At 57.7% G+C, this 56495-nt stretch carries 55 protein-coding genes, 5 tRNA genes and 1 other annotated feature (1 of these 61 running past the window's edge); of the genes, 14 read left to right on the forward strand and 46 right to left on the reverse strand.

Translation table 11 applies throughout. The features are described from left to right. Window positions 1-354: 354 nt before the first annotated feature. The 3 genes from clpB to rluD all read right to left on the reverse strand — a co-directional run bounded on the left by clpB (window position 355) and on the right by rluD (window position 4759). Window positions 355-2928 (reverse strand): ATP-dependent chaperone ClpB, encoded by a 2574-nt coding sequence (gene clpB, locus MHZ97_RS07270; protein WP_239314205.1) that lies wholly within the window; start codon window positions 2926-2928, stop codon window positions 355-357. A gap of 125 nt (window positions 2929-3053) precedes the next feature. Beyond that, complete coding sequence (gene yfiH / locus MHZ97_RS07275) at window positions 3054-3782, reverse strand: purine nucleoside phosphorylase YfiH (RefSeq protein WP_239314206.1); 729 nt, start codon at window positions 3780-3782, stop codon at window positions 3054-3056. Then, on the reverse strand, window positions 3779-4759 hold the full coding sequence (gene rluD, locus MHZ97_RS07280) for a 23S rRNA pseudouridine(1911/1915/1917) synthase RluD (protein WP_103794847.1): 981 nt from the start codon (window positions 4757-4759) through the stop codon (window positions 3779-3781). Before rluD ends, yfiH begins: the two co-directional genes overlap by 4 nt. 131 nt (window positions 4760-4890) lie before the next feature. Between rluD and bamD the strand changes: the two genes are divergently transcribed. The 4 genes from bamD to pheA all read left to right on the forward strand — a co-directional run bounded on the left by bamD (window position 4891) and on the right by pheA (window position 7638). Continuing rightward, window positions 4891-5625, forward strand: coding sequence for an outer membrane protein assembly factor BamD (bamD, locus tag MHZ97_RS07285; protein ID WP_103794846.1), 735 nt, complete (start codon window positions 4891-4893; stop codon window positions 5623-5625). Window positions 5626-5897: 272 nt separating this feature from the next. After that, window positions 5898-6224: a ribosome-associated translation inhibitor RaiA gene (raiA, locus tag MHZ97_RS07290; RefSeq protein WP_033751998.1), complete on the forward strand. Its 327-nt coding sequence runs from the start codon at window positions 5898-5900 to the stop codon at window positions 6222-6224. A gap of 100 nt (window positions 6225-6324) precedes the next feature. Next, window positions 6325-6449 (forward strand) — a sequence feature (Phe leader region). Further along, window positions 6326-6373: a pheA operon leader peptide PheL gene (pheL, locus tag MHZ97_RS07295; RefSeq protein WP_100279143.1), complete on the forward strand. Its 48-nt coding sequence runs from the start codon at window positions 6326-6328 to the stop codon at window positions 6371-6373. (Overlaps the previous feature by 48 nt.) A gap of 22 nt (window positions 6450-6471) precedes the next feature. Beyond that, entirely contained in the window at window positions 6472-7638 is a 1167-nt protein-coding gene (gene pheA / locus MHZ97_RS07300; RefSeq protein WP_103794845.1) for a bifunctional chorismate mutase/prephenate dehydratase, read from the forward strand. Between the two features lie 138 nt (window positions 7639-7776). Here the strand turns inward: pheA and tyrA are convergent, their stop codons facing one another. Then, window positions 7777-8898: a bifunctional chorismate mutase/prephenate dehydrogenase gene (gene tyrA, locus MHZ97_RS07305; RefSeq protein ID WP_103794844.1), complete on the reverse strand. Its 1122-nt coding sequence runs from the start codon at window positions 8896-8898 to the stop codon at window positions 7777-7779. A 6-nt stretch (window positions 8899-8904) separates the two neighbouring features. Beyond that, complete coding sequence (locus MHZ97_RS07310) at window positions 8905-9984, reverse strand: 3-deoxy-7-phosphoheptulonate synthase (RefSeq protein ID WP_239314209.1); 1080 nt, start codon at window positions 9982-9984, stop codon at window positions 8905-8907. Window positions 9985-10274: 290 nt separating this feature from the next. Between MHZ97_RS07310 and MHZ97_RS07315 the strand changes: the two genes are divergently transcribed. Further along, window positions 10275-10805: a GNAT family N-acetyltransferase gene (locus MHZ97_RS07315; protein WP_103794842.1), complete on the forward strand. Its 531-nt coding sequence runs from the start codon at window positions 10275-10277 to the stop codon at window positions 10803-10805. 68 nt (window positions 10806-10873) lie between these two features. Here the strand turns inward: MHZ97_RS07315 and rplS are convergent, their stop codons facing one another. From rplS to ffh, 5 genes are all read right to left on the reverse strand, one after another. Beyond that, a complete protein-coding gene (gene rplS / locus MHZ97_RS07320; protein WP_033752010.1) occupies window positions 10874-11221 on the reverse strand; it encodes a 50S ribosomal protein L19 in 348 nt (115 codons plus the stop codon). 42 nt (window positions 11222-11263) lie between these two features. Beyond that, complete coding sequence (gene trmD / locus MHZ97_RS07325; protein WP_033752014.1) at window positions 11264-12025, reverse strand: tRNA (guanosine(37)-N1)-methyltransferase TrmD; 762 nt, start codon at window positions 12023-12025, stop codon at window positions 11264-11266. A gap of 35 nt (window positions 12026-12060) precedes the next feature. Further along, window positions 12061-12609, reverse strand: a complete 549-nt coding sequence (gene rimM / locus MHZ97_RS07330) for a ribosome maturation factor RimM (protein WP_103794841.1) — start codon at window positions 12607-12609, stop codon at window positions 12061-12063. Window positions 12610-12627: 18 nt separating this feature from the next. After that, entirely contained in the window at window positions 12628-12876 is a 249-nt protein-coding gene (gene rpsP / locus MHZ97_RS07335; RefSeq protein WP_007893313.1) for a 30S ribosomal protein S16, read from the reverse strand. A gap of 144 nt (window positions 12877-13020) precedes the next feature. Further along, window positions 13021-14382 carry a signal recognition particle protein gene (ffh, locus tag MHZ97_RS07340; RefSeq protein WP_103794840.1) on the reverse strand — a complete coding sequence of 454 codons (1362 nt, stop codon included), beginning with the start codon at window positions 14380-14382 and terminating at the stop codon, window positions 13021-13023. 167 nt (window positions 14383-14549) lie between these two features. Here ffh and MHZ97_RS07345 point away from each other — a divergent pair, with 167 nt between their 5' ends. Then, on the forward strand, window positions 14550-15347 hold the full coding sequence (locus tag MHZ97_RS07345; RefSeq protein ID WP_239314210.1) for an inner membrane protein YpjD: 798 nt from the start codon (window positions 14550-14552) through the stop codon (window positions 15345-15347). Window positions 15348-15365: 18 nt separating this feature from the next. Beyond that, window positions 15366-16652 carry an HlyC/CorC family transporter gene (locus tag MHZ97_RS07350; RefSeq protein WP_103794838.1) on the forward strand — a complete coding sequence of 429 codons (1287 nt, stop codon included), beginning with the start codon at window positions 15366-15368 and terminating at the stop codon, window positions 16650-16652. Window positions 16653-16715: 63 nt separating this feature from the next. Here the strand turns inward: MHZ97_RS07350 and luxS are convergent, their stop codons facing one another. The 15 genes from luxS to tam form a co-directional block, all read right to left on the reverse strand. Further along, a complete protein-coding gene (gene luxS / locus MHZ97_RS07355) occupies window positions 16716-17231 on the reverse strand; it encodes an S-ribosylhomocysteine lyase (protein ID WP_239314211.1) in 516 nt (171 codons plus the stop codon). Between the two features lie 149 nt (window positions 17232-17380). Continuing rightward, entirely contained in the window at window positions 17381-18985 is a 1605-nt protein-coding gene (gshA, locus tag MHZ97_RS07360; RefSeq protein ID WP_239314212.1) for a glutamate--cysteine ligase, read from the reverse strand. A gap of 31 nt (window positions 18986-19016) precedes the next feature. Further along, on the reverse strand, window positions 19017-19445 hold the full coding sequence (locus MHZ97_RS07365; protein WP_103794834.1) for a YqaA family protein: 429 nt from the start codon (window positions 19443-19445) through the stop codon (window positions 19017-19019). Continuing rightward, a complete protein-coding gene (gene yqaB / locus MHZ97_RS07370) occupies window positions 19442-20008 on the reverse strand; it encodes a fructose-1-phosphate/6-phosphogluconate phosphatase (RefSeq protein ID WP_103794833.1) in 567 nt (188 codons plus the stop codon). Before yqaB ends, MHZ97_RS07365 begins: the two co-directional genes overlap by 4 nt. Window positions 20009-20504: 496 nt before the next feature. Continuing rightward, window positions 20505-20581: transfer RNA gene (locus MHZ97_RS07375), tRNA-Arg, on the reverse strand. Window positions 20582-20817: 236 nt separating this feature from the next. Next, window positions 20818-20894 (reverse strand) — tRNA-Arg (locus MHZ97_RS07380). Window positions 20895-20997: 103 nt separating this feature from the next. Then, a tRNA-Arg gene (locus tag MHZ97_RS07385) sits at window positions 20998-21074 on the reverse strand. Window positions 21075-21165: 91 nt separating this feature from the next. After that, a tRNA-Arg gene (locus tag MHZ97_RS07390) sits at window positions 21166-21242 on the reverse strand. A gap of 9 nt (window positions 21243-21251) precedes the next feature. Continuing rightward, window positions 21252-21344 (reverse strand) — tRNA-Ser (locus tag MHZ97_RS07395). Between the two features lie 305 nt (window positions 21345-21649). Beyond that, on the reverse strand, window positions 21650-21835 hold the full coding sequence (csrA, locus tag MHZ97_RS07400; RefSeq protein WP_004155916.1) for a carbon storage regulator CsrA: 186 nt from the start codon (window positions 21833-21835) through the stop codon (window positions 21650-21652). Between the two features lie 250 nt (window positions 21836-22085). Next, the gene (gene alaS / locus MHZ97_RS07405) at window positions 22086-24713 is read right to left on the reverse strand and encodes an alanine--tRNA ligase (RefSeq protein ID WP_239314213.1); all 2628 of its coding nucleotides are present in this window, start codon (window positions 24711-24713) and stop codon (window positions 22086-22088) included. Between the two features lie 135 nt (window positions 24714-24848). Next, window positions 24849-25361, reverse strand: coding sequence for a regulatory protein RecX (locus MHZ97_RS07410; protein ID WP_199187297.1), 513 nt, complete (start codon window positions 25359-25361; stop codon window positions 24849-24851). A gap of 112 nt (window positions 25362-25473) precedes the next feature. Beyond that, window positions 25474-26547, reverse strand: a complete 1074-nt coding sequence (gene recA, locus MHZ97_RS07415; RefSeq protein WP_103794831.1) for a recombinase RecA — start codon at window positions 26545-26547, stop codon at window positions 25474-25476. Window positions 26548-26642: 95 nt separating this feature from the next. Beyond that, on the reverse strand, window positions 26643-27137 hold the full coding sequence (gene pncC, locus MHZ97_RS07420; protein ID WP_239314214.1) for a nicotinamide-nucleotide amidase: 495 nt from the start codon (window positions 27135-27137) through the stop codon (window positions 26643-26645). 99 nt (window positions 27138-27236) lie between these two features. Continuing rightward, the gene (tam, locus tag MHZ97_RS07425; protein WP_103794829.1) at window positions 27237-28016 is read right to left on the reverse strand and encodes a trans-aconitate 2-methyltransferase; all 780 of its coding nucleotides are present in this window, start codon (window positions 28014-28016) and stop codon (window positions 27237-27239) included. Window positions 28017-28146: 130 nt separating this feature from the next. On the opposite strand from tam, the gene MHZ97_RS07430 reads away from it, so the two are divergent. After that, window positions 28147-29034, forward strand: coding sequence for a dihydrodipicolinate synthase family protein (locus tag MHZ97_RS07430; RefSeq protein ID WP_239314215.1), 888 nt, complete (start codon window positions 28147-28149; stop codon window positions 29032-29034). Between the two features lie 33 nt (window positions 29035-29067). On the opposite strand, the gene MHZ97_RS07435 is transcribed toward MHZ97_RS07430, so the two are convergent. Beyond that, window positions 29068-29406 carry a zinc ribbon domain-containing protein YjdM gene (locus tag MHZ97_RS07435; RefSeq protein ID WP_239314216.1) on the reverse strand — a complete coding sequence of 113 codons (339 nt, stop codon included), beginning with the start codon at window positions 29404-29406 and terminating at the stop codon, window positions 29068-29070. A 76-nt stretch (window positions 29407-29482) separates the two neighbouring features. Further along, complete coding sequence (mltB, locus tag MHZ97_RS07440) at window positions 29483-30565, reverse strand: lytic murein transglycosylase B (RefSeq protein ID WP_103794826.1); 1083 nt, start codon at window positions 30563-30565, stop codon at window positions 29483-29485. A 279-nt stretch (window positions 30566-30844) separates the two neighbouring features. Here mltB and MHZ97_RS07445 point away from each other — a divergent pair, with 279 nt between their 5' ends. Together MHZ97_RS07445 and mutS are read left to right on the forward strand one after the other, a co-directional pair. Continuing rightward, window positions 30845-31618, forward strand: a complete 774-nt coding sequence (locus tag MHZ97_RS07445) for an A24 family peptidase (protein ID WP_239314217.1) — start codon at window positions 30845-30847, stop codon at window positions 31616-31618. Window positions 31619-32288: 670 nt separating this feature from the next. Next, complete coding sequence (gene mutS / locus MHZ97_RS07450; RefSeq protein ID WP_239314218.1) at window positions 32289-34844, forward strand: DNA mismatch repair protein MutS; 2556 nt, start codon at window positions 32289-32291, stop codon at window positions 34842-34844. 100 nt (window positions 34845-34944) lie between these two features. On the opposite strand, the gene rpoS is transcribed toward mutS, so the two are convergent. From rpoS to cysG, 13 genes are all read right to left on the reverse strand, one after another. Further along, window positions 34945-35937: an RNA polymerase sigma factor RpoS gene (gene rpoS, locus MHZ97_RS07455; protein ID WP_048783701.1), complete on the reverse strand. Its 993-nt coding sequence runs from the start codon at window positions 35935-35937 to the stop codon at window positions 34945-34947. A 50-nt stretch (window positions 35938-35987) separates the two neighbouring features. Continuing rightward, window positions 35988-37079 (reverse strand): murein hydrolase activator NlpD, encoded by a 1092-nt coding sequence (gene nlpD / locus MHZ97_RS07460; protein ID WP_103794823.1) that lies wholly within the window; start codon window positions 37077-37079, stop codon window positions 35988-35990. A gap of 163 nt (window positions 37080-37242) precedes the next feature. Next, a complete protein-coding gene (locus tag MHZ97_RS07465) occupies window positions 37243-37869 on the reverse strand; it encodes a protein-L-isoaspartate(D-aspartate) O-methyltransferase (protein WP_103794822.1) in 627 nt (208 codons plus the stop codon). Beyond that, the gene (surE, locus tag MHZ97_RS07470; protein ID WP_103794821.1) at window positions 37863-38624 is read right to left on the reverse strand and encodes a 5'/3'-nucleotidase SurE; all 762 of its coding nucleotides are present in this window, start codon (window positions 38622-38624) and stop codon (window positions 37863-37865) included. Before surE ends, MHZ97_RS07465 begins: the two co-directional genes overlap by 7 nt. Beyond that, entirely contained in the window at window positions 38605-39654 is a 1050-nt protein-coding gene (gene truD / locus MHZ97_RS07475) for a tRNA pseudouridine(13) synthase TruD (protein ID WP_239314219.1), read from the reverse strand. The genes surE and truD overlap by 20 nt, the downstream gene beginning before the upstream one ends. Continuing rightward, complete coding sequence (ispF, locus tag MHZ97_RS07480; protein WP_103794866.1) at window positions 39651-40133, reverse strand: 2-C-methyl-D-erythritol 2,4-cyclodiphosphate synthase; 483 nt, start codon at window positions 40131-40133, stop codon at window positions 39651-39653. Before ispF ends, truD begins: the two co-directional genes overlap by 4 nt. After that, the gene (gene ispD, locus MHZ97_RS07485; RefSeq protein WP_103794819.1) at window positions 40133-40849 is read right to left on the reverse strand and encodes a 2-C-methyl-D-erythritol 4-phosphate cytidylyltransferase; all 717 of its coding nucleotides are present in this window, start codon (window positions 40847-40849) and stop codon (window positions 40133-40135) included. Before ispD ends, ispF begins: the two co-directional genes overlap by 1 nt. 3 nt (window positions 40850-40852) lie before the next feature. Further along, on the reverse strand, window positions 40853-41167 hold the full coding sequence (ftsB, locus tag MHZ97_RS07490) for a cell division protein FtsB (RefSeq protein WP_081140952.1): 315 nt from the start codon (window positions 41165-41167) through the stop codon (window positions 40853-40855). A gap of 171 nt (window positions 41168-41338) precedes the next feature. Then, window positions 41339-41659, reverse strand: a complete 321-nt coding sequence (locus MHZ97_RS07495; RefSeq protein WP_103794818.1) for a DUF3561 family protein — start codon at window positions 41657-41659, stop codon at window positions 41339-41341. Window positions 41660-41714: 55 nt separating this feature from the next. Continuing rightward, entirely contained in the window at window positions 41715-42320 is a 606-nt protein-coding gene (gene cysC, locus MHZ97_RS07500) for an adenylyl-sulfate kinase (RefSeq protein ID WP_239314220.1), read from the reverse strand. Beyond that, entirely contained in the window at window positions 42320-43747 is a 1428-nt protein-coding gene (gene cysN / locus MHZ97_RS07505) for a sulfate adenylyltransferase subunit CysN (RefSeq protein ID WP_103794816.1), read from the reverse strand. The genes cysC and cysN overlap by 1 nt, the downstream gene beginning before the upstream one ends. A gap of 10 nt (window positions 43748-43757) precedes the next feature. Beyond that, the gene (gene cysD, locus MHZ97_RS07510) at window positions 43758-44666 is read right to left on the reverse strand and encodes a sulfate adenylyltransferase subunit CysD (RefSeq protein ID WP_103794815.1); all 909 of its coding nucleotides are present in this window, start codon (window positions 44664-44666) and stop codon (window positions 43758-43760) included. A gap of 9 nt (window positions 44667-44675) precedes the next feature. Continuing rightward, window positions 44676-46091, reverse strand: coding sequence for a siroheme synthase CysG (cysG, locus tag MHZ97_RS07515; protein ID WP_239314221.1), 1416 nt, complete (start codon window positions 46089-46091; stop codon window positions 44676-44678). A 254-nt stretch (window positions 46092-46345) separates the two neighbouring features. On the opposite strand from cysG, the gene MHZ97_RS07520 reads away from it, so the two are divergent. Both MHZ97_RS07520 and MHZ97_RS07525 read left to right on the forward strand, forming a co-directional pair. Next, window positions 46346-47365: an aminopeptidase gene (locus MHZ97_RS07520; RefSeq protein WP_239314222.1), complete on the forward strand. Its 1020-nt coding sequence runs from the start codon at window positions 46346-46348 to the stop codon at window positions 47363-47365. A gap of 8 nt (window positions 47366-47373) precedes the next feature. Further along, window positions 47374-47658 (forward strand): YciI family protein, encoded by a 285-nt coding sequence (locus MHZ97_RS07525; protein WP_103794812.1) that lies wholly within the window; start codon window positions 47374-47376, stop codon window positions 47656-47658. 36 nt (window positions 47659-47694) lie between these two features. On the opposite strand, the gene MHZ97_RS07530 is transcribed toward MHZ97_RS07525, so the two are convergent. The 3 genes from MHZ97_RS07530 to cysJ are packed head-to-tail and all read right to left on the reverse strand — an operon-like array spanning window position 47695 to window position 51955. Continuing rightward, window positions 47695-48429: a phosphoadenylyl-sulfate reductase gene (locus tag MHZ97_RS07530; RefSeq protein WP_103794811.1), complete on the reverse strand. Its 735-nt coding sequence runs from the start codon at window positions 48427-48429 to the stop codon at window positions 47695-47697. Then, a complete protein-coding gene (gene cysI, locus MHZ97_RS07535) occupies window positions 48426-50150 on the reverse strand; it encodes an assimilatory sulfite reductase (NADPH) hemoprotein subunit (RefSeq protein ID WP_103794810.1) in 1725 nt (574 codons plus the stop codon). Before cysI ends, MHZ97_RS07530 begins: the two co-directional genes overlap by 4 nt. After that, on the reverse strand, window positions 50150-51955 hold the full coding sequence (gene cysJ / locus MHZ97_RS07540) for an NADPH-dependent assimilatory sulfite reductase flavoprotein subunit (protein ID WP_239314223.1): 1806 nt from the start codon (window positions 51953-51955) through the stop codon (window positions 50150-50152). Before cysJ ends, cysI begins: the two co-directional genes overlap by 1 nt. Before the next feature lie 296 nt (window positions 51956-52251). On the opposite strand from cysJ, the gene queD reads away from it, so the two are divergent. Together queD and MHZ97_RS07550 are read left to right on the forward strand one after the other, a co-directional pair. Continuing rightward, window positions 52252-52611, forward strand: coding sequence for a 6-carboxytetrahydropterin synthase QueD (queD, locus tag MHZ97_RS07545; protein ID WP_103794808.1), 360 nt, complete (start codon window positions 52252-52254; stop codon window positions 52609-52611). Between the two features lie 129 nt (window positions 52612-52740). Further along, the gene (locus MHZ97_RS07550; RefSeq protein WP_239314224.1) at window positions 52741-53337 is read left to right on the forward strand and encodes an inorganic diphosphatase; all 597 of its coding nucleotides are present in this window, start codon (window positions 52741-52743) and stop codon (window positions 53335-53337) included. Between the two features lie 36 nt (window positions 53338-53373). Here MHZ97_RS07550 and queE read toward each other — a convergent pair whose 3' ends face one another. The 3 genes from queE to pyrG all read right to left on the reverse strand — a co-directional run. Next, window positions 53374-54045, reverse strand: coding sequence for a 7-carboxy-7-deazaguanine synthase QueE (gene queE / locus MHZ97_RS07555; RefSeq protein ID WP_103794865.1), 672 nt, complete (start codon window positions 54043-54045; stop codon window positions 53374-53376). 173 nt (window positions 54046-54218) lie between these two features. Beyond that, on the reverse strand, window positions 54219-55517 hold the full coding sequence (gene eno, locus MHZ97_RS07560; RefSeq protein ID WP_103794806.1) for a phosphopyruvate hydratase: 1299 nt from the start codon (window positions 55515-55517) through the stop codon (window positions 54219-54221). 76 nt (window positions 55518-55593) lie between these two features. Next, window positions 55594-56495 carry the 3' portion of a glutamine hydrolyzing CTP synthase gene (gene pyrG / locus MHZ97_RS07565; RefSeq protein WP_103794805.1) on the reverse strand. It continues 736 nt past the right edge of the window, so only the last 902 of its 1638 coding nucleotides appear in the window; its start codon lies off the right edge, out of view; the stop codon is at window positions 55594-55596.

The following is a 56495-nucleotide window of genomic DNA, read 5'->3' on the forward strand; positions in this document are numbered from 1 at the left end:
TCTCGAGTGCCCACACAGATTGTCTGATAAATTGTTAAAGAGCGGTGCAGTCAGCGGCGGAGCCTGCTGCTGCGAGGTGGCGTATATTACGCTACTCTCCTTCGGAGTCAACCACTTTTTTTCAGTGATTTCATCCGGCGACCCGGCTAACCGGCTCTCCTGAACACCGCATTTCGTAAGCCGTTGTGCCGTGTCAGTGGAGGCGCATTATAGGCAGTTCTTCCGGGCTGACAAGCCCTAATTTAAACTTTTTTACTGACCGCTCACTTTCCAGGCAATGCGCTGAAAAATGCGTCAAAACTGCGATTTTCAGCATAAAAAAACGGGCCCGCAGGCCCGTTTCGCTGATGTCGGTTACTGATGAGCGACAATTTCGCCCTCTTTGACATCCATCTCGATCGTTTTGCCAGGCACCAGCTGCCCCGAAAGAATCTGCTGCGCCAGCGGGTTTTCGATCTGCTGCTGAATCGCACGTTTCAACGGACGCGCGCCATAAACCGGATCGTAGCCATTTTCGCCCAGCAGCTTCAGCGCTTCGTCGGAGATATGCAGCTGGTAGCCGCGTTCATCCAGACGTTTATACAGACGCTGCAGCTGAATTTGCGCAATAGAAGCAATATGCTGCTCGCCCAGCGGGTGGAACACCACAACTTCATCGATACGGTTAATGAACTCCGGACGGAAGTGATGGCCGACAACGTTCATCACCACATCTTTCATTTCCGCGTAGTTCAGTTCGCCGAAGCGCTCCTGAATCAGGTCGGAACCCAGGTTCGACGTCATGATGACCACCGTATTGCGGAAATCGACGGTGCGACCCTGTCCGTCAGTCAGACGCCCGTCGTCCAGCACCTGCAGCAGAATGTTGAATACATCCGGATGCGCTTTCTCTACTTCATCCAGCAGGATGACGGAATAAGGACGACGACGCACCGCTTCTGTCAGGTAGCCGCCCTCTTCATAACCGACATATCCCGGAGGCGCGCCCACCAGCCGCGATACGGCGTGTTTTTCCATAAACTCTGACATATCGATACGCACCATCGCGTCATCGCTGTCGAACAGGAAATTTGCCAGCGCTTTGCAGAGCTCAGTTTTACCCACGCCGGTCGGGCCCAGGAACAGGAACGAACCGATTGGACGATTCGGATCGGACAAGCCTGCGCGGCTACGACGAATCGCGTTCGATACCGCTTCCACCGCTTCGTTCTGACCAATGACGCGCGCGTGCAGATCCTGCTCCATGCGCAGCAGCTTATCGCGCTCACCTTCCATCATGCGCGCCACCGGAATACCGGTCCAGCGTGCCAGCACATCGGCGATCTCAACGTCGGTAACGCGGTTGCGCAGCAGCTTCATGGTCTTACCTTCAGACTGCGTAGCGGTCGCCAGCTGTTTTTCCAGCGCCGGGATCTTGCCATATTGCAGCTCTGACATTTGTGCCAGATCGCCGACGCGACGCGCCTGCTCCAGCGACAAACGCGCCTGCTCCAGCTCCGCCTTGATATTCTGCGTACCGGTAAGCGATGCCTTCTCCGCCTTCCACTCCTCTTCCAGCTCGGCGTATTCACGCTCTTTCTGGTCGAGTTCGCTTTCCAGCATCTCGAGACGCTTAATGCTGGCGTCGTCCGACTCTTTCTTCAGTGCCTGCTGCTCAAGCTTCAGCTGAATAATGCGGCGCTCAAGGCGATCGAGCGGTTCCGGTTTCGAGTCGATCTGCAGACGAATGCTGGACGCCGCCTCATCGATCAGGTCGATGGCTTTATCCGGCAGCTGGCGATCGGCGATATAGCGATGCGACAGCGTCGCCGCCGCGACAATCGCCGGGTCGGTGATCTGCACATGGTGGTGCAGTTCATAGCGTTCTTTCAGACCGCGCAGGATAGCGATGGTATCTTCCACGCTTGGTTCAGCGACATAAACCTTCTGGAAACGACGCTCCAGCGCGGCATCTTTTTCGATGTACTGACGATATTCGTCCAGCGTGGTCGCGCCGACGCAGTGCAGCTCGCCGCGCGCCAGCGCAGGCTTCAGCATATTACCGGCATCCATCGCACCGTCGGCTTTACCGGCGCCGACCATGGTATGCAGCTCATCAATAAACAGGATGACGTTGCCTTCCTGCTTCGACAGATCGTTGAGTACGCCTTTCAGGCGCTCTTCGAACTCGCCGCGATATTTTGCGCCCGCCACCAGCGCGCCCATATCCAGCGCCAGTACCCGGCGGCCTTTCAGCCCTTCCGGCACTTCGCCGTTAATGATGCGCTGCGCCAGCCCTTCCACGATTGCGGTTTTCCCGACGCCCGGTTCACCAATCAGTACCGGGTTGTTTTTGGTACGGCGCTGCAGCACCTGAATAGTGCGGCGGATCTCTTCATCACGGCCGATAACTGGATCGAGCTTGCCCTGTTCGGCGCGTTCGGTCAGGTCGATGGTGTATTTCTTTAACGCCTGGCGCTGATCTTCAGCCCCTTGATCGTTCACGTTATCTCCTCCACGCAGCTGCTCAATGGCTTTAGTAAGCTTGTCAGTGGTCGTGCCGGCCGATTTCAGCAGATCGGCCAAAGAGCCGCGCGAGTCGAGGGCCGCCAGAACAAAGAGTTCAGATGATATAAAGTTGTCGCCGCGCTTCTGCGCCAGCTTGTCGCACAGGTTAAGTACGCGAACCAGATCAGCAGAGGGCTGCACATCCCCGTCGCTGCCTTCTACCTGAGGTAAACGGTTGATAGCCTGTTCGACGCCGTTGCGCAGAGCAGCAACATCAACGCCAGCGGAGGCTAATAACGGACGAACGGATCCGCCTTCCTGATTGAGCAGTGCGCTCATCAGATGCAGAGGTTCAATAAATTGGTTGTCGTGTCCCAGAGCAAGGGACTGCGCGTCGGCAAGGGCCAGTTGGAACTTGTTGGTAAGACGATCCAGACGCATGATTCCTCCCATTACAGGTCAAAATGCTACTGGAGATTAAAATGAGGTCATCCCCCAAATTTTCAAGGTTAATGACCTGCATTGTGAGCAAAAAATACGCTACTGGATCGTCTTGTGGCGTAAGGTTATCTCAGCCAAATTAAAGAAGCCATACGCCCGGTGGTTCCGTCGCGTCGGAAGGAGAAAAAATCGCCACTCTCCTGAAAGGTGCAGCGGCGGGTCATGCTCACAGAGGTGACGCCGGCCGCCTGTAGCCGCTGCTGCGCAAGGAGCCAGATATCAGCGAAATACTTCGCGCCAGCCGGACGAAAAGCCTGCTGGGCGCGGGCGTCATGCGCCATAAATGCATCGCGCACTTCGCTGCCCACTTCAAACGCGTCGGGACCGATTGCCGGTCCAAGCCACGCATGTATCTGACCAACAGGCGAAGCAAACTGCGCCAGCGTATTTTCCAGCACGCCAGCGCACAGGCCACGCCAGCCGGCATGCGCTGCGGCAACTTCTGTGCCGTCATAAGAACAGAAGAGTACCGGCAGGCAGTCCGCGGTCATTACCGCACATACCACGCCCGTTTCGCGCGTTAGGCAGGCATCCGCCCGTAAAGGCTCCGCCTGCACAGCAGGCAGGCGAACCACGTCGGTGCCGTGAACCTGCTCAAGCCAGTGCGGCATCGCCGGCAACGCGGCGCGCTCGACCAGGCTCTCCCGGTTAGCGGCCACATGCGCCGGATCGTCGCCGACATGGCCGCCCAGGTTGAACGTATCCCACGGCGCCAGACTTACGCCGCCGCCGCGCAGCGTCGAACAGGCGCCTACGTTAGCGGGCGCAGGCCAGTCCGGCTGGATCCAGCTCATAGCCAGTCCATCTGATCGCGGAACTCATCGGTGTCTGCTTTCAGTGCCTCAATCAGCTCCACCATGTCCTGCGGCAGCGGCGCATGCCACTCCATCTCAATTCCGGTAATCGGATGATAGAGACGCAGCATGGTTGCGTGCAGCGCCTGGCGATCGAAAGCGCGCAGCGTTGCGATGAACTGATCCGAGGCGCCTTTCGGCGGACGCGGACGGCCGCCGTAAAGCGGATCGCCCACCAGCGGATGGTTAATGTGCGACATATGCACGCGAATCTGATGCGTTCGGCCGGTTTCGAGACGCAGGCGCAGACGGGTATGGGCGCGGAAGTGCTCCATAATGCGATAGTGCGTTACCGCCGGTTTGCCCATCGGATGCACGGCCATATGGGTGCGTTTGGTTGAGTGACGGCTGATAGGCTCATTTACCGTGCCACCCGCCGTCATGGTTCCAATCGCCACCGCTTCATATTCGCGGGTAATTTCGCGCAGCTGTAGCGTTTCCACCAGGTGCGTCTGCGCCGGAACGGTTTTCGCCACCACCATCAGGCCGGTGGTGTCCTTATCCAGTCGATGCACGATACCGGCGCGCGGCACGTCGGCAATGGCAGGATAGTGATAAAGCAGCGCGTTAAGTACCGTACCGTCAGGATTACCGGCACCGGGGTGCACCACCAGATCGCGCGGCTTGTTGATCACCAGAATATCGTCATCTTCATAGACGATGTTCAGGGGGATGTTTTGCGCTTCCCAGCGCTGCTCTTCTTCAATTTCTGCGTCGATAGCGACCTGTTCGCCGCCCAGGACTTTCTCTTTCGGTTTATCGACGATCGCGCCGTTAACGCTGACGCGCCGGTCAAGGATCCACTCTTTTATGCGCGAGCGTGAATAATCGGGGAACAATTCCGCCAAAGTTTGATCTAAGCGTTGTCCCAGCTGCGCTTCGGAGACCGTTGCGGTGAGTTGAACTTGTTGTGCCATATACAGCTTCTTCGTTAACGTTGGGTTTTCACGGCGATGCCGTTTAATATAATGTGCTATCGTACCTGGTCATTACCGGGAGCTATACGGACAGCTTCCGCCATAACAAATTTGAGGATAACCATTTCGTCATGACGCGTATGAAATATCTGGTGGCTGCTGCCACACTGAGCCTGGCCCTCGTTGGATGTTCCAGCTCAAAGGACACAGTACCGGACAGCCCGCCTTCCGAAATCTACGCTACCGCTCAGGAAAAGCTGCAGGACGGTAACTTTAAAGCGGCGATTAAGCAACTGGAAGCGCTGGACAACCGTTATCCTTTTGGTCCTTATTCTCAGCAGGTACAGCTTGATTTGATCTATGCCTACTACAAAAACGCCGATTTGCCGCTGGCGCAGGCGGCAATAGATCGCTTTATGCGTCTTAACCCGACCCATCCGAACATCGACTACGTTATCTATATGCGTGGCCTGACGGATATGGCGCTGGACGACTCCGCGCTGCAGGGCTTTTTCGGTATCGACCGTTCTGACCGCGATCCTACGCACGCCCGCGACGCCTTCCGTGACTTCTCGCAGCTGGTGCGTAACTATCCAAACAGCCAGTACGCAGCCGATGCGCAAAAACGTCTGGTCTATCTGAAAGACCGCCTGGCGAAGTATGAACTGTCGGTGGCGCAATTCTATACTAAGCGGGAAGCCTATGTCGCGGTTGTTAACCGCGTTGAAGGCATGATGCGCGATTATCCTGATACTCAGGCGACGCGCGATGCGCTGCCGCTGATGGAAAAAGCCTATCGCAATCTGCAGCTGAATGCCGAAGCGGATAAAGTGGCGAAAATTATTGCCGCAAACAGCGCCAGCTAATACTGAGCCGAAAAAACGAAAAAGCAGCCGTCATGGCTGCTTTTTTTATGCGCGAAAAATCGACAACTCCTCTGATTCCCCGCTGATCTATCCCGTCAATCATGCGCCACTCCCCGCACCGATTCAAGGTCTTTCGGCCACATTCCCGGCCTTTCTCACAAATCCCTGGTATTGACAAAAAGTGACATTTTTTCGTGATCTAAATCACACATTTCATTGTTCAGCGCGTTATGCTGGATCTACCCAGACGGAAATGACAGAGAGGTAGACCTATGATTCTGAACATTACCAGCAAACAAATGGAAATCACCGCGGCTATCCGCGACCATGTCGAAGACCGTCTCGCCAAGCTGGAAAAATGGCAAGCTCATCTGATAAATCCGCATATCGTTCTCTCTAAAGCGCCGAAAGAATTTGTGGCTGATGCCACCATCAATACGCCAAACGGCACGCTGGTTGCCAGCGCTAAGCACGAGGATATGTATACGGCGATTAACGATCTCATCGGTAAGCTTGAGCGTCAGTTGAATAAGGTTCAGCACAAACCAGAAGCCCGTCGGGCAGCGACCAGCGTGAAAAACTTTACGCCGGCCACCTGATCTCTCCCCTGTTTTAGCAAACGCGCCCGCGGGCGCGTTTTTTATTGACAGCCTTAAATCAGTGCGGGTACTCTCGAATCACTTTTTGAATGGAAATCATCATGAAACGTCTGCCGTTTTTCTTCGCTTTCTTTTTTACCTTCCCCTGACTGGGAGGCGAGTCGTCGTGTGAAAACGAAAGCGAAGACGAACAACAAAGCCTCCCAGCCGGGAGGCTTTTTTATTGGACAGCTTACAGGTGAGCCCTATGAATCCCGAGAACCCTTTACTGGCACTGCGAGACCAGATCAGCGCCGTTGATGAAAAGCTGCTGACGCTGCTGGCAGAGCGCCGTGCGCTGGCCGTGAAAGTTGCCGAAGCGAAACTGGCCACGCATCGGCCCATTCGCGATATCGAACGCGAGCGTGCGCTGCTGGAGCACCTGATCGTGCTCGGGAAGAAACATCAGCTCGATGCGCACTACATCACGCGTCTGTTTCAGCAGATTATTGAAGATTCCGTTCTGACCCAGCAGGCGCTGCTGCAGAAAAACCTGAACCATGCCCATGCGCTGGCGGCGCGTATCGCTTTTCTCGGGCCTAAAGGCTCCTATTCGCACCTGGCCGCACGTCAGTATGCCGCGCGCCACTTCGACAATATGGTGGAAATTGGCTGTCTGAAATTCCAGGACATTATTCGTCAGGTGGAAAATGGTCAGGCTGATTACGCGGTGCTGCCGATTGAAAACACCAGCTCCGGCTCAATCAATGACGTTTACGATCTGCTGCAGCAGACCAGCCTGTCGATTGTGGGTGAACTGACCCAGCCGATCGACCACTGCGTGCTGGTCACAGGCACCACCGATCTGCAGCAGATTGAAACCGTCTACAGCCATCCGCAGCCGTTCCAGCAGTGCAGCCAGTTTATTAGCCGTTTCCCGCACTGGAAGATCGAATATACCGAAAGCACCGCTGCCGCCATGGAGAAAGTCGCGGCGCTGAACTCACCGAAGGCGGCGGCGCTGGGCAGCGAAGCGGGCGGCGAACTCTATAATCTGCAGGTGCTGGAGCGTAATCTGGCGAATCAGCAGCAAAACCATACGCGGTTTATCGTTCTGGCACGCAAAGCCATCGCCGTTTCCGATCAGGTTCCGGCAAAAACCACGCTGCTGATGGCAACCGGCCAGCAGGCGGGCGCGCTGGTTGAGGCGCTGCTGGTGCTGCGTCAGCATAACCTGATCATGAGCAAGCTGGAGTCGCGCCCGATTAACGGCAATCCGTGGGAAGAGATGTTTTATATCGACGTGCAGGGCAATCTGGAATCTGACAGCATGCAGCAGGCGCTGCAGGAGCTGAAGGGACTGACGCGCATGCTGAAGGTGCTGGGATGCTATCCCGGCGAGAACGTCGTCGCGGTGGAGCCGCGCAGCGCATAACAGAACGGCATCCGCGAGGATGCCGTTTTAATTACCGGTCAGCTGCCGTTGTGGGTGATGAGGGGATCGAAAGTCGCTTTACGCCTCCCTGACGCGGGACGCATTGCTCCTCGACCTCCTTACCCGTAACAGCGGCCTTTAGGGTCGACTGTCGTTAGCGGAGCGCAGCAGGCTGCGGCTCTCTACCATAAAGCGTTTAGCGTGATCGCCAAACCAGTGCTCGACGCGGTTAAAGCTGTCGATAAACGCCTGCTTATCGCCCTGCTCCAGCAGCGTAATCGCTTCGCCGAAGCGCTGGTAATAGCGTTTGATCAGCGCCAGGTTGCTTTCTGAGGACATAATGATGTCTGCATAGAGCTGAGGATCCTGCGCGAACAGCCGCCCGACCATCGCCAGCTCCAGCCGATAAATCGGCGACGAGAGCGCCAGCAGCTGATCGAGGTTAACGTTCTCTTCTGCCAGATGCAGCCCGTAGGCGAAGGTTGCGAAGTGGCGCAGCGCCTGAATAAAGGCCATGTTCTGATCGTGCTCTACCGCGCTGATGCGATGCAGCCGCGCCCCCCACACCTGAATCTGCTCCAGAAACCACTGATAGGCTTCAGGCTGACGCCCGTCGCACCAGACCACAACCTGTTTCGCCAGGCTGCCGCTGTCTGGCCCAAACATTGGATGCAGACCCAGCACCGGGCCCGCGTGTGCCGCCAGCATCGCCTGTAGCGGACGGTTCTTGACCGACGCCAGATCTACCAGAATACAGTCCTCCGGCAGCGGCGGCAGCTGCGCAATCACCTGTTCCGTCAGATGGATCGGTACGCTGATAATCACCATACCGGCATCGCTCAGCAGCGATGGGGCGCGATCCCAGTCCTCTTTATCCAGCGTCTTCACGCTGTAGCCCGACAGCGTCAGCATGCGCGCAAACAGGCTGCCCATCTGCCCTTTACCGCCGACGATGACCACCGGCCGCAGCGTCGGATTAAGGGTTTTAAAGCCTTTGTCGTTTTCGCTGGTATAGGACTCGCGCATCACGCGGCGCAGGATATCTTCAATCAGATCGGGCGGAACGCCAAGCGCTGCCGCCTCTTCACGGCGCGAAGCCAGCATGGATGCTTCGCGCTCCGGTACGTAGATAGGCAAGCCGTAGCGGCTCTTTACTTCGCCAACTTCAGCCACCAGCTCCAGCCGTTTCGCCAGCAGATCCAGCAGCGCTTTATCAACCGTATCAATTTGATCGCGTAGCGCGGTCAGTTCAGCCACCATTGCTCATTACACCTCGTTTGAGAGACGCGCCGACAGCACTTCTTGCACATCCTGATGCATCTCGCGCAGCAGCGTTTCGGTGGTTTCCCAGTTGATGCAGGCATCCGTTACGGAAACACCGTATTTCATTTCGCTGCGCGGCTGCTCGGAAGACTGGCTGCCTTCATTAATGTGGCTTTCCAGCATCAGGCCAATAATCGAGCGGTTGCCATCTTTAATCTGGGCTATCGCCGATTCGGCGACGCCAGGCTGGCGGCGATAGTCTTTATTAGAATTGCCATGGCTGCAATCTATCATCAAGGCCGGACGCAGTCCCGCTTTGACCATCTCTTTTTCACACTGGGCGACATCTTCCGGACCGTAATTGGGCGCTTTGCCGCCGCGCAGAATAACGTGACCATCTGGATTGCCCTGGGTCTGCAGCAGGCAGACCTGCCCCGCCTGGTTAATGCCGACAAAGCGGTGCGGCATCGCGGCGGCGCGCATGGCGTTGATGGCGGTGCCGAGGCTGCCGTCGGTGCCGTTCTTAAAGCCGACCGGCATTGAGAGGCCAGACGCCATTTCGCGGTGCGTTTGCGATTCAGTGGTGCGCGCACCGATAGCAGACCAGCTGAAGAGATCGCCGAGGTATTGCGGACTGTTTGGATCGAGCGCTTCGGTCGCGAGCGGCAGCCCCATCTCCACCAGGTTTACCAGCAGCTGACGCGCAATATGCAGACCCGCTTCCATATCAAAGGAGTTATCCATGTAGGGATCGTTGATCAACCCTTTCCAGCCAACGGTGGTGCGGGGTTTTTCAAAATAGACGCGCATAACGATATAGAGCTGATCCTTCAGCTGGTCAGAGAGATCTTTCAGGCGACGCGCGTAATCCAGAGCAGCTTCGGTGTCATGGATTGAACAGGGACCGCAAACCACCAGCAGACGCGGATCGCGGCCAGCGATGATATCGGAAATGGTCTGGCGTGAAGCGGCGATCTGCGCTTCCTGCTGGGCAGACAGCGGAAACTTCGCTTTCAGCTCTTCCGGGGTGATCAAAATCTGTTCATTCGCAATGTGGACATTGTTCAGCGCGTCTTTTTGCATGGCTACGATCCTTTTTTCCTCGTTATGCGGTTAATGATCCTCTGACAGGATGAGAGACACTTTAACACAGGACGTAAAACAAGCAATCCATAGATGTACACTTTTATTACCATAAAAATAATTGGCGAGCAGAATCAATTAAAATAACCATTATTTTCATTACCTTATTTATAAAACACTCAAAACCCACCAATGGGAATGTGTAAAATAATAATTACACTCTCCTTTTGGCATTCTCTCGTCTCGCCTGTTACGCTTTGCTCAACCTCCCCTTTTTTATCAGGTATCTTATGGCTCTTTCTGTTCACCTGCGTCCCTTCGTTTCCGCTGATATCCCCGCATTCACCGCTGCCGTTAACGCCTCGCTGGATACGCTGCAGCCCTGGATGGTATGGGCGCATCCAGACTATCAGCCTGAAGAAGCGGCGAGCTGGATCGCTTTTACGCAGCAGCAGAGAGCGAATGGCGAGGCGGAAGAGTTCGCCATCGTTGACGAGCGGGATCGTTTGCTGGGCGGTGCCGGGATCCGCTTTGCCCGTGAAGCGGGCCAGTTCGCCGCGCTGGGATACTGGGTGCGCAGCGATATGCAGCGACAAGGGGTCGCCAGCCGCGCCGTCGCGCTGCTGCTTGAGATGGGATTTGCACGGCCAGAGATAAAGATTATTGAAATTCTTGCGGCGGAAGAGAACCGTGCCAGCCGCGCGGTAGCGGAGCGCTGCGGCGCACGCTTTATCGATATGCGCTACGGCTTAATCGTGCTGGAGAGCGGGCCGGTGAATACTGCCATTTATCACCTGCGTCGTCCGGAAGCACAGGCATAAAAAAAGGGGCTGGCATCACGCCAACCCCTTGTTTGCTATTAACTTTTAGATGTCGCGTTAGCGATACCTTAGTTAAGACGCTCTTTGATACGAGCTGACTTACCAGTACGCTCACGCAGGTAGTACAGTTTGGCTTTACGCACAGCACCACGGCGTTTGACAGAAATGCTGTCGATGACCGGAGAGTGAGTCTGGAAGACACGCTCAACGCCTTCGCCGTTAGAAATCTTACGAACAGTGAATGCAGAGTGCAGACCGCGGTTACGGATAGCGATAACCACGCCCTCGAATGCCTGCAGACGTTTTTTAGAACCTTCAACGACCCATACTTTCACTTCCACGGAATCACCCGGACGGAAGGAAGGTACGTCCTGTTTCATCTGCTCTTGTTCAATTTGCTTGATAATGTTGCTCATAATTAAATCTCTTATCCTGGGTAAACTGATAGTCGCGGGAGATTACTCTGCCGCCTCATCGTTTTGTTGCTGATGTTCCAGCTGGAACGCTTTCAGCAACCTTGCTTGCTCTTCAGTCAGAGCCAGGTTTTCCAGAAGTTCAGGTCTTCTTAGCCAGGTACGGCCCAGCGACTGTTTCAGGCGCCAGCGGCGAATCTCTGCATGGTTACCAGACAGTAAAACTGCCGGTACCTCCATGCCTTCCAGCACTTCAGGTCGGGTATAGTGCGGACAGTCCAGTAAACCGTCAGAGAACGAATCCTCCTCGGCTGACGCCTGCTTGCCCAGCACGCCGGGAATTAACCGGGCCACTGAATCAATCATCGTCATAGCTGGCAGTTCGCCGCCGCTGAGCACGTAGTCGCCGATTGACCATTCTTCGTCAATTTCGGTTTTAATCACGCGCTCATCAATACCTTCGTAGCGACCGCAGACCAGAATCAACTTCTGCTGCGTCGCCAGTTCGCAAACGCCCTGTTGGTCAAGTTTGCGTCCCTGAGGTGACAGGTAGATTACCCTGGCTCCTTCCCCCGCCGCCGCTTTCGCTGCGTGGATTGCATCCCGTAAGGGTTGCACCATCATCAGCATTCCCGGTCCGCCGCCGTAAGGACGATCGTCCACCGTGCGGTGCCGGTCGTGAGCAAAGTCGCGAGGACTCCAGCTCTCGATGCTGAGCAGGCCATTTTTTACTGCCCGGCCAGTTACCCCGTAATCGGTAATTGCGCGAAACATCTCTGGAAAAAGGCTAATAACACCAATCCACATTGTCTTCGCCGTTACGTTACCTTGCGATTCGGAGATCAAAAACCAGGATCCCAGTCTACTTCAATGACGCCAGTAGCGAGATCGACTTTCTTGATAACCTGTTCATCAAGAAACGGTATTAACCGCTCCTTCACACCGAATGCATCTTTCAGGTTCGCCTTAACGACGAGAACGTCGTTCGAGCCGGTTTCCATCATATCGATGACTTTGCCCATCTCGTAGCCGTCAACGTTGACTACCTTGAGACCCATCAGGTCTTTCCAGTAATAGTCGCCGTCTTCCAGCTCCGGCAGCTGCGCCGAGTCGACCGTAATTTCGCAATTGGTCAACTGCGTCGCCGCATCCCGATCGTCAATGCCTTTGACTTTGATGATCAGGTCCTGATTGTGATGTCGCCAACTTTCCAGCTCAACCTGCTGCCATTTACCGGCGCGCTGAATGAACCAGGGTTGGTAGTCGAAGATACTTTCGGCCGCTTCGGTGGAGGAAAACACTTTGAGCCAGCCACGTATGCCGTAGGCAGCGCCCATTTTCCCCAGTACAAGGGGCTTAACGGGAGGCTGTGCGGCAAGTTCTTTGCTCATGCTCACCACCGTGACAGATTAAGCTGCTTTTTTTGCTTCTTTGATCAGCGCGTTAACGCGATCTGAAAGCGTTGCGCCCTGGCCAACCCAGTGCTCGATGCGGTCCAGATCCAGACGCAGACCTTCAGCCTGACCAGATGCGATCGGGTTGAAGAAACCAACGCGCTCGATGAAGCGACCGTTACGTGCATTGCGGCTGTCAGTAACGACGACCTGATAGAACGGACGCTTTTTAGCGCCGTGACGTGCCAAACGAATTGTTACCATAACATCCTCTTAAGTTAATAAAACAACCGGGCCCCATTGAGGGAACGGGGCCCGGGTGCAATATAAAAAGCCCGAAAATTTTACTCATTTCGGCGCAAAAAGCAACCTGCGAGCGCAACCTTTCGGGCTTTTATTGCCGAACGCTTAGCGTCCGGGGAATCCTGGGGGCATCATGCCTTTCATGCCGCGCATCATTTTCGCCATGCCGCCCTTCTTCATTTTCTTCATCATGCGCTGCATATCGTCGAACTGCTTAAGCAAGCGGTTAACGTCCTGCACCTGCATGCCGGCGCCGGTGGCGATGCGACGTTTGCGCGAGCCTTTGATAATCTCCGGCTTTTCGCGCTCTTTGCGCGTCATGGAGTTGATAATCGCCTCCATACGCACCAGCACCTTATCGTCCATCTGCGACTTCACGTTGTCCGGCAGCTGCCCCATGCCCGGCAGTTTGCCCATCAGGCTCGCCATGCCGCCCATGTTGCGCATCTGCTTAAGCTGCTCGAGAAAGTCGTTAAGATCGAAGCCGTCGCCGGTTTTCAGCTTTTTCGCCAACTTTTCCGCCTGATCGCGGTCAACTTTGCTCTCAATATCCTCAATCAGCGACAGCACGTCGCCCATGCCGAGAATACGCGAGGCGATACGATCGGGATAGAACGGCTCCAGCGCCTCGGTCTTCTCACCGACGCCCATAAATTTGATCGGCTTGCCGGTGATATGACGAATCGACAGAGCGGCACCGCCGCGCGCGTCACCGTCCACCTTCGTCAGGATGACGCCGGTCAGCGGCAGAGCTTCGTTAAAGGCTTTCGCCGTATTCGCCGCATCCTGACCGGTCATGGCGTCAACGACAAACAGCGTCTCTACCGGATTGATCGCGGCGTGCACCTGTTTAATCTCGTCCATCATCGCTTCATCGACGTGCAGACGACCGGCGGTATCCACCAGCAGCACATCATAGAACTGCAGCTTCGCCTCTTTCAGCGCGTTCTTAACGATGTCGACCGGCTTCTGGCTCAGATCGGACGGGCAAAAATCGACGCCAACCTGCTGCGCCAGCGTTTCGAGCTGTTTGATCGCCGCCGGGCGATAAACGTCCGCAGAGACGACCAGCACTTTCTTCTTGTGCTTTTCACGCAGGAATTTACCCAGTTTGCCGACGCTGGTGGTTTTACCTGCACCCTGCAGGCCCGCCATCAGCACCACAGCCGGCGGCTGCGCGGCGAGGTTAAGGGCGTTGTTCTCCGCGCCCATCGCCGCAACCAGCTCATTGCGCACGATTTTGATAAATTCCTGGCCCGGCGTCAGGCTTTTGTTGACGTCCTGACCCACCGCGCTCTCTTTGACGCGGTTGATAAAGTCGCGCACTACCGGCAGCGCAACGTCCGCCTCCAGCAGCGCCATGCGCACTTCGCGCAGCGTGTCTTTGATGTTGTCTTCTGTCAGCCTTCCGCGGCCGCTGATATTGCGCAGGGTTTGCGACAAACGATCGGTTAAATTGTCAAACATTGTCTCTCACTCAAAAAAATCGCGAGGCGCCTGATCGGCATAATGCAGCGGATTATAACACGAAGCTGAAACGATCTCTGCTATTGCGCCTTAGATCGGTTGGAGGCGGCTTCGGCTGGCGCTATACTGCCCTTTTCCTTTCATCTCGCTGATACCTGTAAGGATCTATGTCCGTTTTCTCGCTCCTGGCGCTGTTCGCCTATTCGTTGAGTATTGCACTGATTATTCCCAGCCTGTTGAAACGCAACAGCGGCTGGCGGCGAATGGCGGTGCTTTCAGCCTGCTTTGCGCTGGTGGCGCACGCCGTAGCGCTGCAGCAGCGCATCTTTGCCGTCGACAGCGGGCAGAACCTTAGCCTGCTGAATATCGGCTCGCTGGTCAGCCTGCTTATCTGCGCCATTATGACCATTGTCGCCTCGCGCAATCGCGGCTGGCTGCTGCTGCCAATCGTCTACAGCTTCGCGCTGATCAATCTGGCGTTCGCCACCTTTGTACCCAACGCCTTTATCACCCATCTTGAAACCACCCCGGGCATGATGATCCATATCGGCCTGTCGCTGTTCGCCTACGCTACGCTGATTATCGCCGCGCTCTACGCGCTGCAGCTGGCGTGGATCGACTATCAGCTGAAAAACAAGAAGCTGGCCTTTACCCAGGATATGCCGCCGCTGCTGAGCATTGAGCGCAAAATGTTTCATATCACCCAGATTGGCGTTGTGCTGCTGACGCTGGTGCTCTGCACCGGCATGTTTTATATGCACAATCTGTTTAGCGCCGAGAACGTAGACAAAGCGGTGCTGTCGATTCTCGCCTGGTTCGTCTATATCGTTTTGCTCTGGGGGCACTATCATGAAGGCTGGCGCGGACGTCGCGTCGTGTGGTTTAACTGCGGCGGCGCGCTGCTGTTAACTATGGCCTACTTCGGCAGTCGTATCTTACAGCACCTGCTGACTCACTCGTCTTAACCAAAAGGAAGTTCTGCGTTGGAACAGGTTTCAACCACCACCCTCATTATTATTCTGGTCGTTATGGTGCTGGTTTCCGCCTGGTTCGCCGGGTCGGAAACCGGCATGATGACCCTTAACCGCTATAAGCTGCGCCATCAGGCGAAAAACGGCAGCCGCGCCGCCCGCCGGGTGGAAAAGCTGCTGCGTCGTCCCGACCGCCTGCTCAGCCTGGTGCTGATCGGCAACAACCTGGTGAATATTCTGGCTTCCGCGCTCGCCACCATCGTGGGCATGCGCCTGCATGGTGATGAGGGCGTGGCGATCGCGACGGGCATCCTGACCTTTGTGGTGCTGGTATTCGCGGAGGTGCTGCCAAAAACCGTGGCGGCGCTCTATCCCGAGCGGGTCGCCTTTCCCAGCAGCCTGCTGCTGGGGCCGTTGCAGATTGTTATGTCGCCGCTGGTGTGGCTGCTCAACACCATCACGCGCCTGATGATGCGTATGGCCGGCATTAAAACCGAGGGCGCCACCAGCTCGGCGCTCAGCAAAGAAGAGCTGCGCACTATCGTCTACGAATCCCGTAGCCTGATGTCGCGCCGCAATCAGGATATGCTGCTGTCGGTGCTCGATCTGGAAAAAGTCAGCGTCGACGACATCATGGTGCCGCGCAACGAGATCGTCGGCATCAATATCAACGACGACTGGAAGTCGGTGATGCGCCAGCTGAGCCATTCGCCCCACGGCCGCATCGTGCTGTTCCGCGAATCACTGGACGACTGCGTCGGCATGCTGCGCGTACGCGAAGCCTGGCGCACCATGACCGAGAAGAAAGAGTTCAACAAAGAGACCCTGCTGCGCGCCGCCGATGAGATCTACTACGTGCCGGAAGGGACGCCGCTGAATATCCAGCTGGTGAAGTTCCAGCGCAACAAGAAGAAAGTCGGCCTGGTGGTGGATGAGTATGGTGATATCAAAGGTCTGGTGACCATTGAGGATATCCTGGAGGAGATCGTCGGCGACTTTACCACCTCGATGTCCCCTACCCTTGCGGAAGAGGTGATGCCGCAGAACGACGGCTCTGTGCTGGTAGAAGGCAGCGCTAACGTGCGTGAAATCAACAAGGCCTTTAACTGGCATCTGCCGGAGCAGGAGGCACGCACCATCAACGGCATGCTGCTGGAAGCGCTGGAGGAGATCCCCGAGATCAATACCCGCGTCGAGCTTGCGAACTATGCCGTGGATATTCTCGACGTGCAGGACAATATGGTAAAGCAGGTGCGCATTACGCCGCAGACGCCGCTGAAGTCCTCTGTCGGCTCCTGACGCCCGCCCATAAAAAACGCCGCAACGATGCGGCGTTTTTTTTACTGCGCGTTGCTACCACGACTAGATGTGCAGTTCCTGCAGCTTCTCTTGCGGCAGTCTCAGATCTTCGTTGCGGTTCACGCCGATATCATGCGCCAGTACGTTGCGCGCGATCTGCTGCGCTTCGTCGAGCGAATGCAGCTTGTAGCTGCCGCACTGGTATTCATTCAGCTCAGGGATCTGATTCTGATCCTTCACCTTCAGAACGTCTTCCATTGCCCCTTTCCACGCGCTGGCAACGCGCTGCTCGTCCGGCGTGCCGATCAGGCTCATGTAGAAACCGGTACGGCATCCCATTGGAGAGATATCCACGATTTCTACGCCGTCGCCGTTGAGATGGTTACGCATAAAGCCCGCGAAGAGATGCTCGAGCGTATGGATGCCGCGCTCGGTCAGGATCTCTTTGTTAGGACGGCAGAAACGCAGGTCGAAAACGGTGATGGTATCGCCATGGGGAGTTTTCATGGTCTTCGCAACACGCACTGCGGGCGCGGCCATAATGGTATGGTCAACGGTAAAACTGTCCAGTAGTGGCATACGTCACCTCCTGTTTTGAAATTTTTTTATAAACGATGAAACTTTTCTGTTCGCCCAGCGTCTGAATATATGAAAGACGCGCATTTGTTATCATCATCCCTGACAACAGAGATGTTAATTTGGCCACATTGATGTGGCCTTTTTCTTTTCTAGCCTTCGCGACTGGCGAGGTAAGCCTCAAAATCGAGCGTATCGCTCTCTTCCAGCTTCTTCTGCGCCGCAACCGACTCCAGCGCCTGACGCGTAAAATCTTCTTCGCTAATCACTTCCAGCGGCTCTTCGCACAGCATATGACGATACTGTTCCGCCAGCGCGATGCCGGTATCGGTCACGCCGTTCTCTTTAATCGCCTGCAGAATGCGCGCCGAATAGGTTAGCTCAGGATCGTCAAAGGACGCCACCAGTTGATCGCATACCTGTTGATATTGCGTGCTGCCCTGATTGCTGTCGAGCACTTCCGCCACGCGGTGCAGATCGGCGAACAGCGCTTTCCCCACTTCCACCAGCGAATGTTCGGTTTCGCTGCAGCCGACGGCAATTTTTTGGTTCGGCTTGCGTCCTTCCAGCACCACGCGGTTCCAGTTCTTACGGCTGCACAGCAGCTCGTCAGCGCTCATTTCAGGCGCATCGGCCAGGGTACACCAGATCAGGAAGAGATCGAGGAAACGTACCTGGTTGGCGTCGACGCCAATAGCGGAGAACGGATTGATGTCGAGCGAGCGCACTTCGATATACTCGATTCCGCCGCGCAGCAGCGCATCGGAGGGCGCTTCCCCGGAACGCGTCACGCGCTTCGGACGAATCGGGGCGTAAAGCTCGTTCTCAATCTGCAGCACATTGGTGTTGAGCTGCAGCCAGTTGCCGTCAGCGTCTTTGGTGCCCATCGCGGCATACTCTTCAGAGGGCGTTTTAATGGCGGCTTTTAGCGCCTTAACGTATCCCTCGAGCGAGTTAAAGGTTATGCCAAGGCCGCTCTGCGACTTGTTGGTATAGCCGAGATCGCTCAGACGCAGCGAGGTTGCATAAGGCAGCCACAGCGAATCTTTGCCGTCGGTTTCAAACGGCAGTTTACTCTCGCGTCCCTGCAGGAAGCTGGAGCTGATTGCTGGCGATGCGCCAAACAGATAGGGGATCACCCAGCCGTAACGGTAGTAGTTGCGGATCAGGCGCAGGTAGCCGGCAGAAATCGTCTCTTTGCCGCTTTCAGCATCTTTGACATCCGCCCACTCCTGCCAGAAGCTCAGCGGCAGCGAGAAGTTATAGTGGATGCCGGAAATGGTCTGCATCAGCGCGCCGTAGCGATTTTTCAGCCCCTGGCGATAGAGCGTCTTCATGCGTCCGATGTTAGAACTGCCGTACTGCGCCAGCTCAATACGATCCGCATCGTCGATCAGGCAAGGCATGCTGAAAGGCCACATGCGCTCTTCAGCCAGCTCGCGCGCCACATGGCGATGAATATCGCGCAGAAATGCCAGCATATGGTCGATGTTTTGATCCACCGGCGTGATGAACTCCAGCAGCGTTTCCGCGAAGTCGGTGGTAATCCAGTCGTGCTTCAGCGCCGATCCCAGCGAGTCGGGATGGCCGCTTTCCGCCAGATGACCATCGGGCTTAACGCGCAGCGTTTCGCGTTCAATGCCGCGGCCAATACCTTTCAAGGCATTGGGATGCGCCTCCAGCCAGGAGAGCGCTTTAGATACGTCCGGGATCACATTAACCTCCCGCTGGGACAGTAATTTATTTTTGTTCAGCATAATGTTAACCCTAGCCTCGAATCTGTGCGAATCAATGCCACCATTGCAAACCCTGTAAGGTGGCGGTCGCGATAACGATATAACGCAGTGTTTTCCCGACGGCGAGAAACAGCAGGACCGGAAGCCAGGCAAAGCGCATCCAGCCTGCGAGCACGCAGAGCAGGTCGCCGATAATCGGCAGCCAGCTCAGCAACAGCGCTGCAGGTCCCAGTCGGTTCAACCACGTTATTGCTGTGTGATGCCATCGCCCCTGCTGTTTCAACGGCAGTAAGCGACCAAGAAAAATATTGGTGATGCCGCCCAGGGTATTCCCCACCGATGCAGCAACAATCAATCCATAAACGGAAGCCTTTTTGGCAACCAGTAACGCAACCAGCAACGCCTCAGAACTCCCGGGTAACAGGGTTGCGCTGAGAAAGCTGCTGCCAAACAGAGAAGCAAGCGCCAGAACGTCACTCACAGCAGGCGCACATCAACCACATCCATACCGGCCGCTTTCGCCGCCTGCACGCCAAAATCGGCGTCTTCGAACACCACGCAGCGTGCAGGATCGACGCCCATCAGCGCTGCGCAGCGTAAAAACGTATCGGGTTCAGGTTTATGGCGCTCAACGTCGTCAGCGCCCACGACTGCAGTGAAAAGTTCACGCACGCCCAGCTGGTTGAGCAACGCATCCGCCATGCTGTGTTCGCTTCCGGTGCCAACCGCCATCGGACGGCGGCCATGGTAAGCTTTCACCACGTCCATCAGCGGAAGCGGACGCACGTTCTCAAGCAGCATGGCTTTAACCGCCGCGGTTTTTTCGGCGGCGAGCTGATACGGATCGTGAGAGGAGCGGTTCTTTTCGATAATAAATTGCGCAAGCCGCCAGGTCGGCGCGCCGTTGAAACCAACCATTTGCGATTCGTCTAACGTCAGTCCATATCGACCCAGTACCTGATGCCACGCTTTTCGATGTGTCGGCTCGGTATCAAGGATCGTGCCGTCCATATCGAAAATCAGTGCGTCATATTGATCGTACATCGTCACTCCGGACATCCAACAAATGAGCCCTTACTTTAGCTTAATGTGCACAGGTTGTCGCCAGGTGGCATGAACAGCAAATGCTTTGAAAGCATTAGCAATTTTTCTTTTCAGAAAAAGGTGATCGCGGGGTGCCGGCGGTAATTGCCGGAAATTTCAGTGAGTTTGGCTTTAGTCGCGGGCGTGAATGGTAAGCACAAGAGGAGAATAAAGGGGTTTGAAAAAGGATTCAGCAGGAAGAGGATATGGCTTTCGCCTTGTGATGCGGGCCGTTGCTAACGCAACGTTTTCCTCCCTCGTACTGTCTGGCGATGCATCTTGCCATATCAGTTCGGGGAATAGGGATTATATCGCAGAGAATGGTGCATCCGGGAGGATGACTCGGCTTGCGCCTCGCCCTACGGGCCGTTGCTAACGCAACGTTTTCCTCCCTCGTACTGTCTGGCAATGCGTCTTGCCATATCAGTTCGGAGAATAGGATTTATATCGCAGAGAATGGTGCATCCGGGAGGATTCGAACCTCCGACCGCTCGGTTCGTAGCCGAGTACTCTATCCAGCTGAGCTACGGATGCATCGGGAAAGCGTTTTGCAGGGATTAAATCAGAGCAGGAAGTACCAGAAATTGAAACGTCTCGCTTGAGACATCTCGCCCATACTCTTCATATCGAAGTATGGTGCATCCGGGAGGATGACTCGGCTTGCGCCTCGCCCAACGGGCCGTTGCTAATGCAACGTTTTCCTCCCTCGTACTGTCAGGCATTGCGTCTTGCCATATCAGTTCGGGGCACACTGCTTATATCGCAAAGTATGGTGCATCCGGGAGGATTCGAACCTCCGACCGCTCGGTTCGTAGCCGAGTACTCTATCCAGCTGAGCTACGGATGCATCGGGAAATCGTTTTACAGGGATTAAATCAGACAACCAGGAAGTGCCAGGAATTAACGCGTCTCGCTTTGAGACGCTCACCCATACTCTTCATATCGAAGTATGGTGCATCCGGGAGGATTCGAACCTCCGACCGCTCGGTTCGTAGCCGAGTACTCTATCCAGCTGAGCTACGGATGCATAGATAATTCTTGTACAACGCAGGGTGCTAACAACTCACCAGGAAAGGAACGACTCTTTCACTTACTTTTTATTCCGCATCTCTAAAAGATGGTGCATCCGGGAGGATTCGAACCTCCGACCGCTCGGTTCGTAGCCGAGTACTCTATCCAGCTGAGCTACGGATGCATCGGAAAATGGCGGTGAGGCGGGGATTCGAACCCCGGATGCAGCTTTTGACCGCATACTCCCTTAGCAGGGGAGCGCCTTCAGCCTCTCGGCCACCTCACCTTACGCGTTCTTCCGAACTGTGCGTCTGAACTTTGTTTCCGCTCATCGGCACTGCGTGGCGCACATATTACTTTCCCGCACTTATAAGTCAAACAATTTTTCCCACCGCTCGATCGTTTGCACAAATGACGCTCAATTGGTGCAATTTGCCGACAAAAAGGGTGATTTATCAACAGTAAAAGCTGGCTACCAGAAAAATAATGGGAAAGACGGAGCGAGGGAAAAGCAAAGCGAAGCGGGAAGAAAAGAAGAGAAAAGCGGGAAAGCGGTAGCGCCTCGCAGCATCTGGCGAGGCGCTGAATCCGTTAGTAACTCGTTTGCTGAGTTTTTTCGGCCTGAATGCGCTGATAAATCTCTTCGCGATGCACTGAGACCTCTTTTGGCGCGTTCACACCGATACGAACCTGGTTACCTTTCACACCCAGCACCGTTACAGTCACCTCATCGCCAATCATGAGGGTTTCACCAACTCGACGAGTTAGAATAAGCATTCTTTGCTCCTTGAAAGATTAAAAGAGTCGGGCTCTGTTTGGGCTCCCGGCATTATCCATCATTTAACGCTGAACATTGACTATGAGAAATACACCAATGTACGTCGCTACGCCAATACATTCTGCTGATAGTTAGTTTAGCCGAAATACACTACATCGACCTGACTTTGTCATTACCTGATGCACATCGTATTAAAAAGCGCCGGAACCTCAGTCCCTGGCGCTTTTCACGATGCATTGTTCTATTTCGTTACAGGCGGTTGCTGACCCAGCTTTCGACGCCTGCCAGCGCGCCTTTCAGCGCCTGGGCATCGGTGCCGCCAGCCTGCGCCATATCGGGACGCCCGCCGCCTTTACCGCCAACCTGCTGCGCCAGCTCGCCTACCAGCTCGCCCGCTTTAACGCGGTCAGTGAGATCTTTGGTCACGCCCGCAATCAACGACACTTTACCTTCCGCGACGGTCGCCAGCACAATCACCGCCGAGCCCAGCTGGTTTTTCAGGTCGTCAACCATGGTGCGCAACATTTTCGGCTCAACATTGCTCAGCTCGCTTACCAGCAGCTTCGCGCCGTTGATATCGATCGCCTTGCTGCTCAGTGAAGCGCTTTCAGCAGCGGCCTGCTGATCGCGCAGCTGCTGCAGCTCTTTCTCCAGCGCACGTACGTGATCGACCAGACCGCGCACCTTGTCGTTCAGATTGCTGCTGTTGGCTTTCACCAGCTGCGCGATCTCATTCAGCTGACTGCTCTGCGCATAAACCTGCGCCAGCGCGCCTTCGCCGGTAACGGCTTCGATGCGGCGAACGCCCGCGGCCGTGCCGGATTCGCTCAGAATACGGAACAGACCGATATCGCCGGTACGCGCAGCATGCGTGCCGCCGCAGAGTTCAATCGAGAAATCGCCCATGGTCAGCACGCGCACGCGCTGATCGTATTTCTCGCCGAACAGCGCCATCGCGCCCTTGCCTTTCGCCGCGTCGATATCCATTACTTCGGTTTCGACCGGCAGGTTGCGACGGATCTGTGCGTTGACGATCTCTTCGACCTGATGAATCTCCTGCGGTTTCATCGCTTCGAAATGGGAGAAGTCGAAACGCAGGTATTTATCATTGACCAGCGATCCCTTCTGCGCCACATGGTCGCCGAGCACTTCACGCAGTGCCGCATGCAGCAGATGCGTTGCAGAGTGGTTCAGACGAATACGCGCACGGCGCGCTTCATCAACCTGCGCCTCAACGCGATCGTTGATACGCAGATGACCTGACGTCAGCTTACCGATATGGCCAATAGCCTGGCCATATTTTTGTGTATCCTGAACGTTAAATTCAGCATTCTTCCCTTTCAGCAGGCCCGTATCGCCGACCTGGCCACCCGATTCGCCATAAAACGGCGTTTCGTCCAGCACCACGACCGCTTCCTGGCCCGCAGCGACTTCCTCTACCGCGACGCCGTCAACGTAAAGGGCCTTCACGCTGGCGTCTAAATCGAGCTGGTCATAGCCTTTGAAAGCTGAAGCGGCATCAATGCTGATAACATTGCTGTAATCGGCGCCGAAACCGCTCGCCTCGCGCGCGCGCTGGCGCTGCTGCTCCATCGCTTTCTCAAAGCCAGCTTCGTCGATTTTCAGGTTGCGCTCGCGGCAGACGTCAGCCGTCAGGTCAACCGGGAAGCCGAAGGTGTCGTAAAGGCGGAATACGGTTTCGCCATCCAGGGTGTCGCCCTGCAGTTTCGCCAGCTCGTCATCCAGCAGCGCCAGACCGCGCTCCAGCGTTTTGGCGAACTGCTCTTCTTCGGTTTTAAGGACGTTTTCAACCTGAGTCTGCTGACGCTTCAGATCTTCGCCCGCTGCACCCATCACCTCGATCAGCGGGGCAACCAGCTTGAAGAAGAACGCCTCTTTCGCGCCGAGCATATTGCCGTGGCGCACCGCGCGACGAATGATGCGGCGCAGTACATAGCCGCGGTTTTCGTTTGACGGAATAACGCCGTCGGCGATCAGGAAGGCGCAGGAACGGATATGGTCGGCGATAACGCGCAGCGATTTATTGCTGAGGTCGGTCGCGCCGGTGACTTCCGCTACCGCTTTGATCAGTTTGTCGAACAGATCGATTTCATAGTTGGAATTGACGTGCTGCAGCACGGCGGAGATACGCTCCAGGCCCATGCCGGTATCCACCGACGGCTTCGGCAGCGGCAGCATGGTGCCGTCCGGCTGACGGTTGAACTGCATAAAGACGATATTCCAGATCTCAATATAGCGATCGCCATCTTCTTCCGGGCTTCCCGGCGGGCCGCCCCAGATGTGGTCGCCATGATCGTAGAAAATTTCGCTGCACGGACCGCAAGGACCGGTATCGCCCATCTGCCAGAAGTTGTCCGAGGCGTAGGCGCTGCCCTTGTTGTCGCCGATACGAATAATACGCTCGCGCGGTACGCCGATATCGTTAGCCCAGATGTCATAGGCTTCGTCATCGGTTTCATAAACGGTTACCCACAGACGCTCTTTCGGCAGAGCGAACCAGGTTTCTCCCGTCAGCAGTTCCCAGGCATAAGCAATCGCCTCTTTCTTGAAATAGTCGCCGAAGCTGAAGTTGCCCAGCATCTCAAAGAAAGTGTGGTGACGTGCGGTGTAACCAACGTTTTCCAGATCGTTGTGCTTACCGCCGGCGCGCACGCAGCGCTGCGACGTGGTCGCACGCGAATAGTCGCGCTTGTCCTGCCCAAGGAAAACATCCTTAAACTGAACCATGCCGGCGTTGGTGAACAGCAGCGTCGGGTCGTTATTCGGTACGAGGGAGCTGCTGGCTACAACCTGATGTCCCTTGCTATGGAAAAAGTCGAGAAACGCTTGACGGATCTCAGCAGTGCTCTTGCTCATATATATCCTGGAATCACGCTAACGAACGTTCCGTCCGGTCAGACAAGCCGCATCCGCGCAGTTGTCCGTCAGTGGAACAAAAAAGTGGGAATAAGATAAATTTTCTTCACAGGGAAGTAAAACCCCGCGCGGCTTTCAGTCATCAAAATTTCTGAAAACGGACTGAATATCCTCCATGAAAAAGCCTTTTGACTGCAAAAAACGCTGAACTTTGGCTTTTGCCTTCCACTCCGTCGGCAAAGGAAGGCCGAATTTGCGCTCCGCCAGCTGCGCTGCGCAGGCACCCCAGTCAATTTCACAGGCTTCCATCGCCATATCGATTTCTGGCCGCGCGACGCCCTTTTGCCCCAGCTCAAGACGGATACGCTGCGGGCCGTACCCTTTGCGGCTGCGGCTCTGGATAAAGCGTTCGACAAAGCGCGCCTCATTGAGCCAGCCATTTTCCTGACACCAGCCGATAACTTTATCCAGCTGCGCGTCAGTAATGATTTCCGGCTCGCTCTGCTGCATAAAGGCGGCACGCTGCACTGACTGCTGCAGCTTTCTGCGCAGCTCGGCTTCGCTGTGGTCTCGCTGCGCCAGAATGCGCATGGTGCGGTCGAGCAGACGCGGAAAAGCGATTTCCTTTGGTTGCGGTTGTTCAGTCATAGCGGTCACCTTGCTCAATCAGAAGGGAATTATGGCGGCAGAAGGAGGAGGAAGAAAAGAGAGGGTCGTTAAAACGAAAAACGGGAGTGGATTGCCCACTCCCGTCAAAGGGTTAGAAATCTTCGTTCGTCTCGCTGGCGGCGTCTTCCATCGCGCCTGCTGGCGCATCGGCGGCACCCGCTTCTGCGTTCGCGCTGTTCAGCAGCATATCGCGCAGTTTGGTGTCCAGCTCGTTAGCAATCGCCGGGTTTTCCTTAAGGAAATTGGTGGCGTTCGCTTTACCCTGACCAATCTTGTCGCCGTTATAGCTATACCAGGCGCCCGCTTTTTCCACCAGCTTGTACTTCACGCCCAGGTCGACCAGCTCGCCGAAGGTGTTGATGCCTTCGCCATACATGATCTGGAACTCAGCCTGCTTAAACGGTGCAGCGATTTTGTTTTTCACCACTTTAACGCGGGTTTCGCTGCCGACCACTTCGTCGCCCTCTTTAATCGCGCCGATACGGCGGATATCAAGACGAACGGAAGCGTAGAACTTCAGCGCGTTACCACCGGTAGTGGTTTCCGGGTTACCGAACATCACGCCAATCTTCATACGGATCTGGTTGATGAAGATAAGCAGGGTGTTTGACTGCTTCAGGTTACCCGCCAGCTTACGCATCGCCTGGCTCATCATACGCGCCGCGAGGCCCATGTGAGAGTCACCGATCTCGCCTTCAATTTCCGCTTTCGGCGTCAGCGCCGCGACGGAGTCGACGATGATAACGTCCACTGCGCCTGAACGCGCCAGCGCGTCACAGATTTCCAGCGCCTGCTCACCGGTGTCCGGCTGAGAACAGAGCAGGTTGTCGATGTCGACGCCGAGCTTCTTGGCGTAAACCGGATCCAGCGCGTGTTCAGCATCGATAAAGGCACAGGTTTTGCCTTTACGCTGTGCGGCGGCGATAACCTGCAGCGTCAGCGTGGTTTTACCAGAAGATTCCGGGCCATAAATTTCAACCATACGGCCCATCGGCAAACCGCCGGCGCCCAGTGCGATATCCAGAGAAAGCGAACCGGTAGAAATAGTTTCCACGTCCATTGAGCGGTCTTCACCCAGACGCATGATGGAGCCTTTACCGAATTGCTTTTCAATCTGGCCCAGCGCAGCAGCTAAAGCCTTCTGTTTGTTTTCGTCAATTGCCATTTCTACTCCTGACTCATACGGGGGTAAGCACGCTACAAATGCCTGCTCGCTTTCTGTTGCTGCTAATTATACTGTATAGTCATACAGTATCAAGCTTAATTTGCCAAAAAATCGTCCTGTAATGTCTGCAGCGCGAAGGCCACGGACTGACGACGTACCGCTTCGCGATCCCCTTGAAATTGCTGGCGTTTCGCAATCACTTTTCCACCCGGCGCCGCGAAGCCAAACCACACGGTGCCGACCGGTTTTTCCACACTGCCGCCGTCCGGCCCGGCGATGCCGCTGACCGATAGCGCGTAGTCCGCCTTGGCAGCACTCTGCGCGCCCTGCGCCATCTCGCGCACCACGGGCTCGCTCACCGCGCCGTGCTGCGCAAGCGAAGCTGCGGAGACGCCCACCAGCTGCTGTTTGGCGTCGTTGCTGTAGGTAACGAAACCGCGTTCGAACCAGGCCGAACTGCCGCTGATATCGGTAAATACCTTGGCGATCCAGCCGCCGGTGCAGGACTCAGCGCAGGTCACCGTCGCGCCTTTCGCCTTAAGACGCTCGCCGATTGCCGCGCTCAGGCGCTGCAGTTCCAGGTCATTCATCGCAACTCATCCTTTTTGCTCAGTAGAGAGAACATGGTGCAGAAGCGGCACATTTTCAAGCCGTGCGGCGCATTGACTGCCCGCTTTGCGCATCGTCTCTCAACGCTGTGCCCCCTTTTTCACCGCTACGATAAACAGCCGCGGGAAGGCGAGCAAAACGCGGCCGTCAGCGCGGGGCGGATAAGCCTGCCGCAGCGCCTGATGATACTGCTCCAGAAAGCGCGGCTGCTCATCAGGCTCAAGCGCATTGAGAAACGGCCGCAGTCCGGTCGCTTTCAGCCACAGCACAATCGCCCGCGCGTCGGGCATCACGTGGTAATAGGTGGTGCGCCAGAGATCCACCTCGCAGCCCGCCTGCGTCAGCAGATCGTAATAGCGCTCGCTGGTAAGCGGCTTTTTCCGCTCCACGTCGGCGAGACGCTGGCGCCAGGGATCGCAGGCGGCGGTTTCGCGCATCAGACGATGCGAAGGCTCCTCCAGGTTATCTGGCATCTGTATCGCCAGCGCGCCGCCGCTATCAAGCTGGCTCGTCAGGTGCGGCAGCAGGCTGTCGTGCGCGTCAAGCCACTGCAGCGAAGCATTTGCGTAGATCACCTGCTGCTGCTCCGCAGCGCGCCAGCGCCGGATATCCCCGTTGAGAAAAGTGCAGCGCGGCAGCCGCTCGCGCGCCTGCGTCAGCATCGCTTCGGAGCTGTCCAGCCCGATAATGCGCGCCTCGGGCCAGGCCTGGGCCAGCAGTTCGGTGCTGTTGCCCGGACCGCAGCCTAAATCCGTGGCGAAACGCACGTCGACAACGGGTATGCGCGCCAGCAGCTCCTGCGCAGGCCGCGTTCTTTCAGATTCAAACTGCCGATAAAGTTGGGGATCCCAGTCCTGCATGCAAACCTCTGCGTGAGTTAGCCTGAAGAAAAATGCGATGTGCTGCCCAATTCTGTGCGCTGCGGTGGCGGACGGGCGCGCGGCGCATTAGGTTAAAACGGTGTTTCATTTTTCACGTTCAGGAGCGTTTATGATCTCGCAACCCGCATTTTCCGGCGTGTGGTGCCCCTCCGTTACGCCTTTTACACCGCAAGGAGAGCCCGATATAGAGGCGCTGGGTCGCCACTTCGCCCGCCTGAACGCGTCAGGTATTGATACCTTACTGCTGATGGGCAGCATTGGCGAGTTTGCTTCGCTGACGCAGCAGGAGCGCTTGCTGCTGATCCGCGAAGCGCGTCAGCTTTCGCCGCTCAGCATGGTTGCCAATATCTCCAGCACCTGCGTGCCAGATATGCTGGCGCTGGCCGAGGCGGCCTGGCAAAACGACTTTGACGCGGTGATGGTGCTGCCGCCCTACTATTACGGCCAGACGCCGCGCCAGCTGCTTAGCTACTTCCGCGCACTGGATAAGCAGATCGGCGGCAAATGGTTCGCCTATAACTTTCCGGCACGCACCGGCTGCGACTTGACGCCGACGCTGGTGAGCGAGCTGGCGGCTGAGCTGCCCAACTTTATCGGCATAAAAGATACCGTCGACTGCCTGTCACACAACCGCGCGCTGATCGAGGAGACGAAAAAAGTGCGCGACGATTTCGCCGTGCTGTCCGGCTATGACGAATATCTGGTGCCGAACCTGCTGGCAGGCGGTGCGGGGGTCATTTCAGGTCTGAATAACATCGTGCCGGAGCTGTTCGCGGCGGCGATGCAGGCGTGGCGCGAGCAGGATTTGGCGACGCTGACGCGCATTCAGCAGCGCATCGGCAAGATGATGGCGATTTACGCCATTGGGGAGGATTTCGTTACCACCATTAAAACCGCGGTATCGCGCCGTTTCGATTCAATGAGCAGCCAGTCGCGCAACCCCGGCGGCGCCCTGAGCGCTGAACAGTGTGAGACACTCGACCGGCTCTTTGACTAATGCGCTGAGACGGGCGCAGCGCGCCCGTATAAATCAACCGCGCTTCACAAACTCCGACTTCAGCTTCATCGGACCGAAGCCGTCGATCTTGCAGTCGATATTATGATCGCCTTCAACCAGGCGGATCCCTTTTACGCGGGTGCCGATTTTTAGCGTGGAGGAGCTGCCCTTCACTTTCAAATCTTTAATCACGGTCACCGTATCGCCATCCTCCAGCAGATTGCCGTTGGCGTCGCGCACCACCAGCTGCTCCGGCTGGCTTTCTCCGTCGCTCAGCGACCAGATATGCCCGCAGGAGGGACAGTTGAGGTTGTCGCCATCCTGCCAGCTGTAATCAGCCTGACAGAGAGGACATGGGGGAAGTGATTGCATAACAGCTCCTGAAATAACGGACAGATGACGCCATAAAGGCGCCATCATATACCCTTACTGTTATTAAGGACAGCAATCAGAACATTGCGCCGCTGCGCGCTTTGCTTACCGCCTCGCCCAGCTGCCATACCGCCATTGCGTAGTGGGTGCTGTGGTTGTAGCGGGTAATAACGTAAAAGTTAGGCAGCCCGTACCAGTACTGATAGCTGGTGCCCATATCCAGACGCAGCAAGCTGACCTGATTATTGCCGTCCAGCGAGCCCTGCGGTGAGAGACCGGATGCCGCCAGCATCTGCGGCGTATAGCTGGTTTTAAAGCCGTTCTCCAGCAGCGGCGCCTGACCGCTGGCGGGAACGGCAACCCCCTCTCCGCTGCGCCAGCCGTGCTCTTTAAAGTAGTGCGCGACGCTGCCGATGGCGTCTTCTGGATCCCACAGATTAACGTGGCCGTCGCCGTTAAAGTCCACCGCGTACTGCTGATAGGAGGATGGCATAAACTGGCCGTAGCCCATCGCGCCGGCGAACGATCCTTTCAGATCCAGCGGATCGTCCTTTTCATTACGCGCCATCAGCAGGAAGGTTTCCAGCTCGCTGCTGAAGTAGCTGGCGCGGCGCGGATAGTTAAACGAGAGCGTGGCGAGCGCGTCGAGAATGCGCGTTTTCCCCATTACCCGGCCCCAGCGCGTCTCCACGCCGATAATGCCGACGATAATTTCCGGCGGCACGCCGTAAACCTGCTGGGCGCGCGTTAAGGCGTCCTGATACTGGTTCCAGAAGGCGACGCCGTTTTGCACGTTATCTGGCGTAATAAACTGCTTGCGATAGCGGATCCAGGCGCCGTTAGGCCCGGAGGGGGGCGTATAGCTGGGTGCCTGACGATCCATCAGGCGCAGCACGTAGTCGAGTCGTTTGGCCTGCCCAATCACGGCGTGCAGCTGCTGGCGGTCGAAGCCATGCTTCTCCACCATCTGATCGATAAATTGTTCAGCGGCCGGGTTACCGGCAAAGTCGCCGAGCACAGGCTGGACGGCGTGGGACTGCTCCAGCAGGAAGCCCCCTTTCGGCGCGGCCAGGGTAGCGGCCTGCGGCGCAGATTCAGGTTTACTGCTGCAGGCCGCAAGCAGGGCAATCAGCGGAAGTAAGGTGATCTTAAAACGCATTGGATATCCATAAGCAAGCAGTGAAGGTCACGAATTATGGTAAACATTCACTCCGGGAATGGACAGGGCGAAACGCAAAAATAGCGCCAGATGCAGGCTGTGAAGTGACAGGAAAGTCGCGGTCGACACCCGTGCAACACAGCTAAAAAGCTGAGGCGACTCTCGTAAAAAGTAATACGCAACAGCGGCTTAGTTTGTTCGACGCTGACAACAGGCTTAGAGTGCGCCCTGTGCGTTCCGGTTTAGGTTGGCAATATCAAGGAAGAGGCGTCAAAACTCATGAATCCTACCCCTGTAAGCTGGCTGCTACTCTGCGTGCTGGCACTCTGCGTCGGCAGCTTTCTAAACGTGGTGATTTATCGTCTGCCGCTTATGCTGCTCAATCCGCAGGCTGGCTTGTCGCTGTGGCAGCCCCGCTCCCACTGCCCATGCTGTAAAAGGCCGGTGCGCCCGGCAGACGCGGTTCCGCTGCTGAGCTGGTTGCTGCTGCGCGGGCGCTGTCGCAGCTGTCGTCGGCCTGTCTCCTGGCTCTATCCAGCGGTCGAGGCGGCCAGCGCTGCGATAACGCTTCTTCTCGCCGCCTGGCTTCCCTGGAACGCGGCCCTGCTGGCGGCGCTGCTGCTGAGCGGTTTTTTGCTCACGCTGACGCTGATTGATCTGCGCTGTCAGTTGCTACCCGATGCCTTGACTCTGCCGCTACTCTGGCTCGGGCTGCTGCTTCACAGTTGCCAGCTGCTGCCGTTTGGCTATCCGTCAGAGGCGATCCTCGGAGCAGCAGGCGGCTATCTCCTGTTCCGTCTGCTGGCCTGCGCCTGGTCTCTTTTCCGTCATCGGGAGGCACTGGGGGGAGGCGATGCGAAATTAGTGGCTGCGCTGGGGGGCTGGTTAGGCTGGCAGGCACTTCCTCTACTGCTGCTGATCGCTTCTGGCGTCGGGTTACTGGCGGCGCTGCTGGCGCGCCTCTACTGGGGGCGGCCGCTGCATCTGCCCTTGCCTTTCGGCCCCTGTCTGGCGCTGGCAGGTGAAGCGCTGCTGCTCGGCATGCTGACTTAATGCGCTGTCTGGCTGCCTTGCTAATTTTTTCTCATCTTTCTCTCGCCCTGCGAAATCAGACAGCGTGTTACTCGCTGTGCAGTTTTCTCTCTCTGCAGGCGTGCCGTGCGCCGTCACCTGTTCAGCAATAAACCCGATAACCTCTCTGGCTCAGGCTCAATCGCACGCAGGCGCATATTTTGCCTGGGTTCTGATGCTGAACATCGACCCTGCTGAAGGAGAAGCCTTAGTGCGTGAAGTTTAAGAGGTACAGCGGCGAGAGAAGCCTGCGGGACGTTACCCATTTAACCCTCTGCACGTTGCCAGTCAGAGGCTGGTGTAACGACAGAAAAAGGACTTAACGCTGGTTTTACTACCCGACAGGCGAAGACCTCGATTTTCTCCGGCATCCACTTTATCGCTATTGCCAGATTACATTGTTTCGAGCGCCCTCGAAGAAAGTGGCTTTCCCGCTGGTTTTCCTGGCATAGAGACTCCGTTATCATATCCATCACGTACTCGTGAAAGGAAATGTAGGTTGTGGCACTTAACGTTACCGTCTGGCAGGCCACATTTTAACCTGCAGTTGAATGTAGGATTTCATGAGATCCAGTGAGACCACGTGAGCATAAATGATAACCATAACAACACTTAAGTCTCTAATTTTTACAGTAATGGACATCTCAACGCTATGAGTGCACTAGAAAACCTCACCTCCCACACCCCCATGATGCAGCAGTATCTGCGCCTCAAGGCGGAGCATCCTGACATCCTGCTGTTTTACCGCATGGGCGACTTCTACGAGCTCTTCTATGACGACGCGAAACGCGCCTCGCAGCTGCTGGAGATCTCGCTGACCAAACGCGGTGCCTCGGCAGGCGAACCGATCCCGATGGCAGGCGTGCCCTATCACGCGGTAGAGAGCTATCTGGCGAAACTGGTGCAGCTGGGTGAGTCCGTGGCGATTTGCGAGCAGATCGGCGATCCGGCGCAGAGCAAAGGGCCGGTTGAGCGTAAGGTGGTGCGCATCGTCACGCCAGGCACCATTAGCGACGAAGCGCTGCTGCAGGAGCGCCAGGATAACCTGCTGGCCGCTATCGTGCAGAGCCCGCAGGGGTTCGGTTACGCCACGCTCGATATCAGCTCCGGCCGTTTTCGCCTGAGCGAACCGGCGGACGCCGAAACCATGGCCGCCGAACTGCAGCGCACCAATCCCGCCGAGCTGCTCTACCCGGAAGATATGCAGGCGATGTCGCTGATTGACCAGCGTCGCGGCCTGCGCCGTCGTCCGCTGTGGGAGTTTGAGATCGCCACCGCGCGTCAGCAGCTGAATATGCAGTTCGGCACCCGCGACCTTAACGGGTTCGGCGTAGAGCAGGCGCATCAGGCGCTGCGCGCCGCCGGCTGTCTGCTGCAGTACGTCAAGGATACGCAGCGCACCAGCCTGCCGCATATCCGCTCGCTCAGCATGGATCGGCAGCAGGACAGCATCATTATGGATGCCGCCACCCGCCGCAATCTGGAAATTACGCAGAACCTCGCCGGCGGCACCGAGAACACGCTGGCGGCGGTGCTGGATCGCACCGTAACGCCGATGGGCAGCCGCATGCTCAAGCGCTGGCTGCATATGCCGCTGCGCGACGCGCAGACCATCGCTCAGCGTCAGGACGCCATTGCCGAGCTTCAGTCGCTAAGCGATACGCTGCAGCCGGTACTGCGTCAGGTAGGCGATCTGGAGCGCATTCTGGCGCGTCTGGCGCTGCGTACCGCGCGTCCGCGCGACTTAGCCCGCATGCGCCACGCTTTTCAGCAGCTGCCGGAATTAAACGCCCAGCTGGCCAGCGTCGAATCGGCGGCGCTGATTCGCCTGCGCGAACGGATGGGCGAATTTACCGAGCTGCGCGAGCTGCTGGAGAAAGCCATTATCGAGGCGCCGCCGGTGCTTATCCGCGACGGCGGCGTTATCGCGCCGGGCTACAACGCGGAGCTGGATGAGTGGCGCGCGCTGGCAGACGGCGCCACCGACTATCTGGATCGGCTGGAGATCCGCGAGCGCGAAAAGCTCGGCCTCGACACGCTTAAGGTCGGCTACAACGCCATCCACGGCTACTACATCCAGGTCAGCCGCGGCCAGAGCGACCACGTGCCTATTCACTATGTACGCCGCCAGACGCTGAAAAACGCCGAGCGCTATATCATCCCCGAACTCAAAGAGTACGAGGATAAAGTGCTGACCTCGAAGGGCAAGGCGCTGGCGCTGGAGAAAAGCCTCTACGAGTCGCTGTTTGACCAGCTGCTGCCTCATCTGGAGGCGCTGCAGCTTAGCGCCGCCGCGCTCGCCGAGCTGGACGTGCTGAGCAACCTGGCGGAGCGCGCCTGGACGCTGAACTACTGCCGTCCGACGCTGCAGGAGAAGCCCGGCATTAAAATTACCGGCGGCCGTCACCCGGTGGTTGAGCAGGTGCTGAAAGAGCCGTTTATCGCCAACCCGCTGTCGCTCACGCCGCAGCGCCGCATGTTGATCATCACCGGCCCCAATATGGGCGGTAAGAGCACCTATATGCGTCAGGCGGCGCTGATTGCGCTGATGACCTGGATTGGCAGCTTTGTGCCGGCGGAAGAGGCGGTAACCGGCCCGCTGGATCGCATCTTTACCCGCATCGGTGCGGCGGACGATCTCGCCTCGGGCCGTTCGACCTTTATGGTGGAGATGACGGAAACCGCCAATATCCTGCACAACGCCACTGAAAACAGCCTGGTGTTGATGGATGAAATTGGGCGCGGTACTTCGACCTATGACGGTCTGTCGCTGGCCTGGGCCTGCGCGGAGAACCTGGCGAACCGCATCAAGGCGATGACGCTGTTTGCCACGCACTATTTCGAGCTGACCACGCTGCCGGAGAAAATGGAAGGCGTGTTCAACGTCCATCTCGACGCGGTCGAACACGGCGACACCATCGCCTTTATGCACAGCGTACAGGAAGGGGCTGCCAGCAAAAGCTATGGGCTGGCGGTGGCGGCGCTGGCGGGGGTACCGAAAGAGGTGATTAAGCGCGCACGCAACAAGCTGAAGGAGCTGGAGACGCTGTCGAACCACTCCGCCGCCTCGACCATCGACGGCTCGCAGCTGCCGCTGCTGGTGGAAGAGAGTTCGCCGGCCATAGAGGCACTTGAAGCGCTCGATCCCGACACCCTGACGCCGCGTCAGGCACTGGAGTGGATTTACCGGCTGAAGTCGCTGGTGTAACGCTGCCTGGCGGCCGGTCTTCCCGGCCCGGCCGCCCTGTCGCGGCAAAAAAAAAGCGGAGGCTCATAGCCACCGCTTTTTTGTACTTACAACTTGTCAGTTACTCACGAAACAGCGCTTCAATGTTCAGACCCTGTGCCTGCAGGATTTCACGCAGACGACGCAGGCCTTCAACCTGAATCTGGCGAACGCGCTCGCGGGTCAGACCGATTTCGCGGCCCACATCCTCAAGCGTTGCCGCTTCATAGCCTAACAGGCCGAAACGACGTGCCAGCACTTCGCGCTGCTTGGCGTTCAGTTCGAACAGCCACTTAACGATACTTTGCTTCATATCGTCATCTTGCGTGGTGTCTTCCGGACCGTTGTCTTTCTCATCGGCCAGAATATCCAGCAGCGCTTTTTCGGAGTCACCGCCTAATGGCGTATCAACCGAAGTGATGCGTTCATTGAGACGCAGCATACGGCTGACATCGTCAACCGGCTTATCCAGCTGCTCCGCAATCTCTTCCGCACTTGGCTCATGATCGAGCTTATGGGAGAGTTCACGCGCGGTGCGCAGATAAACGTTCAGCTCTTTAACAATGTGAATCGGCAGGCGGATGGTACGGGTTTGATTCATGATCGCCCGTTCAATCGTCTGACGAATCCACCAGGTGGCATAAGTTGAGAAACGGAACCCACGCTCTGGGTCAAACTTCTCAACGGCACGGATTAAACCGAGATTACCCTCTTCAATCAGGTCAAGCAGCGCAAGACCACGATTGCTGTAACGGCGGGCAATCTTAACCACCAGTCGTAAGTTACTTTCAATCATCCGGCGGCGAGAAGGGATATCGCCTCGCAATGCACGGCGAGCGAAGAATACTTCTTCCTCTGCCGTTAACAGCGGGGAATAGCCAATCTCCCCGAGATAGAGCTGCGTCGCATCCAAAACGCGCTGCGTCGCACCCTGTGACAACAACTCTTCTTCCGCTACGTCGTTATCACTGGGTTCGTTTTCAACAAGAGCCTTCTCATCAAAAACCTCAGCTCCATTCTCCTCGAATTCCGCATCTTCATGTAACTCGTTTACTTTCAGCGTATTCTGGCTCATAAGCGGCTCCTACCCGTGATCCCAGGGCAGAACAGCAGGGTTCTGCCGGTTTATCGCTGCGGTAAATAACGCAACGGGTTTACGGATTTCCCCTTGTAACGAATTTCAAAATGTAATCTAACTGAACTGGTTCCGGTGCTACCCATGGTAGCGATCTTTTGCCCCGCCTTAACTTCCTGTTGTTCCCGGACCAGCATTGTATCGTTGTGGGCGTAGGCACTCAGATAATCATCATTATGCTTAATGATGATCAGGTTGCCGTAACCCCGGAGCGCGTTGCCTGCGTACACTACTCTTCCTGATGCGGTAGCGACGACAGGTTGTCCACGCGAACCAGCGATATCGATTCCTTTATTTCCCCCTTCAGAAGCGGAGAAGTTATCGATAATCTTCCCTTCGGTCGGCCAACGCCAGCTTCCAACCGGCGTCGAACTGTTCGTTGTACTGCTGACCGTGGGCGGTGCGGCAACCACGGGGGGAGCTGTTGTCGTTGCAACATTTGATCCCTTCGACGGCAACAATTTGCTACCAGACGAGTTACCCGAATCATCAGAATACGTAATAACTGGTTGCTGTGCAACAGGCGCTGGTTTAATTTGCGGCGCAGTCGGAACACCACCCTGCGTTGCATCGGCTGCGGTAATCGCATTGCCGCCGGTAATTGGCTGTCCTGAACCGTTGCCAACCTGCAGCGTCTGGCCGACATTCAGGCCGTACGGGGCCGGAACGTTGTTGCGCTGAGCCAGATCGCGGAAATCGTTGCCGGTAATCCAGGCGATATAGAACAGGGTATCGCCGCGTTTTACGGTATAAGTGTCGCCGGCGTAACTACCTTTCGGAATATTCTGATAACTGCGGTTGTATACGATACGGCCGTTTTGCGTCTGAACATTATCATTACCGCTAACCATTGCGCCGCTGCTTTGCGCGGAAGGTACGGTATTGCTAATCATTCCTCCCTGACGCGGCGTCGACGGAACGCCGCCTGGCGCGCTAAGCATGCCGCCGCTGCTGCCGTTATCTCCAACCTGGCTAATGGGTGCTTGTGTGTTGTCGCCTGAACTACAGCCTGCCAGCCAAAATCCAACCAGAGAAAGCGCCGCAAGACGGCGTAACTGAAATATTGGGCTTCCCGTGCTCATTGTTCCCCCGTGATGGCAAACCTGAATAACGCTTCTTGCTAACACACCAGCACAAAGCTCTGTGAGGCGTATTAAAGCCTGCGTATAACGCATGAAAATGGATAGTAACAAGATCAAAAGGATGGTGCTATGAAACAGTTGTGAAGAAATACGTAGGTCAATCTCAGGCCAAATCGCCCTGCACCAGCGGAACAAACCGCACCGGCTCAATGCTCTCTTCAACGATATCGCCACCCTGGCGGCGCAGACGTTTCAGCACCTGCTGATCCTCTCCCACCGGCAGCACCATAATGCCGCCCTCGTCGAGTTGTGCAATCAGCGCAGTCGGAATTTCTGGCGGCGCGGCGGTGACAATAATGGCGTCAAAAGGCCCGCGCGACGGCCAGCCCTGCCAGCCGTCGCCGTGGCGCGTCGAGACGTTATGCAGGTCGAGCTGTTTAAGGCGGCGTTTCGCCTGCCACTGCAGCCCCTTGATGCGCTCGACGGAGTAAACGTGATCGACCAGATGCGCCAGAATGGCGGTCTGATAGCCGGAACCGGTGCCGATCTCCAGCACGCGCGAGTCAGGTTTCAGCGCCAGCAGCGCGGTCATGCGCGCCACCATATAGGGCTGAGAAATGGTCTGGCCGGAACCGATAGGCAGCGCCACATTGTCCCAGGCTTTATGCTCGAAGGCTTCGTCGATAAAACGTTCGCGCGGCACCTCCGCGATGGCCTTTAGCAGCAGCTCATCGTGGATGCCCTGCTGGCGCAGCTGCTCCAGCAACGCTTCGATACGCCGGTTCACCATACGAGATTGACCTCCGACTTCTCCAGCCAGTCGATAAGCACATCCTGCGCGCCGTGCGCGGTGAGGTCGACATGCAGCGCGGTCACAGAGACGTAGCCCTGATCCACGGCGGCGAAATCGGTATCCGGGCCGGCATCGAACTTTTCGCCCGGCGGCCCTATCCAGTAGAGGGTATTGCCGCGCGGGTCCTGCTGCGCGATCACCTGATCGGCGGGATGGCGGCTGCCGCAGCGCGTAACGCGGATGCCTTTGATCTCCGCCAGCGGCAGATCCGGCACGTTGATATTGAGAATACGCCCGGTGCGCAGCGGCTCGCGCGTCAGCGCACGCAGCAGCGCACAGGTGACCGCCGCCGCCGTATCGTAATGCTGATGCCCGTTAAGCGATACCGCCAGCGCGGGCAGGCCGAGATGGCGCCCTTCCATCGCCGCTGCCACGGTGCCGGAGTAGATAACGTCGTCGCCCAGATTGGGGCCGGCATTAATGCCGGAGACCACGATGTCCGGGCGCGGCTGCATCAGCGCGTTGACGCCGAGATAGACGCAGTCGGTCGGGGTGCCCATCTGTACCGCAATATCGCCGTTTTCATGAGTAAAGGTGCGCAGCGGCGTCTCGAGCGTCAGAGAGTTGGACGCACCGCTGCGGTTGCGGTCAGGCGCAACCACCTGCACCTCAGCAATATGGCGCAGCGCCTTTGCCAGCGTTTGAATGCCCGGCGCATGGATCCCGTCATCATTACTCAGCAATATCCGCATCGTCACCTTCCTGTTGCAGAAGTTCCCGAATCACGCTGGTGGCGAAACTGCCGGCCGGCAGCCAGAACTGCATCTCCAGCGTGACGTCGTCCCACCAGCTCCAGCTCAGATCGCGCGGCACCACCAGCATCGCGCGCCGCGCCGCATCTACTCGCTCTCGCTCAAGCAGTGTAACCAATTCTGCTGCACCCGCCAGAGATTGCTGCTCAAAGGCGAGCGCCTCCCCCTGCGGGCCAGGCTCGCCGCGCCCCGGCAGCGGCGCGGTAATACGCAGCTCATGATGGTTGACGCGGGTCTGCAGCTCGCTCAGTTCGGCCGCCTGGGCGACAAACCAGCTGCCGCGGCCGGTGAGCTGCAGCGCGTCGCCCTCGAGCACCTGCGTCAGCGAGCCCTGCTGCTGCAGCCGCGCGCTGGTGACCTGATTAAACAGCGCGCTGCGCGCCGCCGAGAGGAGCAGGCTGCGCTTGTTGCGATCGCGCAGGCTGATTTCGCCGCGCGCCCACTGCTGCGCCATGGTGAGGTTATTGCCGCCGCGGCCAAAGCGCTGCGTGCCGAAATAGTTAGGTGCGCCGGCGTCGCGGATCAGCGCCAGACGCGCTTCCACCGCGTCGCGGTCGCTGATTTGGCGCACCACAAGACGAAAGGCGTTGCCCGCCAGCGCGCCGATGCGCAGCTTGCGCTTGTGGCGCGTCGCCTCAAGGATATCGACCCCTTCCAGCGAAAAGCCGCTCAGATCGGGCATCCCATTTCCGGGGATGCGGAAACAGAGCGTCTGCTCGGTCACCGCATGACGATCTTTCATGCCGGCGTAGCTCATATCGCGCTGATGCACGCCGAGAAACTTTGCCAGCGCGTCCGCCACAAAGCGGGTGTTAGCGCCGGTTTTACGGATGCGCACCAGCAGATGCTCGCCCTCGCCATCGGGGCCATAGCCGAGATCTTCCGTCACCACGAAATCTTCCGGATTGACTTTGATCACGCCGCGCGCGGTCGGCTTGCCGTGCAGAAAAGCCTGGCTCTCCAGCGTCATGCCGCATCCGCCTTCAGCAGCAGCGCAACCGCTTCACAGGCGATGCCTTCACCGCGTCCGGTAAAGCCCAGCTTCTCGGTGGTGGTCGCCTTGACGTTGACCTGATCCATATGACAGCCCAGATCTTCAGCGATATTGATGCGCATCTGCGGCACATGCGGCAGCATTTTCGGCGCCTGAGCAATAAGGGTGACGTCGACGTTGCCGATGCGGTAGCCCTTTTCCGCGATGCGTCGCCAGGCCTCGCGCAGCAGGCCACGGCTGTCCGCGCCCTTATAGGCGGGATCGGTATCGGGGAACAGCTTACCGATATCGCCCATCGCCACCGCGCCCAGCAGCGCATCGGTCAGCGCATGCAGCGCCACGTCGCCGTCGGAATGGGCGAGGAACCCCTGTTCAAACGGGATCCGCACGCCGCCAATCACCAGCGGACCTTCGCCGCCGAAAGCGTGAACGTCAAAACCGTGACCGATACGCATCATGCGCTCTCCTTTAACTGAATCTGGGTTAAATAAAATGCCGCCAGCGCCAGATCTTCCGGCCGGGTGACTTTGATGTTATCACTGCGTCCGCTGACCAGCAGCGGATGATAGCCGCAGTATTCGAGCGCTGAGGCTTCGTCGGTAATGGTCGCCCCCTCCGCCAGCGCCCGCGTCAGGCAGGCGGTCAGCAGCTGATGAGGAAAAAACTGCGGCGTCAGTGCGTGCCAGAGATCCTCACGCTCCACGGTATGCGCCACGGCGGCAACGCCCGGCTCACCGCGCTTCATGGTATCGCGCACCGGCGCCGCCAGAATGCCGCCAACGTTGCTGGTTTCCCGCACCCGCAGCAGGCGCGCGAGATCGTCGGGATGCAGACAAGGACGCGCCGCGTCGTGTACTAGCACCCAGCCAGCGCCCTGCGCGGCGCGCAGTCCGGCCAGCACTGACTCGGCGCGCGTGTCGCCGCCCGTCACGCTGAGCACGCGCGGATCCCGCGCCAGCGGCAGCGACGCAAACTGGGCGTCGTCCGGGCTGAGCGCCACGATGACCTGTTTGATAGCGGGATGGGAAAACAGACGCGCAATGCTGTGTTCCAGAAGCGTCTGCTGACCAATGGTCAGATACTGCTTAGGACAGGTCGCCTGCATGCGGCTGCCGATACCGGCAGCGGGCACCACAGCGATCACCTCCGCAGGGAGAGAGTGCATGTTCATGAGTTATCGTTGTTGGTTTTGCGCAGCCTGCGCGTTGCGTTTGTTCTGATCCGGCACCAGACGATAGAAGGTTTCACCGGGCTTGATCATACCCAGCTCATTGCGTGCGCGTTCCTCGATCGCCTCTGAGCCGCCATTGAGATCGTCAATTTCGGCAAACAGCTGATCGTTACGCGCTTTAAGTTTGGCGTTGTTCGCCTGTTGTACCGCGACGTCTTCATTGACGCGCGTATAGTCGTGAATACCGTTTTTGCCCAGCCATAGCGAATATTGCAGCCAGCCGAGCAGCACCAGTAGCAGTAACGTCAGTTTTCCCATCCCCGCCCCCTGAAAAACGGCTCAATCATCCCATAACTTGATGCAGGACTCCACTCCAGGCGTGAAAATGGCCCGCTTTACCGGTCGTCTGCGCAAATTCTGATTAGGATGAGGAGAAGGCGGGCAGGTAAAGTTTTGTAACCTGCCGACGCGTTTCCACATCGGGAGGCGTCACCAGCCCGATAAAAATGAGAAGAGCAGCCAGAAAAGGCAGACCACCGACACCGCCGTCGCGGGGGTCATCCAGAGCAGCCTGCCGCGCAGCGCCATGCTGAAAATAATGCCGATCAGCACCGATACCGGCAGCAGCGCCAGAAAAAAAGGCCAGGTATAAAGGAAGAAGAAAAGCGTGTTGGAGCCGTACAACAGGAAGGGGATCGCCAGCGCGCACCAGTAAGAGAGAAAGCCGATGATGCCGCCCGGCAGCGACGAGCGCGGCTCGTCCGGGGTACTTTCATCTTTGCGGGCCAGCATAGGAGTAACGTTCTGCATAGAGATCCTGTTGACGCGAAGGCGGCAAACCAGCCTCGATTTGCCGCTTGTCTGTTCAGGATTCGATAATATCGCGACGGCACAGCAGGTCTAACAATTGACCGGTTAGTTTTGTAACCAATTGTTCGCCCGCTAAGCATATTTCTGGCTGCTCCGGCGCCTCATAGACGCTGTCGATGCCGGTGAAATTACGCAGCTCCCCCGCGCGGGCTTTTTTGTAGAGCCCCTTGGGATCGCGCGCTTCGCACACCGCCAGCGGCGTATCGACAAACACCTCGATAAAGCGCCCTTCTGGCAGCATATCGCGCACCATCTGACGCTCGGCGCGGTGCGGCGAGATAAAGGCGGTCAGCACCACCAGCCCCGCATCCACCATCAGCTTCGCCAATTCGCCTACGCGGCGGATATTCTCTTTGCGATCGGCGTCGCTGAAGCCCAGATCGCGGCAGAGGCCGTGACGCACGTTATCGCCGTCGAGCAGATAGGTGCTGACGCCGAGCGAATGCAGCGCCTGCTCCAGCGCGCCGGCTACCGTCGACTTACCGGAGCCGGAGAGGCCGGTAAACCACAGCACCACGCCCCGGTGGCCGTGCTGCTGCTCGCGCGCCTCGCGCGTTACCGGATGGTCGTGCCACACCACGTTTTCATCGTGCTGCGCCATTACTCACCGCCCAGCAGGTCGCGCGCGTTCCAGTGCGGGAAGTGACGGCGGATCAGGGCGTTCAGCTCCAGCTCAAACTCGCTGAACTGGCCTGACTGCTGCGCTGCGCCGCTCAGCGGCTGATGGATCATCCCCGCGCCCACGGTGACGTTGCTCAGGCGATCGATAAAGATCATGCCGCCGGTCACCGGGTTCTGCTGATATTTATCCAGCACCATAGGTTCGTCGAAGGTCATTTCCACCAGACCGATGCCGTTCAGCGGCAGCGTCTCGGCGGCGCGCTTCTCCAGCGTATTGATCTCGACCTGATGAATCACCTTCGCCACGCGGCCGCGCGCTTTCTTGCCGGCGATTTTAATATCGTAGCTCTGGCCCGGCTGCAGCGGCTGCTCCGCCATCCATACCACGTCGACGGTCGCGGACTGCACCGCCTCCAGCTCGGCGTCGCTGTCGACCAGTAGATCGCCGCGGCTGATATCGATCTCGTCGTTCAGCACCAGGGTAATGGCTTCGCCCGCGCCCGCTTCCTGCAGGTCGCCGTCAAAGGTAACGATGCGCGCCACGGTCGATTCTACGCCTGACGGCAGCACCTTCACGCGCTGGCCGACCCGCACCGCACCGGAGGCGAGCGTGCCCGCATAGCCGCGGAAATCCAGGTTCGGACGGTTAACGTACTGCACCGGGAAGCGCATCGGCTGCTGGTCCACCACGCGCTTCACCTCCACGGTCTCCAGCACGTCGAGCAGCGTCGGGCCGCTGTACCACGGCATGGTCTGGCTTGGGGTAGCGACGTTATCGCCCTCGAGCGCCGACATCGGCACAAAGCGGATATCCAGGTCTTCCGGCAGCTGCGCCGCGAAGTCGAGGTAGTCTTGCTTAATCTGCTCGTAGGTCTCCTGGCTGTACTCCACCAGGTCCATTTTGTTGATCGCCACCACCAGATGCTTAATGCCCAGCAGCGTGGAGATAAAGCTGTGGCGACGGGTCTGATCCAGCACGCCTTTACGCGCGTCGATCAGCAGGATCGCCAGATCGCAGGTCGAGGCGCCGGTCGCCATGTTGCGGGTGTACTGCTCGTGCCCCGGCGTGTCGGCGATAATAAATTTACGCTTCTCGGTAGAGAAGTAGCGGTAGGCCACGTCAATGGTGATGCCCTGCTCGCGCTCCGCCTGAAGACCATCTACCAGCAGCGCCAGGTCGAGCTTCTCGCCCTGGGTGCCGTGACGCTTGCTGTCGTTGTGCAGCGAAGAGAGCTGATCTTCATAGATCTGACGCGTATCGTGCAGCAGGCGGCCGATCAGCGTGCTTTTGCCGTCGTCGACGCTGCCGCAGGTAAGAAAACGCAGCAGACTTTTATGCTGTTGCGCGGTCAGCCAGGCTTCTACGCCGCCCTGATCGGCAATCTGTTGTGCAATAACGGTATTCATCTGCGTCTCCTTAGAAATAACCCTGACGTTTTTTCAGTTCCATCGAACCGGACTGATCGCGGTCAATCACGCGGCCCTGGCGTTCGCTGGTGGTAGAGACCAGCATCTCTTCGATAATTTCCGGCAGCGTCTGCGCTTCAGACTCCACCGCGCCGGTAAGCGGCCAGCAGCCAAGGGTGCGGAAGCGCACCATACGCTGCGTGATCACTTCGCCAGGCTGCAGATTGATACGGTCATCATCCACCATCATCAGCATGCCGTCGCGCTCCAGCACCGGACGCGGCGCGGCGAGATAGAGCGGCACGATTTCGATGTTTTCCAGGAAGATGTACTGCCAGATATCAAGCTCGGTCCAGTTCGACAGCGGGAAAACGCGAATGCTTTCGCCCTTGTTGATCTGGCCGTTGTAGTTATGCCACAGCTCCGGGCGCTGATTTTTCGGATCCCAGCGGTGAAAACGGTCGCGGAAAGAGTAGATACGCTCTTTGGCGCGCGACTTCTCTTCGTCGCGGCGCGCCCCGCCGAACGCGGCGTCAAAGCCATATTTGTTCAGCGCCTGCTTCAGCCCTTCGGTTTTCATGATGTCGGTGTGCTTGGCGCTGCCGTGTACGAAGGGGTTGATGCCCATCGCCACGCCTTCCGGGTTACGGTGAACCAGCAGCTCGGCACCCATCTCTTTCACGGTGCGATCGCGAAACGCGTACATCTCGCGGAATTTCCAGCCGGTATCAACGTGCAGCAGCGGAAACGGCAGCGTGCCGGGATAGAAGGCTTTGCGCGCCAGATGCAGCATCACCGACGAATCTTTGCCGATGGAGTACATCATTACCGGATTGCTGAACTCCGCTGCGACCTCGCGGATGATATGAATGCTTTCCGCCTCTAACTGACGCAGATGAGTAAGTCTTTTTTGATCCATGATTTTTCCTCAAGCCAGTGTGACAACGGCGGACTCGCGGGTCGCCTGCTGTGCAGAATGTTGAAACCACGCCAGCTGCTCGTGCAGCTTTACCACTTCTCCGATCACCAGCAGCGCAGGCGTCGGCGCGGCGGCAGCCAGCGTCTCAAGGTGTTCCAGCGTGCCGGTCAGCACCTGCTGATCCTGCCGCGTGCCGCGGCCAATAACCGCAACCGGCGTCGCAGGGTCGCGACCGTGGCGAATCAGCCCTTCGCCGATCGCCGCCGCCTTGACCGTGCCCATATAAATCGCCAGGGTCTGGCGCGCCCGCGCCAGCGACGGCCAGTCGATATCGTCGCCGTCGGCGCGACAGTGACCGGTAATAAACAGCACGCTCTGGGCGTGATCGCGATGCGTCAGCGGAATGCCGGCGTAGGCGGTAGCCCCTGCCGCGGCTGTGACGCCAGGCACCACCTGAAACGGGATGCCCGCCTCCTGCGCCGCCTGCAGCTCTTCGCCGCCGCGGCCAAAGATAAAGGGATCGCCTCCTTTCAGGCGCACCACGCGCTTGCCTTTGCGCGCCAGCTCCACCAGCAGGCGATTGGTCTCTTCCTGCGGCACCGAGTGCGCACCGGCGCGCTTGCCAACGCAGATGCGGTCGGCGTCGCGGCGTACCAGATCCAGCACCTCGTCGCTGACCAGATGGTCGTACAGCACCACGTCCGCCAGCTGCATTACCTGCAGGCCGCGCAGCGTTAGCAGCCCGCTGTCGCCAGGCCCGGCCCCCACCAGAATGATCTCGCCTTCGCGGTTCGGCTCCTCATGAAGCTCACGCACCAGGGTGCGCGTCGCCTCCTCCACGTTGCCCGCCGACATCTGGCTGGCAAACAGGCCGTTAAAGGCGCGCTCCCAGAAGCGACGGCGATCGGACATGCGGCTAAAGCGCTGCTTTACGCTGTCGCGAAATCCGCCGGCCACGTCGGCCATCTGCCCCAGGCTGGCGGGCAGCAGCGCCTCCAGCTTTTCGCGCAGCATACGCGCCAGCACCGGCGCGGTGCCGCTGGAGGAGATGGCGACCACCAGCGGTGAGCGATCCACGATAGAGGGAAAGATAAAGCTGCACTTCGGCTGGTCGTCCACCACGTTGACCAGCCGGTGACGGGCGTTGGCCTCGTCGTAAACCTGACGGTTAAGCTGGTTATCGTCGGTGGCAGCGATAGCGAGAAAGACCGCGTCGAGCTGCGCCGGGTCGAACGTCGTCGCCAGCCAGTCGATCTGCTGTTCCTGATGCAGCGCCTGAAGCTCGGGGCAAAGCTCGCGCGACACCACGCGCACCTGCGCGGAAGCGCGACGCAGCAGTTCAATTTTGCGCGCCGCAACGTCGCCGCCGCCGACGACCAGCACCGGACGACCTTTGAGATCGGCGAAAAGAGGCAAATAGTCCACGATAACCCTGGCGTTGTAACCGTAATTTAACGCGACTATACGTTGCGCCCTTCTGGCAGATGAAATTACGAATTGGAATGAGTAGTTACCGAATGGAATAACGCCCCAGGCAAGCTCATAACAAAATGTGCTTAACAGATGATCTGGCAAGGCTTTCAGAGCGAATCAAATTGTTTAATGGCGATCACAGTTTCATACTGGAGAGCGAAAAAATTTTGGCTTTTCGTCACAGGATGACCGACAAGGAACACCGCATGTTTGCCTTTCTCCGCCTGACCGCGCTGGCCGCGCTGTTAAATTGCGGTTTTGCTCTGCACGCCCAGGCCGCCAGCGTTGCGCCCGGGGCATTTGCCGAGCAGCAGCTTCGCCATATTGCCACCTGGTTTCCTGGCCGCATGAGCGGCAGCCCGGCTGAAATGATGGCCGCCGACTACCTGCAGCAGCAGTTCACCGCGCTCGGTTTTCAGAGTAATACCCGCCAGCTCAATACCGGCTATCGCTGGCGCGAAGCCAACGGCGAGCTGCGCTGGCACAAGGTCACCGCGACCTCGGTGATTGCCGCCCGCGCCGGCAGCGCGCCGCAGGAGATCCTGATCGTGGCGCATCTCGACACCTGGACCCCGCTCAGCAGCCGCGAGGTAGAGAAAAATCTCGGCGGCCTGCGCCTGCAGGGGGTCGACGACAACGCCTCAGGGCTGGGCGTGATGCTGGAGCTGGCGCAGCAGCTGAGCCGTCGGCCGCTGCACTACGGCGTGCGTTTCGTGGCCCTGAGCGCCAGCGAAACCGCGCCCGGCGGCATGCAGGATTACGTGGCGCGCATGAGCGAGAAAGAGAAAAAGAACACGCTGCTGGTGGTGGACCTTAACAGCCTGATCACCGGCGATCATCTCTATTTCAACAGCGGCAGCAATACGCCGCGCGCGGTGCGCAAGCAGACCAGCGAGCGCGCGCTGCGCCTGGCGCAGCAGCTCGGTATTCCCGCCGCCAGCCATCAGATAACCGCGCGCGACTATAACGGCGTCAATGCGTTCGATAAGGCGGGCTTTCCGCTGCTGGACGTGACGGCGAGTAACTGGTCGCTGGGCGGCAAAGATGGCGCGCAGCAGCGCAGCCGCTCGACGCACTTCCCGGACGGCACCACGCGCCATCAGACCGATCGCGATAATCTCAGCTATCTTGATCGCTGGCTGCCGGGCCGCATCTCGCTGCGCACGCGCGACAGCGTGAAGGTTCTGCTGCCGCTGCTGGGCGAACTGACCAACCCCAAACTGTAAGGATCGCTATGTATATCGTCTCGCTAAGCTATTTTCGCCCGGTCGAAGAGGTTGACGCCCTGCTGGAGCCGCATATTCAGTGGCTGGATCGCTATTTCGCGGCGGGGGTGTTTCTCGCGGCTGGTCGTAAGGAACCGCGTACCGGCGGCATTGTGCTGGTAAAAGATATCGATCGCGCCCGGCTGGATACCATCCTGGCGGAAGATCCTTTTGTCGCGGTGGCGAACTATGAGGTGACTCAGGTAAATATGACGCGGGCGACGGATGCCTTTGCCGCGCTGACGGGGATCTAAAAAGCAACGCGCCGTGAATCACGGCGCGTTGAGCGGTTACCCTTCGTGCAGACCGCACTCGCGCTTCAGTCCGAAGAAGCGCGTCTCTTCTTCCGCCATGCCGGGCTCCCATTTGCGCGTGGTATGGGTATCACCCACCGACAAATAGCCCTCATCCCACAGCGGATGGTATTTAAGGTTGTGCTGCTGCAGATAGTGATGAATCTGCCGGTTATCCCAGTCGATAATCGGCAGCACCTTGAAGACGCCGCGCTGCACGCCAAGCACCGGCAGATTAGCGCGACTGCCGGACTGATCGCGGCGCAGCCCGGCAAACCAGGTCTGCGCGCCCAGCGTCTGCAGCGCGCGGTTCATCGGCTCAACCTTGTTGATCTGGTTGTACTGCTCAATGCCTTCCACGCCCTGCTCCCACAGCTTGCCGTAGCGCGCTTCCTGCCAGGCCGCCGAGGTTTCAGCGCGAAACACCTTCAGATTCAGGCCCAGCTGATCCGTCAGCTGGTCGATAAAGCGATAGGTTTCCGGGAAGAGATAGCCGGTATCGGTGAGGATCACCGGAATATCCGGCATCTGGCGCGTGACCAGATGCAGCGACACCGCCGCCTGAATGCCGAAACTCGACGAGAGCACAAAGGCGCCCGGCAGGTTCTCCAGCGTCCAGCTGACGCGCGCCTCCGCCGAGCTTTTCTCCAGCTGAGCATTGACGGACGCTAACGCCAGCGTGCGCTCGACTTTGTTCATTTCACTCAGTGCTGCGAGGTCGAACTGACTCATACTGCCTCCGAATCCCAGAAATCACGTGCCGGATCGACAACCGGCTTGATGATACCCGCGCGGATCGTGAAGTCGCCGAAGCCCTCAGCGCCGTGACGCTCGCGCGCCCAGCGTCCCACCAGCTCGTCAATGCTGGCAAGGATCTCGCTTTCGGTGATGTTCTCGCGGTACATGCGCGGAATGCGCGTGCCGATGCGGTTGCCGCCGATATGCAGGTTGTAACGGCCTGGCGCTTTGCCCACCAGCCCGATTTCCGCCAGCATGGCACGGCCGCAGCCGTTGGGACAACCGGTGACGCGTAGCACTATGTGCTCTTCGCCCACGCCGTGGCCGTGCATGATCTCTTCTACTTTGGTAACAAAGGCGGGCAGAAAACGCTCCGCTTCCGCCATCGCCAGCGGGCAGGTCGGGAAGGAGACGCACGCCATCGAGTTTTCGCGCTGCGCGGTCACGCTCTCCATCAGGCCGTGCTCGCGCGCAATCGCCTCGATCTTCGCCTTCTCGCTCTCCGGCACGCCGGCCACGATCAGGTTCTGGTTGGCCGTCAGGCGGAAGTCGCCCTGATGCACGCGCGCGATAGCCGCGATGCCGCTCTTCAGCGGACGCTCCGGGTAGTCAAGCAGGCGACCGTTTTCGATAAACAGCGTCAGGTGCCACTTGTTGTCGATGCCCTTGATCCAGCCGATGCGGTCACCGCGGGTAGTGAACTCGTAGGGGCGGATCGGTTCAAAGGTTAAACCGGCACGCTTTTCCACTTCCGCTTTAAAGGTCTCGACCCCAACGCGCTCAAGCGTATATTTGGTTTTGGCGTTTTTGCGATCGGTACGGTTGCCCCAGTCGCGCTGCGTGGTGACAACGGCCGCGGCGACCTCCAGCGTTTTGCTCAGCGGCAGATAGCCGATTTCGCTGGCGGTGCGCGCATAGGTCGCTTTGTTGCCGTGTTCAATCGACAGGCCACCGCCCACCAGCAGGTTAAAGCCGATCAGCTTGCCCTTCTCCGCCACCGCGATGAAGTTAAGATCGTTGGCGTGCAGATCCACATCGTTATGCGGCGGGATCACCACCGTGGTTTTAAACTTACGCGGCAGATAGGTCTCGCCGAGGATCGGCTCCTCGTCGGTGGTAGCGACCTTCTCTTTATCCCACCAGATTTCAGCGTAGGCGCGGGTGCGCGGCAGCAGATGCTCGGAGATTTTCTTCGCCCACTCGTAGGCTTCCTGATGCAGCTCTGACTCCACCGGGTTGGAGGTACAGAGCACGTTGCGGTTAACGTCGTTGGCGGTCGCCAGCGCGTCAAGCCCGACTTCGTGCAGCATCTGGTGCGACGGCTTAACGTTCTTCTTCAGAATGCCGTGAAACTGAAAGGTCTGGCGGTTGGTCAGACGGATGCTGCCGTACAGGGTTTTTTCCGTGGCGAACTTATCGATCGCCAGCCACTGCGTCGGCGTAATAATGCCGCCCGGCAGACGGCAGCGCAGCATCATGGCGTGACGCGGCTCCAGCTTCTGTTCGGCGCGCTCGGCGCGGATGTCGCGATCGTCCTGCTGGTACATGCCGTGGAAGCGGATCAGCAGAAAGTTATCGCCGTTGAAGCCGCCGGTCAGGCCATCATCCAGATCCTCGAGGATGGTGCCGCGTAAATAGTTGCTCTCTTTTTTAAGACGCTCGGCGTCGACCAGCTTGCCTTCAACGACCAGCGGTCCAGGGTGTTTTTCGCTCATTAATAAACGTCTCGCTGATAGCGGCGCTCGATGCGCAGCTCACTTAAAAATTCGTCGGCCGTCTCACGATCCATTGCGCCGTGTTCGACCACCACATCCAGCAGCGCCTGCTCGACGTCTTTCGCCATACGGTTGGCGTCGCCGCAGACATAAATATGCGCGCCCTCTTCGATCCAGCGCCACACTTCCGCCCCTTTGGCGCGGATTTTATCCTGTACGTAAACCTTCTGCTCCTGGTCGCGTGACCAGGCGAGGTCGATATGGGTCAGCAGGCCATCTTTCACGTACTGCTGCCACTCGACCTGATAGAGGAAGTCTTCCGTGAAGTGTGGATTGCCGAAGAATAGCCAGTTTTTGCCGCCTGCGCCGTCGTTGTCGCGCTGCTGCATAAAGGCGCGGAACGGCGCGATGCCGGTGCCGGGGCCAATCATGATCACCGGCGCGTCCGGGTTAGCGGGCAGACGGAAATTATCGTTATGCTCGATAAAGACGCGGATCTCCGCATCCTCTTCCAGGCGATCAGCCAGATAGCCGGAAGCGCCGCCCGTGCGGGGGCGGCCGTCGATATCGAAGCGCACCGCGCCGACGGTGATATGTACTTCAGTTTCGTTCTCCGCCTGCGATGAGGCGATAGAGTAGAGGCGCGGCGTCAGCGGACGCAGCAGCGCGGTCAGCTGCTCGGCGTTGAGTTCGGTCGGCGCGTTACGCACCATATCGACGATGGGGAAGGTCTGCGCATAGTGTTGCAGCTTCGCCTTGTCGCCTGCCATTGCCAGCAGCGCGTCGTTGCGCGACAGCGCGGCGTACTGCTCAACGATTTGCGCGGTGTTAACCGTCAGCTCAAAGTGCTTTTGCAGCGCCTCGCTAAGCGGCAGGGTTTCGTTGTCGATCTGTACCGGCTCGTCGCCTTTCAGCCACAGCAGGCTCAGCAGCTCGGCGACCAGTTCCGGGTCGTTTTCATACCAGACGCCCAGCGCGTCGCCCGGCTGATAGCGTAAGCCAGAATCGCCCAGGTCGATCTCAATATGGCGCACGTCTTTATCGGAGTTGCGGCCGGTAATTTTTTGGTTCACGGCAAAGCTGGCGGTCAGCGGCGCCTCTTTGGTGTAGGGGCTGCTGTGCACTTCGTTGATGCTGCCGGTCGCGGTCGCCATCGCCTGCGCGGGCGTCTCACTCGGCACGCGCTGCTTCAGCACCTCAACCAGCGCACGGCGCCAGTTCGCGGCCGCTTCGGCGAAATCGACATCGGCGTCGACGCGATCCAGCAGGCGCTCTGCCCCCAGCTCCGCCAGACGGCTGTCAAAGTCTTTGCCAGCTTTGCTAAAGAATTCATAGGAGGTATCGCCGAGGCCCAGCACCGCAAAGGCGGCGCCATCCAGCTTCGGCGCTTTTTTCGACATCAGGAATTTATGCAGCGCCACCGCCTCTTCCGGCGGATCGCCTTCGCCCTGCGTGGAGGTGACCACCACCAGCAGCTTCTCCTGGCCGATCTGCTTGAACTTATAGTCGCCAGCGTTAACCAGCTTAACGTTGAGCTTCGCCGCCTGCAGATCGTCGCGCAGCTGCTCGGCGACGCGGCGCGCATTGCCGGTTTGCGAAGCCGAGATCAGCGTAATCGCCGGGATCTCCGCCGCCGCTGGCGCGCTGGCCGCGACGCTGCCGGGCGTCTGATTGATCATTCCCCAGAAGTAGCCAGAGAGCCACGCCAGCTGGGTGGGAGAAAAATCAGTCGTTGCCGCCTGTAATCGCGCAAGTTGCTCCGGGTTTAGCGGGAGCAGAGAACCTGGGGGTGCCTGAGTCGTCATCGCGTTAAAAATTCCAGTATCTGAAGTCCGGACGGTAAAGTAGCAGAGAGAGTGGTAGGTTACCGGCCCGTATATTAACGATTAAATACGGCTTCGACATAAATAATAACCAAAATGACTAAGTGGTTTTTCAGGTAGGCATAATCACTTAAACTGGTAAAGAAATTGATTGTTTATCAGTCAGTTAAAAACAGGCCTGCTCTGGCTCTCAGCTAAAATGCGCCTTTATAACGGTACGGATGCGAAAATTCCGTATTTCAGGTAGAATTCCCCGGTTTTTCAGCCTGAGAGCCATTATGTCTACCACACTGTTTAAAGAGTTCCAGTTCGAAGCCGCTCACCATTTGCCTAACGTCCCGGAAGGACACAAATGCGGCCGCCTGCATGGCCATTCGTTTCTGGTGCGACTGGAAATTACCGGCGAAGTGGACGCGCATACCGGCTGGGTGATGGATTTCGCCGAACTGAAAGCGGCCTTCAAGCCGCTTTACGACCGCCTCGATCATAACTATCTGAACGACATCCCGGGTCTTGAAAACCCCACCAGCGAAGTGCTGGCGAAATGGATTTGGGATGAGATGAAGCCGCTGCTGCCTGAGCTGAGCGCGGTGATGATCAAAGAGACCTGCACCGCAGGCTGCGTCTACAAAGGGTAAATCCCGTCAGGGCTGTGCTGCGCGCAGCCCGCACTTTCCGCTCTACGCTTCTTTACGCCCGCGTCATCTCTCTGTCATCTGCCGCCTCTACGTTGTTCTCTCCTTTATAAAAGATCATGAGAATCAACGATGAACCCGAAACGCCTTGCCGCCTTCGCGCTGCTTTTTACCGCCTCTGCCGCCGTTCAGGCGCATAACGTACTCGACTTTCCCCAGCCGGACAACGTGCCGGATGAGTTCTACGCCGTCACCGAAATTCCGGCCGGCGGCACCATCAAATATGAGACCGATGCCAAAACCGGCTTTATCGTCGCGGATCGCTTTCAGTCGATGCCGGTCGCTTATCCGGCAAACTACGGATCCCTGACGCAGTCGCTGGGCGGCGATAACGATCCCCTCGACGTGATCTTCTATAGCCGCGCGCCGCTGCAGCCTGGGACGCTGATCAAACTGCGCCCCATCGGCGTGCTGAAGATGATCGACGGCGGCGAAGTGGACGATAAGATCGTCGCGGTGCCGACCAGCAAAATCGATCCAACCTATGACGATATCAAGAGCATGAGCGATCTGCCGAAGATGGAGCAGGCGCGCCTTGAGGCCTTTTTTCGCGTTTATAAACAGCTGCCGGAAGGGCGCAAGAAGGTGGAGCTAAACGGATTTGAAAGCGCCGAGGTGGCGAAGAGCGAGATCAAGAAGGCGTTTGACGCCTATAAAGCGAAGCAGTGAGGGTAGCGGGCGGCGCGGCCGCCCTGCTCTTTTCCGTCAGGCGATATTGAGATATTTGTGGGTCTGCATCGATAAACGCCAGTTGCGCGCGATGCAGGTTTCGATGCAAAGCTTCGTCGCCTCATCTTTACGGCTGATCGGCTGTAGCGCAATCACGCGGGCTTTGCTGTCGCTCAGCGTTGCCAGCAGTGCATCCAGCGCCTCGACGTCGCGCTCGCGCGCCACCGGATGTTTGATCTCGTCCGCGCGCTGCAGCGCCTGCGCCAGCACATCATAGCCGCCGCGCATATTTACCTTTGGCGATACCGTGACCCAGGTTTTCTCGGAGCAGTGCACTTCATGCGTGCCGCTGGTTTCAATCTGGCACTGAAAGCCGTGCGCTTCTAAGGCTGTGGTCAGCGGACGCAGGTCGTAAATCGACGGCTCGCCGCCGGTGATCACCACATGGCGCGCCGTCCAGCCCTGACGCTGAATAGTCTCAATCAGCAGCGCCTCATCGGCGTTGCCCCAGGCATCGGTCTCCACCGTTTTGACCAGAATATCGCCCAGCGCCGTTTCCCGATCGGCCAGTTTCTCCCAGGTATGTTTGGTATCACACCAGCTACAACCCACCGGACATCCCTGTAAGCGGATAAAGATGGCCGGAACGCCGGTATAAAATCCCTCTCCCTGCAGCGTCTGGAACATTTCGTTAATCGGGTATTGCATTACGGACTCGCTAGTAAAAAACAGGGCGCTGATTATGGCAGATTTGCCGCGCAGCTCAACCACGCGATGTGCCTTTTCTCTGCGTCTGCGCCACTGCTGTAAAACAAAAAGCCCCGCACAGGGCGGGGCTTTCTCTCAGGCAAATGCCGTCAGCCGACGGCATCAGCAGGCGATTACGCCTGGCCTTTCACTTCTTTCAGACCGTTGAACGGCGCTTTTGAACCCAGCGCTTCTTCGATACGGATCAGCTGGTTGTACTTAGCCACGCGGTCAGAACGGCTCATAGAACCGGTTTTGATCTGGCCTGCAGCAGTACCGACCGCCAGGTCAGCGATGGTGGCATCTTCGGTCTCACCTGAACGGTGTGAAATCACTGCGGTGTAGCCAGCGTCTTTCGCCATTTTGATCGCCGCCAGGGTTTCGGTCAGAGAACCGATCTGGTTGAATTTGATCAGGATGGAGTTAGCGATGCCTTTCTCGATACCTTCTTTCAGGATTTTGGTGTTGGTTACGAACAGGTCGTCGCCCACCAGCTGGATTTTGTCGCCCAGCACTTTAGTCTGGTAAGCAAAGCCGTTCCAGTCTGACTCGTCCAGACCATCTTCGATAGAGACGATCGGATACTGTTTGGTCAGATCTTCCAGGAAGTGGGTGAACTCTTCAGAGGTAAAGGCTTTGTTGCCTTCGCCAGCCAGCACATATTTGCCGTCTTTGTAGAATTCAGATGCCGCGCAGTCCATCGCCAGGGTGATGTCTTTGCCCAGCTCGTAGCCTGCTGCTTTTACCGCTTCTGCGATAACGGCCAGCGCTTCAGCGTTGGAACCCAGGTTCGGCGCATAGCCGCCTTCGTCGCCAACAGCGGTGTTCATGCCTTTCGCCTTCAGCACTTTCGCCAGGTGATGGAACACTTCAGAACCCATGCGGATCGCTTCTTTCACTGTTGAAGCGCCAACCGGCTGGATCATGAACTCCTGGATGTCGACGTTGTTGTCGGCGTGCTCACCACCGTTGATGATGTTCATCATCGGCAGCGGCATTGAGAATTTGCCCGGGGTGCCGTTCAGCTCAGCGATGTGCTCATACAGCGGCTGACCTTTAGAGGCTGCTGCCGCTTTCGCCGCAGCCAGCGATACCGCCAGAATGGCGTTTGCGCCGAAGTTGGATTTGTTTTCAGTACCGTCCAGGTCGATCATGATTTTATCGATGTTCGCCTGATCTTTCGCGTCTTTGCCTTTTACCGCATCCGCAATCGGACCGTTAACCGCAGCAACTGCTTTAGTCACGCCTTTGCCCAGGAAACGAGATTTGTCGCCATCGCGCAGCTCCAGCGCCTCGCGTGAACCGGTAGAAGCGCCTGACGGTGCCGCTGCCAGACCAACAAAACCACCTTCCAGATGTACTTCCGCTTCTACAGTCGGGTTGCCGCGGGAGTCGATGATTTCGCGACCGATGACTTTAACGATTTTGGCCATTACGATTTTCCTCAGTACAAGTTAGTCAATCCTAAGACAAACAACGCGCGAAAAGTTCGCGCGTTGCTCGTGAAACTTACTTCGCTAAACGCTTCTGGTGATCCTGCGCGGCCTTAACAAAGCCGGCGAACAGCGGATGACCGTCGCGCGGTGTTGACGTGAACTCCGGGTGGAACTGGCAAGCCACAAACCAGGGGTGGTTCGGGATCTCGATGATCTCGACCAGCTGGTCGTCGCCAGAACGTCCGGCAATGCGCAGCCCTGCGGCTTCAATCGGCTTCAGCAGCAGATTGTTGACTTCGTAGCGGTGGCGATGGCGCTCAACAATGGTATCGGAACCGTACAGCTGACGGACTTTGCTGTCCGGCGTCAGCTGGCACTGCTGGCTGCCGAGGCGCATGGTGCCGCCCAGGTCGCTGGTTTCCGTACGCTGTTCCACATTGCCGTTTTCGTCGCGCCATTCGGTGATTAACGCTACCACCGGGTATTTACAGTCTGGCACAAATTCAGTGGAGTTGGCGCCTTCCATCCCGACGACGTTGCGCGCGAACTCCATCAGCGCAACCTGCATGCCGAGGCAGATGCCCAGATAAGGCACGTTGTTTTCGCGCGCATACTGCGCGGTCATCAGCTTGCCTTCCACGCCGCGGTAGCCGAAGCCGCCGGGGATCAGAATCGCATCCAGATCTTTCAAAATTTCGACGCCGCGCGTCTCAACGTCCTGCGAATCGATCAGCTTGATATTGACCGTTACGCGATTTTTCAGGCCGCCGTGCTTCAGCGCTTCAATCACCGATTTATAGGCGTCCGGCAGTTCAACATATTTGCCGACCATGCCGATGGTCACTTCGCCGCCCGGATTGGCCTCTTCGTAGATTACCTGTTCCCACTCGGACAGGTTAGCTTCCGGCGCATTGAGGTTGAAGCGCTTGCAGATATAGTCATCCAGACCCTGCGATTTCAGCAGGCCCGGGATTT

It is taken from the genome of Pantoea sp. ACRSC, from assembly GCF_022346785.1.
GTDB lineage: Bacteria > Pseudomonadota > Gammaproteobacteria > Enterobacterales > Enterobacteriaceae > Pantoea > Pantoea alvi.

Coding starts and splice junctions, on each gene's coding strand:
- clpB (WP_239314205.1), bottom strand. CDS start 2,928: ATGCGTCTGGATCGTCTTACCAACAAGTTCCAACTGGCCCTTGCCGAC.
- yfiH (WP_239314206.1), bottom strand. CDS start 3,782: ATGAGCTGGATCCAGCCGGACTGGCCTGCGCCCGCTAACGTAGGCGCC.
- rluD (WP_103794847.1), bottom strand. CDS start 4,759: ATGGCACAACAAGTTCAACTCACCGCAACGGTCTCCGAAGCGCAGCTG.
- bamD (WP_103794846.1), top strand. CDS start 4,891: ATGACGCGTATGAAATATCTGGTGGCTGCTGCCACACTGAGCCTGGCC.
- raiA (WP_033751998.1), top strand. CDS start 5,898: ATGATTCTGAACATTACCAGCAAACAAATGGAAATCACCGCGGCTATC.
- pheA (WP_103794845.1), top strand. CDS start 6,472: ATGAATCCCGAGAACCCTTTACTGGCACTGCGAGACCAGATCAGCGCC.
- tyrA (WP_103794844.1), bottom strand. CDS start 8,898: ATGGTGGCTGAACTGACCGCGCTACGCGATCAAATTGATACGGTTGAT.
- MHZ97_RS07310 (WP_239314209.1), bottom strand. CDS start 9,984: ATGCAAAAAGACGCGCTGAACAATGTCCACATTGCGAATGAACAGATT.
- MHZ97_RS07315 (WP_103794842.1), top strand. CDS start 10,275: ATGGCTCTTTCTGTTCACCTGCGTCCCTTCGTTTCCGCTGATATCCCC.
- rplS (WP_033752010.1), bottom strand. CDS start 11,221: ATGAGCAACATTATCAAGCAAATTGAACAAGAGCAGATGAAACAGGAC.
- trmD (WP_033752014.1), bottom strand. CDS start 12,025: ATGTGGATTGGTGTTATTAGCCTTTTTCCAGAGATGTTTCGCGCAATT.
- rimM (WP_103794841.1), bottom strand. CDS start 12,609: ATGAGCAAAGAACTTGCCGCACAGCCTCCCGTTAAGCCCCTTGTACTG.
- rpsP (WP_007893313.1), bottom strand. CDS start 12,876: ATGGTAACAATTCGTTTGGCACGTCACGGCGCTAAAAAGCGTCCGTTC.
- ffh (WP_103794840.1), bottom strand. CDS start 14,382: ATGTTTGACAATTTAACCGATCGTTTGTCGCAAACCCTGCGCAATATC.
- MHZ97_RS07345 (WP_239314210.1), top strand. CDS start 14,550: ATGTCCGTTTTCTCGCTCCTGGCGCTGTTCGCCTATTCGTTGAGTATT.
- luxS (WP_239314211.1), bottom strand. CDS start 17,231: ATGCCACTACTGGACAGTTTTACCGTTGACCATACCATTATGGCCGCG.
- gshA (WP_239314212.1), bottom strand. CDS start 18,985: ATGCTGAACAAAAATAAATTACTGTCCCAGCGGGAGGTTAATGTGATC.
- yqaB (WP_103794833.1), bottom strand. CDS start 20,008: ATGTACGATCAATATGACGCACTGATTTTCGATATGGACGGCACGATC.
- csrA (WP_004155916.1), bottom strand. CDS start 21,835: ATGCTTATTCTAACTCGTCGAGTTGGTGAAACCCTCATGATTGGCGAT.
- alaS (WP_239314213.1), bottom strand. CDS start 24,713: ATGAGCAAGAGCACTGCTGAGATCCGTCAAGCGTTTCTCGACTTTTTC.
- MHZ97_RS07410 (WP_199187297.1), bottom strand. CDS start 25,361: ATGACTGAACAACCGCAACCAAAGGAAATCGCTTTTCCGCGTCTGCTC.
- recA (WP_103794831.1), bottom strand. CDS start 26,547: ATGGCAATTGACGAAAACAAACAGAAGGCTTTAGCTGCTGCGCTGGGC.
- pncC (WP_239314214.1), bottom strand. CDS start 27,137: ATGAATGACCTGGAACTGCAGCGCCTGAGCGCGGCAATCGGCGAGCGT.
- tam (WP_103794829.1), bottom strand. CDS start 28,016: ATGCAGGACTGGGATCCCCAACTTTATCGGCAGTTTGAATCTGAAAGA.
- MHZ97_RS07430 (WP_239314215.1), top strand. CDS start 28,147: ATGATCTCGCAACCCGCATTTTCCGGCGTGTGGTGCCCCTCCGTTACG.
- MHZ97_RS07435 (WP_239314216.1), bottom strand. CDS start 29,406: ATGCAATCACTTCCCCCATGTCCTCTCTGTCAGGCTGATTACAGCTGG.
- mltB (WP_103794826.1), bottom strand. CDS start 30,565: ATGCGTTTTAAGATCACCTTACTTCCGCTGATTGCCCTGCTTGCGGCC.
- MHZ97_RS07445 (WP_239314217.1), top strand. CDS start 30,845: ATGAATCCTACCCCTGTAAGCTGGCTGCTACTCTGCGTGCTGGCACTC.
- mutS (WP_239314218.1), top strand. CDS start 32,289: ATGAGTGCACTAGAAAACCTCACCTCCCACACCCCCATGATGCAGCAG.
- rpoS (WP_048783701.1), bottom strand. CDS start 35,937: ATGAGCCAGAATACGCTGAAAGTAAACGAGTTACATGAAGATGCGGAA.
- nlpD (WP_103794823.1), bottom strand. CDS start 37,079: ATGAGCACGGGAAGCCCAATATTTCAGTTACGCCGTCTTGCGGCGCTT.
- MHZ97_RS07465 (WP_103794822.1), bottom strand. CDS start 37,869: ATGGTGAACCGGCGTATCGAAGCGTTGCTGGAGCAGCTGCGCCAGCAG.
- surE (WP_103794821.1), bottom strand. CDS start 38,624: ATGCGGATATTGCTGAGTAATGATGACGGGATCCATGCGCCGGGCATT.
- truD (WP_239314219.1), bottom strand. CDS start 39,654: ATGACGCTGGAGAGCCAGGCTTTTCTGCACGGCAAGCCGACCGCGCGC.
- ispF (WP_103794866.1), bottom strand. CDS start 40,133: ATGCGTATCGGTCACGGTTTTGACGTTCACGCTTTCGGCGGCGAAGGT.
- ispD (WP_103794819.1), bottom strand. CDS start 40,849: ATGAACATGCACTCTCTCCCTGCGGAGGTGATCGCTGTGGTGCCCGCT.
- ftsB (WP_081140952.1), bottom strand. CDS start 41,167: ATGGGAAAACTGACGTTACTGCTACTGGTGCTGCTCGGCTGGCTGCAA.
- MHZ97_RS07495 (WP_103794818.1), bottom strand. CDS start 41,659: ATGCAGAACGTTACTCCTATGCTGGCCCGCAAAGATGAAAGTACCCCG.
- cysC (WP_239314220.1), bottom strand. CDS start 42,320: ATGGCGCAGCACGATGAAAACGTGGTGTGGCACGACCATCCGGTAACG.
- cysN (WP_103794816.1), bottom strand. CDS start 43,747: ATGAATACCGTTATTGCACAACAGATTGCCGATCAGGGCGGCGTAGAA.
- cysD (WP_103794815.1), bottom strand. CDS start 44,666: ATGGATCAAAAAAGACTTACTCATCTGCGTCAGTTAGAGGCGGAAAGC.
- MHZ97_RS07520 (WP_239314222.1), top strand. CDS start 46,346: ATGTTTGCCTTTCTCCGCCTGACCGCGCTGGCCGCGCTGTTAAATTGC.
- MHZ97_RS07525 (WP_103794812.1), top strand. CDS start 47,374: ATGTATATCGTCTCGCTAAGCTATTTTCGCCCGGTCGAAGAGGTTGAC.
- MHZ97_RS07530 (WP_103794811.1), bottom strand. CDS start 48,429: ATGAGTCAGTTCGACCTCGCAGCACTGAGTGAAATGAACAAAGTCGAG.
- cysI (WP_103794810.1), bottom strand. CDS start 50,150: ATGAGCGAAAAACACCCTGGACCGCTGGTCGTTGAAGGCAAGCTGGTC.
- cysJ (WP_239314223.1), bottom strand. CDS start 51,955: ATGACGACTCAGGCACCCCCAGGTTCTCTGCTCCCGCTAAACCCGGAG.
- queD (WP_103794808.1), top strand. CDS start 52,252: ATGTCTACCACACTGTTTAAAGAGTTCCAGTTCGAAGCCGCTCACCAT.
- MHZ97_RS07550 (WP_239314224.1), top strand. CDS start 52,741: ATGAACCCGAAACGCCTTGCCGCCTTCGCGCTGCTTTTTACCGCCTCT.
- queE (WP_103794865.1), bottom strand. CDS start 54,045: ATGCAATACCCGATTAACGAAATGTTCCAGACGCTGCAGGGAGAGGGA.
- eno (WP_103794806.1), bottom strand. CDS start 55,517: ATGGCCAAAATCGTTAAAGTCATCGGTCGCGAAATCATCGACTCCCGC.